This is a genomic window from Aeromonas sp. FDAARGOS 1416, assembly GCF_019048085.1.
Lineage (GTDB): Bacteria > Pseudomonadota > Gammaproteobacteria > Enterobacterales > Aeromonadaceae > Aeromonas > Aeromonas veronii.
The window spans coordinates 3,610,705-3,657,500 of the sequence record NZ_CP077301.1 but is presented as its reverse complement, the minus strand read 5'-3'; the positions used below and the strand labels follow the sequence as shown (position 1 = coordinate 3,657,500).

Here is a 46,796-nt window from a genome sequence, read left to right as displayed (position 1 = left end):
ATACCAGTAAGTACTATCCGGGAGACACACGGCGGGTGCTAACGTCCGTCGTGAAGAGGGAAACAACCCAGACCGCCGGCTAAGGTCCCAAAGTTCTGGTTAAGTGGGAAACGATGTGGGAAGGCTCAGACAGCTAGGATGTTGGCTTAGAAGCAGCCATCATTTAAAGAAAGCGTAATAGCTCACTAGTCGAGTCGGCCTGCGCGGAAGATGTAACGGGGCTCAAACCAGGCACCGAAGCCGCGGATTCACACTTATGTGTGAGTGGTAGGGGAGCGTTCTGTAAGTCTGCGAAGGTGTATCGAGAGGTATGCTGGAGATATCAGAAGTGCGAATGCTGACGTAAGTAACGATAAAGGGGGTGAAAAGCCTCCTCGCCGGAAGACCAAGGGTTCCTGTCCAACGTTAATCGGGGCAGGGTGAGTCGACCCCTAAGGCGAGGCCGAAAGGCGTAGTCGATGGGAAGCAGGTTAATATTCCTGCACGACTTGTAATTGCGATGGGGGGACGGAGAAGGCTAGGTGGGCCAGGCGACGGTTGTCCTGGTGAAAGTGCGTAGGTGGTGTTTCTAGGCAAATCCGGAGACACAACACTGAGACACGAGACGAACACACTACGGTGTGGAAGCCATTGATGCCCTGCTTCCAGGAAAAGCCTCTAAGCTTCAGATTACAAGTCATCGTACCCCAAACCGACACAGGTGGTCGGGTAGAGAATACCAAGGCGCTTGAGAGAACTCGGGTGAAGGAACTAGGCAAAATAGAACCGTAACTTCGGGAGAAGGTTCGCTCTTGACAGTGAAGTCCCTTGCGGATGGAGCAGTTGGGAGTCGCAGTGACCAGATGGCTGGGACTGTTTATCAAAAACACAGCACTCTGCAAACACGAAAGTGGACGTATAGGGTGTGACACCTGCCCGGTGCCGGAAGGTTAATTGATGGGGTTAGCGCAAGCGAAGCTCTTGATCGAAGCCCCGGTAAACGGCGGCCGTAACTATAACGGTCCTAAGGTAGCGAAATTCCTTGTCGGGTAAGTTCCGACCTGCACGAATGGTGTAACCATGGCCATGCTGTCTCCACCCGAGACTCAGTGAAATCGAATTCGCCGTGAAGATGCGGTGTACCCGCGGCTAGACGGAAAGACCCCGTGAACCTTTACTACAGCTTGGCACTGAACATTGAACCTACATGTGTAGGATAGGTGGGAGGCTTTGAAGGCGTGACGCCAGTTGCGCTGGAGCCGTCCTTGAAATACCACCCTTGTATGTTTGATGTTCTAACGCAGGGCCCTGAATCGGGCTCGCGGACAGTGCCTGGTGGGTAGTTTGACTGGGGCGGTCTCCTCCCAAAGAGTAACGGAGGAGCACGAAGGTTGGCTAATCCTGGTCGGACATCAGGAGGTTAGTGCAATGGCATAAGCCAGCTTAACTGCGAGACGGACAGGTCGAGCAGGTACGAAAGTAGGTCATAGTGATCCGGTGGTTCTGAATGGAAGGGCCATCGCTCAACGGATAAAAGGTACTCCGGGGATAACAGGCTGATACCGCCCAAGAGTTCATATCGACGGCGGTGTTTGGCACCTCGATGTCGGCTCATCACATCCTGGGGCTGAAGTCGGTCCCAAGGGTATGGCTGTTCGCCATTTAAAGTGGTACGCGAGCTGGGTTCAGAACGTCGTGAGACAGTTCGGTCCCTATCTGCCGTGGGCGTTGGATGATTGAAGGGAGTTGCTCCTAGTACGAGAGGACCGGAGTGAACGAACCTCTGGTGTTCGGGTTGTCACGCCAGTGGCACTGCCCGGTAGCTAAGTTCGGAATCGATAACCGCTGAAAGCATCTAAGCGGGAAGCGAGCCCTGAGATGAGTCATCCCTGACCCCTTGAGGGTCCTAAAGGGCCGTTGGAGACCACAACGTTGATAGGTGGGGTGTGTAAGCGCAGTGATGTGTTGAGCTAACCCATACTAATTACCCGTGAGGCTTAACCATACAACACCCAAGAAGTGTTTCGAGCCTTGTAACGAATACGAAACTACTTACATCAGCTTTCTCAGATTGAAGAATTTGCCTGGCGGCCATAGCGCCGTGGAACCACCTGATCCCATGCCGAACTCAGAAGTGAAACGCGGTAGCGCCGATGGTAGTGTGGCATTCGCCATGCGAGAGTAGGACACTGCCAGGCACCCAATTTAAGAACCCCGCTCATCGAGCGGGGTTTTTTATTGCCTGTAATTCAGCAAATAGTCTGATAATTGACCTTTTATTCTCTATTCTCAGCCGTTTTCCCAGTTTTTCCTTCCCGATTTTCTCCGGTTCTGCCATCGCGGCTGGCGGTGGTTGCCGTTATAATGGCCGCCCTCAAGCAAGGTGGTGGTATGAAAGCAGAATATCTACAGCGATTCGGGGGCATTGCCCGTCTTTATGGTCAGAATGCCCTGCGTTCCTTTAGCCAGGCGAAAGTCTGTGTGGTGGGGATCGGCGGCGTGGGCTCCTGGGCGGCGGAGGCGCTGGCCCGTGCCGGTATCAACCAGATCACCCTGATCGACATGGACGATATCTGCATCACCAACACCAATCGTCAGATCCACGCCATGCAGGGGACGATTGGTCGCCTCAAGACCGAGGTGATGGCCGAGCGCATTCGCGCCATCAATCCGGATTGCGATGTGATCGAGGTAGACGATTTCGTCACCGCCGACAATCTGGCCGAGCATATCAAGCGGGAGTTTGACTATGTGGTGGACGCCATCGACTCGGTCAAGGCCAAGGTGGCGCTGATTGCCTTCTGCAAGCGCAACAAAATCCCGGTGATTGTGGCGGGAGGTGCTGGCGGGCAGATGGATCCGACCCAAATCACCGTGGCCGATCTGGCCAAGACTATTCAAGACCCGTTGGCGGCAAAGGTGCGCTCCGACCTGCGCCGGTTGCATAACTTCAGCAAGAATCCGGCTCGCAAATTCGGAGTGGAGTGTGTCTTCTCAACCGAACAGCTGAGCTATCCGGATGGTCATGGTGGCACCTGTCAGGCCAAGGCAGCCAGCGATGGCACCATGAAGATGGATTGCGCCTCCGGCTTTGGCGCTGTGACGCCGGTGACGGCAACCTTCGGGCTGGTTGCCGCGTCCCGGGTATTGAAGAAAATTGCCGAGCGGGGTGCCCGCGCCGAGAAAGATGCCGGGAATGAAGAAGTAGGGTCGATTAGCGAAGCGTAATCGACCTCTGCACAAAGCGGATTAGACTGCCTGCTCCCGGATCGCCAGCACGATCGCTCTGAGCCCGTTACCTCGTGACGGGCTCAAGTGTTTTTCCAGCCCCAGTTCGGTGAAATACCCTTCCATATCAAAAGCCTGGATCGCCGTAGACGATTGGTGGTTGAGTGCCGCCAGCACGATGACGATAAGGCCACGCACGATGCGGGCATCGGAATCACAGGCAAAGTGCCAGCAGCCATCCTCGCTTTGTTCTCCCTTCAGCCAAGCCTGGCTTTCACACCCCTTGAGGCGGAACTCCTCCTGCTGCCATTCGCCGGGTAGCATGGGTAAAAGCTTGCCGAGCTGGATGATGAGCCGGTACTGGTTCTCCCAGCCGTTTGCTGCGGCAAACTGCTGGCGGATGGTGTCGGCGTTGGGCTCAAGGCCAATCTGGGTATAGCTTGCGAGGTCACTCATTCGGTTGTCTGCCTTAGAAGAAGTCACTGAGTTTGTGCAGGGCGGCCAGCAGGGCGTCGACATCGTCCCGATTGTTGTAGCAGGCCAAGGAGGCGCGCAGGGTACCGCCGATCCCGAGCGATTCCATCAGTGGCATGGCGCAGTGATGGCCGACTCGCAGGGCGATCCCCTGCATATCGAGCAGGGTGGCGGCATCTTGCGGGTGGATGTCATCGAGCAAGAAAGAGACAGCACCGGCGCGTTGGCCGGGTTCGCCGACCAGACGCAGCCCCGGCACCTGTTGCAGGCCAGCGACCAGATAGTCGGTCAGTGTCTGCTCATGGCTGGCGAGCCAATGCCGATCTTGCCCCATCACAAAGTCGATGGCTGCGGTGAGGCCGATAGTGCCAGCAATATGGGGGGTGCCCGCCTCGAATTTGAAGGGCAGGCTATTGAAGGTGGTGCCGCTGAAACTGACCCGGTCGATCATTTCACCACCTGCTTGCCAGGGCGGCATCCGCTCCAATAGCTCGGTGCGGCCCCACAACACACCGATGCCGGTCGGGCCATAGAGCTTGTGGCCGGAGAAGGCGTAGAAGTCGCAACCGATGGCTTGCACATCCACCTCGAGATGAGCCACCGCCTGAGCACCGTCGATCAGCGTCACGGCGCCAACCGCCTTGGCCGCTGCCACCATCTCTTTGACTGGATTGACGGTACCGAGGGCATTGGAGACGTGGGCCACGCTCACCAGCCGGGTGCGTGGCCCCAGCATTGCGTGATAGGCGGCCAGATCGAGATCGCCCCGCTCATCGAGGGGGATCACCCGGATCACCACGCCGGTACGCTGGGCGACCAGTTGCCATGGGACGATATTGGCGTGGTGCTCCAGCGTACTGAGGATAATTTCGTCCCCCGCCTTGAGCTCGCTCATCCCCCAGCTCTGGGCCACCAGATTGATCGCCTCCGTGGTGCCGCGGGTCCAGATCACCTCTTGGCTGCGGGGTGCATTGATGAAGTGGGCGACCGTCTCGCGGGCAGTTTCGAAGGCGCGGGTAGCACGGCCACTCAGCGCATGGGCGGCGCGGTGCACATTGGCGTTGTCGGCCCGATAGTAGTGAGCGATGGCATCCAGTACCGCTTGTGGTTTCTGGGTGGTGGCGGCGTTGTCCAGATAGACCAGAGGGTGGCCGTTTACCTCCTGCGCCAAGGCCGGAAACTGGCTGCGCAGTTGGTCGTGCTGTTGCTGATTCATGCTCCCCTCATCATCCGGAAAAAGTCATCATCTCGAAAGGTCGGCCATGATCCTGAAAATAGCGCCCGAACACAAGGTGCGATAAGCCGGGATGGCGGTTGCCTGCCGTGCAGCAGGTACGGCTCGTCGGGTGATTTCTGGTACAATGCCGCCCCTCATCATAAGCCAAGAGATCCGGCCCATGAAGCTCAACCCCAATCAGAACGAAGCGGTCAAGTATGTCTCCGGCCCTTGCCTGGTGCTGGCGGGTGCCGGATCGGGCAAGACCCGCGTCATCACCAACAAGATTGCCTATCTGGTGCAGCAGTGCGGCTACAGTGCGCGCAATATCGCCGCCGTCACCTTTACCAACAAGGCGGCGCGGGAGATGAAGGAGCGGGTCGGCCAGACTTTGGGCCGCAAGGAGGCGCGGGGGCTGATGGTCTCCACCTTCCATACTCTGGGGCTCGATATCATTCGTCGGGAGCACAAGAGCCTGAATCTCAAGGCGAACTTTTCCCTGTTCGATGACACCGACCAGCTGGCGCTGCTGAAAGAATTGACTGAAGACGAGCTCGACAACGACAAGGACAAGCTCTCGGCCCTTATCAGCCAAATCTCCAACTGGAAGAACGACCTCATCCTGCCCGCCCGCGCCATGCGTATCGCCCGCGGGCCGGAAGAGGTGCTGATGGCCCAGCTCTACGAGCGCTATCACCGCCAGATGGTGGCCTATAACGCGCTGGATTTTGATGACCTCATCGTGATGCCGACCCTGCTGCTCAAGAGCAATCAGGAGGTGCGCGAGCGTTGGCAGAACAAGATCCGCTATCTGCTGGTCGATGAGTACCAAGATACCAACACCAGCCAGTACGAGCTGGTGAAGCAGATCGTCGGCGAGCGCGCCCGCTTTACCGTGGTGGGGGATGACGACCAGTCGATCTACTCCTGGCGTGGGGCCAAGCCGCAGAATCTGGTGCTGCTGAGCGAAGATTTCCCCAGCCTCAAGCTGATCAAGCTGGAGCAGAACTACCGCTCCAAGCGGCGGATCCTCAAGTGCGCGAACATTCTGATCGCCAACAACCCGCACGTCTATGACAAGGCGCTCTTCTCCGAATTGGATGAGGGGGTGAAGCTCAAGGTGTTGTTCGCCAAGAACGAGGAGCACGAGGCGGAGCGGATCGCCGCCGAGATGATGGGCCACAAGTTTATGAACCGCACCCGGTTCAAGGATTACGCCATCCTCTATCGGGGTAACCATCAGTCGCGCATCTTCGAGAAGGCGCTGATGACCAACCGGATTCCTTATCGCATCTCCGGCGGCACCTCGTTCTTCTCCCGCACCGAGATCAAGGACATCATGGCCTACCTCAAGCTGCTGGTGAATCCGGATGAGGACACCGCCTTCCTGAGGGTGGTCAACCTGCCGCGTCGCGAGATCGGCCCCACTACCCTCGAAAAACTGGGTCAGTATGCCAATCAGCGCGGCAAGAGCCTGTTTGCCGCCAGCTTCGAGCTGGGGCTCGAGCAGCACCTCTCTGGGCGGGGCCTCGTGGCCCTGCAGGCCTTCACCAACTGGCTGGTACGCCTTGGCGATCAGGCGCTGCGTGGCAATCCGGTGGAGGCGGTGCGGGACATGATCAAGGAGATCCACTACGAAGAGTGGCTCTACGAGACCTCCCCCAGCCCGAAAGCGGCCGAGATGCGGATGCAGAACGTCTCCACTCTGTATCGCTGGATCACCGAGATGCTGGAAGGGGATGAGCTGGAGGAGTCGATGACGCTGGCACAGGTGGTCACTCGCCTCACCTTGCGCGACATGATGGAGCGCAACGAAGGGGAGGATGATGCCGATCAGGTGCAGTTAATGACCCTGCATGCCTCCAAGGGGTTGGAGTTCCCCTATGTCTACATGGTGGGGATGGAGGAGGGCTTGCTGCCCCATCAGACCAGCATAGATGAAGACAACGTCGAGGAGGAGCGGCGTCTCGCCTACGTGGGGATCACCCGGGCTCAGACCGAACTGACCTTCACCCTCTGCAAGGAGCGGCGTCAGTTTGGCGAGTCGGTACGGCCAGAGCCGAGCCGCTTCCTGCTGGAGCTGCCGCAAGATGACCTTGAATGGGAAAACCAGAAGAAGGTGACTGCCGAGGAGCGCCAGCAGAAGGGGCAGGTTGGTGTTGCCAACCTGCGGGCGCTGTTCAAGAAGGATTCATCCTAAGGATTGGCCGGGGTCAGTAGCGGTACTATGTCTGCTCCCGGCATGGGCGGTGAGATATAGCGCCCTTGCCCCATCCGGCAGCCGATATCAATCAGCTTCTGCAATTGCTGCTGGTTCTCGATCCCCTCGACTACCAGGGTGTAATCGAGATCCTGACAGATATCCCGCATGGCGCGGATCAGCGCCAAATCTTTGGGCGATTGCAGCATCCGCTGGGTAAAGCTGTCATCCACCTTGATGTAATCCACCGGGAAGTGGAACAGAGCGTTGAGGGAGGAGAAGCCGGTGCCGAAATCATCGAGGCTGATCTGGATACCCTTGGCGCGCAGCTCGTGCAGCGACGCCAGTGCATCGGAATCTTGTCGCGACAGTTCCCGCTCGTTGAATTCAAAAATCAGATAGCCGGGGGCGACCCCTTCCTCTTCGATGATCCCCATCAGTCGCATGATGTGGTCATGGTTGACCAGATGCTTGCCCGACAGATTGATGGCGACCTTGAACTTGCTCTGCCCGGAGATTGGCAGCCAGTTCTTCAGTTGTTGACAGGTGTGGCGCAGGATCTGGTAATCCAGCTCCAGAATCAGGCCGCACTGCTCCGCCAGCGGAATAAAGTCGAACGCATCCTTTAGAATCCCCTCCTCGGTTAGCCAGCGCGCCATCACCTCCAGTCCGGTCAGGCGGCTATCCTGCAGCCGGATCACCGGCTGGAAGTAGGGGACAATACGCCCCTCCCGCAGGGCTCTGGCCAGCATCTCTTCCGGCGAATTCCAGTTTTGGTTGATGCAATCATCCGAGTAGCTGACGATGCGACTGCGACCATTGCGCTTAGCCTGATACATGGCCAGATCGGCCTGATGGAGCAGCTGGCTGATATCTGAGGTTTGCTCGGAGACGCTCGATACCCCAAGGCTGACGGTAATGCTCAACTCGTTGCCGAGTAGCCGGAACGGGTAGGAGAGACGGCTGATAATGCGGTTGAGTACCGGGCTGATGTCATCGTCGCTCTTGCTGCTGTCCAGATAGATGACAAATTCGTCGCCCCCCAGTCTGGCCACCAGATCGTTTTGTCGGATACAGGTTTGCAGGCGGCGACTCACCTCCTTGAGCAGCTGATCGCCAGCGCTGTGGCCCAGGGTGTCATTGATCTGCTTGAAGTGATCCACATCGATAAAAATCACCGCGAATCCCGGGGACTTGTAGCGGTTGTAGTGGGTCATGGCGTGGTTGAGGTGGTTCATCAACAGCGCGCGGTTGGGCAGTTGGGTCAGCGGGTCGTGAAGCGCATCGAATTGCAGCCGCCGTTCCAGCTCCTGATGCTGCTTGAGCTGCTTTTGCAGCCTGAGGTTGGTCTGACGCAGCTGTTGCAGCCGTTGGTTGATGGAGTCTTCGGTATTGATGTCGTTGAGCTGCTGGCGGATCCGTCTCAGCTCCAGCAGCAGGGTGAGTTGGCCACGCAGAAAGTCGAGAAACAGCTTGTCGTCGGTCTCCAGCGGTTGAGCCGTGCTGATGATGAAGTGGGCGAAGTACTGTTGTTGCAGCCGCAGCGGCATGCTGTGCCAGTAGCGTGACTCCCTGCTCACCTCGATATTGCTGGTGCTGTGGCACAAGCCGCTGATGAACTCGTCTCCCTGATGGGGATGGGCGGGGTAGATCTTTTCCAGCTTCTGACTGGTTAGCCTGACCAGCAGCATGTCCTCGATGGTGAGCATCTGGCGCAGTACCGCTTCCAGCTGGGAGAAGAGCGCCTGGGCCGGCAGGGTATTGGCGAGCCGCATGATGCGGCTGATGCTCTCGATTTTCTTTTTCCAGTTCGGGTCTTTGCGGATCAGCGGCGAAGGGAGCTCGGTGAGATGGGAGCCCGCCTGGGTTTCGGTCAGCCGTTTGGCCAGACACTCCAGCAGCAGACGCAGGGTCGGCAGGTCGGCTGGTGTGCCACGCGCCAGCAACCACTGTATCTGGCCATGCTCAATGGGGAAGACGCACCACCCTTCGGCCTCATCCAGCTGGGTGAGCTGATCGGTGATGCGGGACTGCTCACGGCCCAGCTGTTGCTTGAAGATATCGCTGACCTTGTAGGCGTAAAGCCAGTTCAGACCGGTATCGGAGAGGCCCAGCATGCCGAAATGTTGCAGCGGGCAGAGTTGGTCAATCTGCTGGATCAGGGAATCGTAATCGTCAGACGTGGCGGTTTGTGGCGCCGGGAAGTCCATAATGGCAGAGACCAACGCCAACAGAGGAGTTGAGTAGTGGGGTTCGATGGATTGGGACGACATGTGCAACTCCCGATATGTCTACCTTACAAGAGTAGTCGGAAGCCGATAGATTGAAAGGGCCGCAATTGCGGCCCTTTCAAATACTTACAGCTTGTCGATCATGTAGTGGATGGCGTTTTCAATCTCTTCATCACTACAGTTCGCACAGGTGCCGCGCGGAGGCATCATGCCGGACTTGCCGGTAAAGCCTTCAATGGCATGTTTCTTGAGAGTATCAATGCCCTGGGCGATGCGAGGATCCCAGGCTGCCTTGTCACCCCGTTTGGGGGCACCAGCGGCGCCGGTGTCGTGACAGGCAAAGCAGGCGCCCTTGTATACCGTTTCGCCATCGCGGGGACCGGAAGAGGCGGCCGCCGTCGGTGCAGCACTCGCGCCGGCAATACCTTCCAGATCCTTGGCGGTATAGACCTGACCGATTGGTTTGATCCGCTCGGCAATGGCTTCCGGTGACATATCATCGGCAGCAAGCACTGCCCCAGACAAGCTGGCGGCCGTCATCCCGACAGCCAGCAAATAGCTCAGTTTTTTCAACACGCTCATATACTCCCAGCAGTCTTTTATTATCCATGTAAACGACGGGATTATAACCGAATAGTTACAGCCATTTAAACGCTTGTGTGTGAAGTGTTAAACACTCTGCGTACAAAGTTTTGGGCGATATCACGGCAATTCAGGCGGTGGAGATAAAAAGAAACCCGGCATTCGCCGGGTTTCAGGTAACCAAGGGGTGAAATGGGTTATTTGTCCCAGCTCAGGATCACCTTGCCGGAGTGGCCGGAGCGCATCGCATCGAACCCCTGCTGGAAGTCGTCGATGTGGAATCTGTGGGTAATGATGGGGGAGAGATCCAGCCCGGACTGGATCAGGCTGGCCATTTTGTACCAGGTCTCGAACATCTCGCGGCCATAGATCCCTTTGATAAACAGCCCCTTGAAGATCACCTTGTTCCAGTCGATGGCCATGGTGGAGGGGGGGATGCCGAGCATGGCGATCTTGCCGCCGTGGTTCATCTTGTCGAGCATCTCCTGGAAGGCGCTCGGGACGCCGGACATCTCCAGCCCCACATCGAACCCTTCGGTCATGCCCAGCTCGCTCATCACGTCGGCCAGCTTCTCTTTGCTGACGTTGACCGCGCGGGTGGCGCCCATCTTGCGGGCCAGCTCCAGCCGGTATTCGTTGACGTCGGTGATCACCACGTGGCGCGCACCCACGTGACGGCAGACGGCGGCAGCCATGATACCGATGGGGCCTGCACCTGTGATGAGCACATCCTCACCCACCAGATCGAAGGAGAGGGCGGTGTGCACCGCATTGCCGAACGGGTCGAAGATGGCAGCCAGCTCGTCCGGGATGTTGTCCGGCAGCTTGAAGGCGTTGAACGCGGGGATCACCAGATACTCGGCGAAGGCACCCGGACGGTTGACGCCAACGCCAATGGTGTTGCGGCACAGATGAGTGCGCCCTGCGCGGCAGTTGCGGCAGTGACCACAGGTGATATGTCCTTCACCGGAGACCCGATCGCCGATGGCGAAGCCGCGCACCTCCTGACCGATGGCGACCACTTCGCCGACATATTCGTGGCCGACCACCATGGGTACCGGAATGGTCTTCTGGGACCACTCGTCCCAGTTGTAGATGTGGATATCGGTGCCGCATATGGCGGTTTTGCGGATCTTGATCAGCAGGTCGTTGTGGCCGAGCTCGGGGGCCGCGACATCCGTCATCCAGATGCCGACCTCTTTGTGCAGTTTGGAGAGTGCTTTCATGGCTGTTCCTTCAATATGAATGCAGAAAAAAGGGGCTGCAGCCCCTTGATTCAAATCAGATAACGCCGAGTTCACGGCCGATGCGGATAAAGGCGTCGATCGCCTTGTCCAGCTGCTCGCGGGTGTGGGCGGCAGACATCTGGGTGCGAATGCGGGCCTGACCCTTGGGCACGACCGGGAAGGAGAAGCCCACCACATAGATGCCGGCTGCCAGCATGCGGCTTGCCATTTCGGAGGCCAGTTTGGCATCCCCCAGCATCACCGGAATGATGGCGTGGTCGGCACCAGCCAGAGTGAAGCCAGCGGCGCTCATCCGTTCGCGGAAGTAACGGCTGTTCTCTTTCAGGCGGGCGCGCAGGTCGTGACCCTCGGCCAGCATGTCGATCACCTTGATGGTGGCGGCAACGATGGAGGGGGCCAGCGAGTTGGAGAAGAGGTAAGGGCGGGAGCGCTGACGCAGCCAGTCGATCACCTCTTTCTTGCCGGAGGTATAGCCGCCGGATGCGCCGCCAAGCGCCTTGCCCAGAGTGCCGGTGATGATGTCGACCCGATCCATCACGCCGCAATATTCATGGGTGCCGCGACCGTTTTCGCCGATAAAGCCGACGGCGTGGGAGTCATCCACCATCACCAGCGCATCGTATTTGTCTGCCAGATCGCAGATGGATTTGAGGTCGGCGATGACCCCATCCATGGAGAAGACACCGTCGGTGGCGATCAGTTTGAAGCGGGCGCCATCGGCGTCAGCCTGCTTGAGCTGGGCTTCCAGCTCGGCCATGTCGTTGTTGGCGTAGCGATAGCGCTTGGCCTTGCACAGCCGCACGCCGTCGATGATGGAGGCGTGGTTGAGGGCATCGGAGATGATGGCATCTTCGGCGCCGAACAGGGTCTCAAAAAGACCGCCATTGGCATCGAAACAGGAGGAGTAGAGGATGGTGTCTTCGGTGCCGAGGAAGGCAGACATCTTCTGCTCCAGCGCTTTATGCTGGTCCTGGGTGCCACAGATGAAGCGCACCGAGGCCATGCCGAAGCCGTGGCTGTCGAGTCCCTGATGGGCGGCGGCGATCAGATCCGGGTGGTTGGCCAGCCCAAGATAGTTGTTGGCACAGAAGTTCAGTACCTGCTCACCGCCGACGGCGATGCTGGCCTGTTGGGCGGAGGTGATGATGCGCTCCTGCTTGTACAACCCTTCAGCTTGCACCTGGTTCAGTTGCTCGGTCAGGTGACGATAGAATCCGTTAGACATCCTCGATCCTTATTGGCTATTTCAGCTGCGTATCAACAGAGGGCGACATTTTACTGCAATCTGTTGCGGTAAATTCAAATGATTGTGCTGATATTCAACAAATGTGAAACAGATCTCACCCAGCTGGTTGGGCCAGCTGACGGTAGTGAAGTTCCAGCTGCTGGATCTGTCCGGCCACCTGGGGTTGCACATAGGGGCGCAGCAGGAACAGCACCTTCAACACGCCTTGATAGAGCAGCGGTTTGGTGATGCGGGTGTTGGGAGCCTGAGCGATCTGGAACGGGATCCAGCAGGTCACCACCATCTTGATGGTCTGGCCCAGATCCGGCAGGTCTTCATCGCTGACATCGATGATGCCCCCTTCGCGCAGGCTTCTGAGCAGCGCGACCACGGAGGAGCGCATCTGCTCCTGGGCCTTGAGGTACTTCTGTTGCAGCGGTTCGTCACGGCTCAGGATGTCCGGCAGGTTGGCGTAGAAGAAGCGGAACTGCCACATCAGATAGAAGATGGCATCGAGATAGCCCATCAGATCCTGCAGGGTGATTTCACGGTTGCGGGTCGGCACGAAGCTCTCGCTAAGGTGACGGGCATACTGGTCGAAGATGGAGTGGATGATGTCTTCTTTATTGCGGAAGTGGTAGTAGAGGTTGCCCGGGCTGATACCCATGTGCGCCGCAATGTGGTTGGTGGTGATGTTGCGTTCACCCTGATCGTTGAACAGCTCGGTCGCGCTGTGAATGATCCTGTCTCTGGTTTTCATCACTCATTCCTCCAACAGGTTCCGCTCGGGGCAGCTTTGAACAAGGTCGAATCCCCGGACGGCCCGTGATAAACTTTTCGGCAATTTCAAATTGGCTCACTATACACAGCTTTAACAAGCCGTCACATGTAGCCATCAACGTACGAGAGGCAAACTCCATGATCGTAGTAACTGGCGGTGCTGGCTTTATCGGCAGCAATCTGGTCAAGCAGCTGAACGCTCAAGGACGGACCGATATCGTGGTCATTGATGACCTGACCGACGGCACCAAGTTCGTCAACTTGGTCGATCTGACCATCGCTGACTACATGGACAAGGACGAGTTTCAGGCGCGCATCGTCTCCGGCGACGAGTTTGAAGAGTGGGACAACGGTATCGAGGTGATCTTCCACGAAGGCGCCTGCTCTGCCACCACCGAGTGGAACGGCAAGTTCATCATGGAGGTCAACTACGAGTACTCCAAGGATCTGTTCCACTACTGCATCGAGCGTGAAATCCCGTTCATTTACGCCTCTTCTGCCGCGACCTACGGTGGCCGCAACGACAACTTCATCGAAGATCCCAAGTTTGAACAGCCGCTCAATGTCTACGGCTACTCCAAGCAGTTGTTTGACCAGTACGTGCGCCGCTGGATGCCGGAGATCAACTCTCAGGTCGTTGGCCTGAAGTACTTCAATGTCTACGGCCCGCGCGAGCAGCATAAAGGCTCCATGGCCTCCGTTGCCTTCCATCTCAACACCCAGGTGAAGAAGGGCGAGAATCCCAAGCTGTTCGAAGGTTGCGATGGCTTCCCGAACGGTGGTCAGATGCGTGACTTCATCTATATTGACGACGTCTGCAAGGTAAACCTCTGGTTCTGGCAGAACCCGCAGCACTCCGGCATCTTCAACTGTGGTACCGGCCGTGCCGAGCCGTTCCAGAACGTGGCCGAAGCAGTGATCAAGCATCATCAGAAGGGAGCCATTGAGTACATTCCCTTCCCGGATCACCTCAAGGGCCGCTACCAGAGCTTCACCCAGGCTGATATGACCAAGCTGCGCAGCGTGGGTTATGACGCCGAGTTCAAAACCGTTGCCGAAGGGGTAGCGGATTACATGGCCTGGCTCAACCGGGTCTGACTGTTCGCTATTGCGGAATGGCCGCCAATGAGGCGGCTTTTTCATTATTTCCTATGTGGTTAGCATGAAGAAAAAAGTTTTATTTATAATGGAAACATTGGGCGGAGGAGGCGCCGAAAAGGTCCTTATTGAAACGCTTAAGCGTTTGGATTTTAGTAAATACGCTATTACGCTGCTGTTATTAAGGCGTGAGGGTGTATATTTATCTCAAGTTCCGAAAAATGTAAAAGTAGAATTTCTGTTGCCGACCGAACCATCGGGGTTGTTTCAGCGTAGAATTTTTTTCTCTATTAAAAAACGCTGGTGGAATTTCGTTTTAAATAGAAAGTGGTTAGCAAATGTCATATTTAATGAACGATATGATGTTGGTATCGCATTTTTGGAAGGGAATAGCTCTCTGTTGTTATCGCATCTGAATTCTGTTGTTCGAAAGATAGCATGGGTCCATATAGACTTGTTGTGCCATCAAATTCTCTCCAGAAAAGTTGAGCGTACCGTTTATAAAAGAATGGATAACATTGTCTGTGTCTCTAAAGGTGCACAGAATGCATTATTGAAATTGTATCCTGAAGTGAAACCATATACTCAAGTGGTTTATAACCCTGTTGATATAGAAGGCATAATGCGGAAAAGTCATGAGCCTATTACGAGTGAGGGGCAAATAAAAGTTATTGCTATTGGACGACTATGCAATGCCCAAAAAGGATTCGACATCTTGCTGGCTGCTCATAAAATAAATATTGATGCAGGAGTTAAATATCACCTTACTATTTTGGGAGAAGGTGATGATAGAGCTGGTTTAGAGTCATTTATCAATATTAATAATATTGGTGATAGTGCGAAATTACTTGGATTCAAGGAAAATCCATATCCATATCTTGCTGATGGCGATCTATTCGTTATGTCCTCACATTATGAGGGGTACCCGGTTGTACTCGTAGAAGCAATGGCGTTGGGGAAGGCCATTGTATCAACAAATTGTACTGGACCTAAGGAAGCTCTCGATGGCGGGAAATATGGTGTTCTCGTTCCTGTCGGGGATGCAAATGCGCTTGCATTGGCAATACGAAAAATGATTGAAAATAAAAAAATGCTATCAACATATAGTTCCTTATCGAAAGAACGAGCCAAGATTTTCAATCTCCGAGAGAGTATGATGCAGATCGAGCAATTATTAGATGGGGAGAGCAAACTTCCTTCCAGTTGCGATATTCATTCAAGTCTTGTTAACGGAGGTCTCGGGTGAATATATTGATGGCGCTCTCCCAGCTCGAGGTAACGGGAGCTGAGGTCTATGCCACCACGGTCGGTAATGAACTGACCCGGCGTGGTCACCACGTCTTTTATGTGTCAGATACCCTGACCAAGCCGACCCTTGGCCCCGTCTTCAAGCTGAGATTCAACAAGCGCAGCATTCTGCGCCGCTTCTGGCACGTCTTTTACCTCATCTATCTCATCAAGAAGCATCATATTCAGTTGGTGCATGCTCACTCCCGCGCCTCCGGCTGGAGCAGCTATGTAGCTTGCAAGCTGACTGGCACCCCGATGATCACCACGGTGCATGGTCGCCAGCCGGTGCACGCTTCGCGCAAGGCCTTCCATGCACTCGGCTATCGTGCGGTTGCCGTTTGTGAAGATATTGCCCATCAGATAGTCGACAATCTGGGGGTGGATCCCGTGATAGTGCAGGTGCTGCGCAACGGTATCGAAACCGACAAATTCCAGCCTGTGCCAGCGCCGGACAATCCCAAGCCGGTGATCGCCATCATTGGCCGTTTGAGCGGCCCCAAAGGGGAGCTCTGTTATCGTCTGCTCGATGAAGTGCTCGACCTGGATACCTGTCGGGTGCGGATTGTCAGCGGTACCAAGGTACCGGAGCGCTTTGCCCGTTTCGAAGGCCGTGCCGAGTTTGTCGGTTATGTCGATGATGTGCCCGCTCTGCTGGCGAGTTGCGATCTGGTGATTGGTGCCGGTCGGGTAGCGATGGAAGCACTGCTCTGTGGTCGGCCCGCCTTTGCCATTGGTGAAGCCAGGGCCATTGGTCTGGTGACGGAACGAAATCTGGACGAGGCGCTGGCCAGCAATTTTGGCGATATCGGTCCCAAGGATCTGGCTATCGATTTTGCTGCCCTGAAGGGAGAAATCGAATCCGCCCTCGCAAGCAAGGTGGTGCCGGAAGTCATTCGGCAGCGCATTCAGGATGAGTATGGCTTGCAGGGGGTAGTATCCGGCCTCGAAACCATCTATCAGGATGCCGTAGTCGAAACCCTGCGCCGCGAGATGCCCGTCATCATGTACCACCGTTTTATCGAGCAGGATAGCGAGAAAGGAGTGCATGGCACCTGGATGCCGATCACCATGTTCGAGAAGCATCTGCGACTGATGAAGTGGCTAGGCTACGAAACCCTGACTTTCCGCGATTTGGCGGACAAAGGCTTTATCCACCGTCTGCAATACGGCAAGAAGTATCTGATGATCACCGCCGATGACGGCTATCAGGACAACCTGACCCGCATGCTGCCACTGCTGGAAAAATATGGTTACAAAGCTGTGGTGTACGTAGTCACCGGCGAAGGTTATAACCGTTGGGATGTGGAGCATCCGACCAATCCGGATACCAAGGTCTCATTGATGAGTGGTGAGCAGGTCAAGGCGTTGGCCGCCAGCGGTCATGTGGAAATTGGTGGGCATACCCTGACCCATCCCCGCTTGAGCAAGCTCACACCCGAACAACAAGCCCATGAAATTCAGGAGAATAAACGCCAACTGGAGGCCCTGCTTGGCCATTCGTTGCTCTCGTTTGCCTATCCTTACGGAGATATGAACGAGAGTGCCAAGGAGCAGGCTATCACCGCCGGGTATCGTTTTGCCGTTGCTACCAATAGTGGCCCCAAAGCAATGCACCAGGACCCTTTCCAGATCCGCCGGATTGCCATTTTTCCCCGCACAGATGTGTTTGGATTGTGGCGCAAGATCCGCGGGAATTATGTGTTCAGGAAATCAAATTGATATCAAAAAGTGTCATAAGCATGGAGCGATTTGCTCTTCTGATCTTTTCATTTACCCTGATTTTTGCATTCAGCGGAATGTTTTTCTTTACTGATGGAAAAACATATCTATCTAACCTCATTGTCGTGGCATCCATAATTGGCATGATTTCTTTTTACATCCATCGTTATCCGGTGGGGTTTAAAAATCGTTATATAATATGGATTTTATTATCCTATGCCATTTATCTATTGATAAATAGACAAGTTCATGGTGATCAATATGGCATTATGCGTGCCATAATTTATGTCATATTTTTTACATTTTTGATACCACGACATGTCTTTTTATTAAAGTCGGGTTGTTATGGTGTTATTTTTGGTGGGTTTGGCTTGGGGGCCATTAGTATATGGCAGTATAGTCATGGAGTAGCTAGAGTAGAGGGTTTCACAAACGCGATAATTTTTTCTCAAGCAGCTATGACATTGGCAATTCTCAATTTTTGGTTTTCAACTTATTTCTCAGAAAATCGCCTTGAAAAAGGACTTTATATCATTTCGGCACTATTTTCGCTGTGTGCACTATATCTTTCACAAAGTCGCGGTGTTTGGCTAGCATTCATAGTTGTGATTACATGTGTGTTATTATTCAAAATGAAAAGAAAACCCTTGAAATATACTTCAATCACGCTAGGGCTGTTCTTGGCATTCGGAATGCTATGTTTAAACAGCAGTATCGTGAAAAATAGAATAGATGCTGGACTTTCTGATGTTGTAAACATGGAGAATGGAAATTACAGCACATCTCTTGGGCTAAGAGCGGTAGCATGGGAAAGCGCTTGGTTGGGTTTTATCGACTCGCCATTAATAGGTGTGGGCACTGAAGGTTTTGATGCGTTAAAGCAAGAGCAAGTGAAGCAGGGTCTTGTGCCACAAGCGTTGCTAAACCCCGAACTTGCGCATGCACACAATCAGTATTTACAGACTTTAGTTGTTCGGGGTGGTATAGGATTCATTTTCTTACTGGGTATACTTATATTGCCGGCAATATTTTTTGCGAAAGAAATGGGGTTTGTGTCTGCAGGCGTCTTTATCCCTATATCATTCGCTGTCGGAGCAGTGTTTGATGTGCCTTTTGAACACCAAAGTATGATGTATTTATACTCATTAAGTCTGATTTTTATTTTATTTTGTCATGAACTCAAGCAGGATTTATCATAGCTATGATACCCGTATTTATTATTAGTTTGACCCGTAGTGCTGACAGACGGGCCATGGTAGAGCGCCAGATGTCTCATTTGGGGATTGACTTTGAGTTTTTCGACGCTGTAGATGGTAAATCATTACCATCAGATCGCTTGGCGAAAGTGGATTTCAATCTGGCAAGAGAGACTTGCGGTCATGATCTTAGCTTGGGTGAGGTCGGTTGTGCCATGAGTCATATCAATATATATGAAGTGATGGTGGAGAGAAATATCCCACGCTGTGTAATTTTAGAAGATGATATATACGTCCACATGCATTTCAAAGCTATCGTTAACGAGGTTATTAATAAAAATAGCTCTGACATTGTATTCTTGCATCATGGCAAGGCGAAACACTTCCCAATATACTCATCTTTGCCAGAGGGGTATCGTTTAGCAAAATATTTAACACCTAGTAGAAACTCACCAAGAGGAATTATATCTACAGGTGGATATATTCTTACATTGGCTGGCGCTCACAAGCTGCTGAAAATAGCTTATCCAATCAGAATGCCTGCTGATTACCTCACTGGACGGCTGCAGTGGAATAAATTGAGTGCCGCTGGTGTGGAGCCGTGCTGTCTGGATGTTGGACTATTCCAATCGACGATTGATGACAGAAATTATGGTCAGCATATAGAGTGATGGAGGTGATTGCTATGATTAAAACCTTTCAATTATGGAGGGACGTCCTTCGCCGCAAGCTGGGTATTTTACTTTTTGATCGTCATTCATCAGTGAGATCGTCATCACATGGTGCCACTGTTTTTGTTAGGTGGGATGCTAAGCTTGGTGATGCAATCGTCTCTTCCTGGGTGGCAAGGGAGATTAAAAATAAATTTCCGGAGCGGAAAGTCTATGTCATTACCAGCTCTGAAATGGCGCCATTGTTTAGAGATTTTTTTAACTTTGATTGCGTCTTTGAAATACCCAAGAGGGCTGGCTATATGGAGCTCAAAAAATTAGCCAATGAAATTGGGAATGTAGATTATCTTGTGCATTTTAGCCAAAAGATGAAGATGAAAGACCTTTATTTCATCTCCAAAGTTGGGAGCAAAAATGTAGCAGGACTCGATGATGAGCTTGACTGTATTAATATCAAGTTGGGCCAAAAAACAGCAGAGATGCACTTCGCTAAGAAATTTAAGGTGCTGCTGGAGCATATGGGGATTGCTAACCCTGATACCAGTTATATAGTACCTTCGTGTCAGGGGGCCGAGGACAGGGTTGGCTCTTGGTGGCCAAGTAATAAAACGTTGTGTTTCAATCCATATGGCAGTGGGACATCCCGTTGTTTCAGTGTTGAAAAAATTATAGCGTTAATTAACACAATGCTTGATTCATCAAATTACAACATTTGTCTCTTGTATCCACCTGGGCGTGAGAGGGACGTTGAACGAGTTTTATCTCATGTTTGTGACCCAACCAGGGTTGTTAGTGATCATGAGAAACCATCTCTGGCTGCACTCTTTGCACAGACAAGGCATTGTGCCGGTATGGTGTCTGTGGATACAGCAACGGTGCATATTGCAACAGGTTTGAATAAACCTGTTCTTGGTATTTACAATGATAATTTCGGGATGCCAGAAAATGTGGAGTGGCATCCAAATAATCTTCGCTCAAGTGTTATCTACGCAGAAACCAGGTCTGCACAACAAGACGTAAACTTTATAAACGTTGCTGAGTTTAAAACAGTATTTAATAAATGGGTGGCTGATTATCTATAGAGAGTTGGGGTTTTCCCCAACTCTTTCTCATAAAGATATAAACTGTTCGGTCACACTTTCACTAGAAAATGGTTGATAACAGTTTGAATCAATGGAAGTTCTTCTTCGATCAACACTTGTAATTGCCATGGCCAGTCCACTGATATCTTCTATCGGGATTAGAAATTTATCGAGTGGTTTCGTCAATATCTCTGCCGGTCCAGACGGGCAATCCACGCTGATCACCGGAGTGTGGCAGATAAGTGCTTCAATAAGCACTGTTGGTAGCCCTTCTGCATCTGATGTCAGGATAAGTGCTTGGGCAGCTTTGATATAGGGGTAGGGATTCTTCTGAAAATCGATGATCTTCACCTTGCTGGCAAGGTTCATCTCCTCGATCATGGCTTCAATGTGAGGGCGTCGCTCCCCTTTGCCCATCAGGATGAGTGGCGTATCAACGCCGCTTAGCTGATATGCCTGCAAGAGGCGATCGTGGCGTTTCCGCTCTTCGAAGGTGCCGACATGGATAAAATACTTGCCGAATGGCTTGCTGAAAGGCTCATTAGCCAACGCCTGAATTTTCTCGATATCAAACGGATTGTAGATAACCTGACACGATTTTGGTGTGGCTTTTACATTGTGCAAAATGTCGTCCGCGATGCCACGAGATACGCAGATCAGTTTCTTGCCATTATAGAAACGCTTGAATTTTTCATATCCTTTGGCATTGTCTTTGGCAAAGCCGGTGACATTTCCGTGGATCCAGTAATAAATATTCAGTGTATCAGGCAGGTGTCTGGTAATTTTGTCACATGAGCATGAGATAATTACGTCAGGCGAGATCTCTTTGACTTTTTTCAAGATCAGAGATGCTTGTATTTTTTCAACCGCAACATTGGATATGGCTTTAGTCAGCTTTGTGACAATGCCAAGATTAATCGGGTGAATGTTGTCAGGTAGCGTATGGTCTATTTTTTCCCGCAAGGTAAACAAAGTTACATCTGCACCGGCATCTTTTAGCAAGGATGCGGTATTGAGCAAAACCTTTTCCGCACCACCACCATACAAGTCTTCAACAATGAATAAAAACTTTTTAACTGGTGGGGTCATAACTGCTCCGCGGGTCTCATAACTGACTGGTAAATCTACTAAAAATGTGAATCGTAAACGAGCAAAATCAGGTGGCAACTGTTAAAGTCGTTAGCAATTTTTTCAATAGGTGTGGATCAATGATTGGTCTTAGTGGGCGCTACCATAACGCATTATTCGCGGCCTGTATATTTGCCGGGCTGCTGCTTTCCTGGCTGTTTTCCGATCACCAACTCCTCACCGGCGACCAGACCCAGATGCTTTACAAGGGTTACCTTGGGGCTTATGAGGGGGTCTGGCTCAGCTATGGCAATGCGGCGAGTGCGGTGGGCAATGTGCCGGGGAGCTTGTCGGCCTGGCTGATTGGCGGGCCGCTTCTGCTGTGGGATTCTCCCTATGCCCCCATGGTGTTGCTGCTGGCGATGCGGTTGGTCGGTTTCCTGCTGTTTGATGCGGTGATCCGCCAGGTGTTTGATGACAGGGTGCGTCTGCTGTTTCTGGTGCTCTGCTGGCTCAACCCCTGGTTCCAGTACGAGAGTCTGCTCTACAATCCCTCCTATCTGTTCCTTTTCTCGGCCATGCACTGCTGGTCGGCCTGGCATATGCGCGAGCGGGCCTCCTTTTGGCACATGATCGTCCACCTGCTGGCTATCGGCATGGCGATGCAGCTGCACTACTCCTGGCCGCTGCTGGCGGTAATGTCCACCTATCTGTTCTGGCGCCGCATTCTCAAGGTGAGCTGGAGCGGGGTGGTGGTGGCGACCCTGCTGATCGGTGCCTCCCTGATCCCCTACGCGATGGAAGTGATGAGCAACAGCCACATCACCCAAAACGTCGATCCCGAGGCGCGTCAGCGCTATATCGGCTGGGGGCTGGTGCATGTCTATCCGGTGCTGAAATCAGTGCTCTACTGGCTGCGTTACGGCTCCTGGCTGTTTGCCAGCAAGCTGGTCAACGATACCCAGTTCATCTGGTTGGCGGGGCACGAATACCTGCAGATGGCGGCAGTCTGGCTGTGGCGGGTGGCGATTTACGGGGTCGGCTCGGCGACTGTGCTGCTGGCGGCCAAGGCCAACTGGCAGCTGTGGCGCGAACTCAAGCCGCGTCTGCTGCGCAGCGATCGCGCGCCAGTGGATGGTGAAAGCTGGCTCGGCCTCTATGCGCTGGCGGCGGTGCTGGCTGTGCTGGTGAGTGCGGCGCTCTCGCCGATCATCTTCAACTACTGGCACCTGATGCTGATCTTCCCCTACGCCCTGTTCCCGATCCTGCTTTTGTTGGTGCGCTGGAGCCGTCGTCATCCGCAGTGGGTTGGCAAGGGGCTGCTGGCGGCAACCCTGTTCTGCACCGCTGTGAACCTGATCGCGGCGTGCGACAGCACCAAGTTCTCCTATCAGGCGGACTACAAAACCCAGGTGCTGGAGTATCTGCAAGAGATGAAGCTGCAGCCCAAGCAGTGAGTCATCCACGGCCAGCTCCCCTATCTCGGTGGGCTGGCTGTCACTATTCGAAACGGTCCATATGGGCGAAGTTTTTGGCTTCGGCAACCCAACCCTCACGCCCTTGCTTGTCCCGGATTTTTACCCACCACTGGTTCTGCGGTGACCGGCCGTATCTGATCTCTTTGCGCGCATAGTCATAATCGAGAATGTAGGTTTTGCCCTTGTACCAGAACAGGCTATTGCCTTCGCCCAGTCCGCCGAGGATATAAAGCGTTTCTCCTGCCTTCATATTCAACAGCGGCCCTTTTCCCTCCTTGCTATAGCCCAGCTTGACCGATCTGAGTATTTCGACGATCCCCGGTTGTTCGGTAATGACGACCCCGGTCAGCCCTTCCACCTGTTGGCCGCGGGGTAGCCGGAACAGCGCTTTGGCCGTCAGGGATGGCTCGGCTCTGACAATCACCTCTTGCTTGGTGGTCCATGTCTTATAGGTGCAACCTTCAAACGGGCAGCGACCCCAGTCGTAATAGGGCTGGCGCGGCTTTTCATCAGAATTTACGGTCGCAGCAAACAACGACAACAACAGCAAAAACAGTCTCATGAATCTACCTGTCCGGCGGGGCGCTCATCCGCCGGTTTGATGAATGGGGCCGCACTATATCTCAAGAGACCAAAATCCATCAAAGCAGCGGGATTATTGATTTTCACCGCAATAAAATGGGGCCCATTGGTCATGGGAGTAGGGGGCGCAAGAGGCCGAAGCGCGTCGGGAGCGGATAGCCCGCCCCTTTGCCTTGTGCCATGCTGATGGCTATCAGGGCATCGGGTCGTCACCTATGGGCATCTCTCGTTCGGGCATGCGTTTGGTATTACTGCTATCGGCACTTCTTCTCCCTCTTATGACCATCAGCCAGGCGGTGGCGATCAACGCGCCACTGCGGGGATGCGTCTTTCAGCTGGCGCCGCTGGTCACCATTGATCAGCAGGGCGATGTCTCCGGGCCGGTGATCGACTACTTTCGCCGTCATATCGAACCCGCGATCGGGCGTACCATCGAGTGGCAGGGGCTCAATGTGGCGCGGCTGCTCAGCAACCTCGAGAGCGGCGAGTGCGATCTGACCCCGCTGCTGAGTTACAGTCCCGAGCGTGCTCGTCACTTTCGCTATATCGACCCCCACCTGTTGCTGCTGCGGCCAGTGCTGGTGGTACTGGTGCCATCGCGACTTCACTCGGTTGAGCGGCAGGAAGATCTCTTCGGCACCACCATCGGCTGGTCGAGTCAGGCGATCGTGCCGCTGCTGTTGCAGCATCCGCAGATCCATATCGACACCCTCTCCCAGCTCAGCTGGGAGCATGGCAACATGCAGAAGTTGCTGCGCGGGCGGATTGATGCGGCGCTCTTCTCCAACGATATTTCCGCCAACCATTTTCGCGCCAAACTCCCTGCGGCGACCCGCCTGATCTACCTGCCGGTCACCCCGCTGCAGGTACATATCGTGCTGAACAAGTCGTTGGGGGATGGCAATCCGGAGCTGGTGCAACATATGCGTCAGATGGTGGAGCGGGTGCCGCTCGCCTCGCTGGTGGAGCCAACCCCGCGGCTGTGGGGGCGTTGAGAGGGGGTTGCGTGCAATAATCTACAAGCCCAAGGCCCGCTTCTGGTGTATCTATAAGCCATGAGTACCACCGATTCCCTCATCCGCTACTGGCAATCCCCGCACCTGCCGGGGGTCGAGCTGTCACACTCCCACCACAGGGCGTTCAGCTATGGCCGCCATGTCCATCTCGACTACCATATCGGGCTGGTGCAGCGGGGGGGCCAGAAGTTTATCCATAAGGGAAACAGCCACCATCTGGTGCGCGGGGTGCTCTCTACCGTCAACCCGGATGAGGTGCACGACGGCCTCAGCCTGTTGCCGGAAGGGTATGAGGTGCGGGTCTTTGCCATCGATCCGCAGCAGCTGGCGCTCTGGCTGCCGGATCAGCCGGAACCCTTCTTCGACAAGGGATTGCAGAGCCGCCCCGACCTCTATCAGGGCTTTGCCCAGCTGCACGGCTATCTCGACAACCCCAAGGCCGATGGCCTGCTGATCGAGAGCCAGCTGCTTGCCCTGCTGGGGGAGCTGCTGCATCTGGCCCCCGAGGTACACCAGTTGGCGGATCCCCAGTTGCGATTCCTGCGCGACTACCTGATGGCCGCCCTCGACGAGCCCCACTCACTGGAAGAGCTGGCGGGGCTGCTCGGGCTCGACCGTTTTGCCTTCCTGCGCCAGTTCAAGAAGCGCAGCGGCATGACCCCCTATGCCTGGCTGAAACGGCTGCGGCTGGAGCAGGGCAAGCGGTTGCTGGCGAGCGGGATGGCGGTGAGCGAGGTGGCGCTGGCGGTCGGCTTCTTCGATCAGAGTCACTTCCACCACGGCTTTCGCCAGGCATTCGGTCTGACACCCGCCGAATTTCGTGCCCAGATGCAATCTTTTACAAGCCGCGCCCCCCGCTGATCCGCCATGCTGACTCTCCGTCGTTAAAGCGAGAGTTGTTATGCTGACCAGTCTGTTCGTTACCCTCGGCCTGATGCACCTGATTGCACTGGCCAGCCCCGGCCCCGATTTCGCCCTGATCCTGCGCACCAGCCTGCACCGGCCGACCGCTCTTGGCGCGGCGCTGGGCATCTCGCTGGCGATCATGGTGCACGCCACCCTGAGCCTGACCGGGATCAGCATGCTGATTGCCAGCCATCCGCTGCTGTTTATGGTGATCAAGTGCTGCGGCGCCCTCTATCTGGGCTGGTTGGGGTGGGGCGCCCTGATGGCGGCTCGCCAGCAGAGCAGTACCGTGATGCAGAGCGCCGCCAACGAGCTGCGCGGCTGGGGCAGGGGCGTGCGTACTGGCCTTGCCACCAACCTGCTTAACCCCAAGGCGCTGGTGTTCTTTATCGGTCTGCTGGCCGCCATGGTGACGCCAGAGGTGGATGGAATGACCCGCAGCCTGCTGGTGGGCGAGCTCTTCATCATCTCCCTCTGCTGGTTCGGGCTGCTGGCGTGGAGCCTCTCCACCGATCGTGCCCAGCGCCTGCTGCTGCGGGTGCAGCGGCCACTCAATCTGGTGACCGGCGTGCTGTTTGCGGTGGTCAGCCTCTCCATTCTGGCGAGCATGGGGGCCGAGCTGATGGCCTGACGAGTCGGCGCATGGGCCTATACTCCAACAAGGTTTACCTGTCAGGAGTACCCGGCCATGCGTCTACTGCCTCTTTGCTGGTTGTTGGGGATGACCCCGGCGCTGGCGGCCCCGGTTCAGCTCAAATTGCTGGAGTGGGGCTATCTGCCTGCGGGTTATGAACAACAGTTTGCCGACTACGCCAAAGCCCATGGGGTGGAGGCGACGGTCAGCCGGATCGAGCCGCTGCTGACCGATTTCGACAGCGTCTACCGCGCCCTGCGCACCCGCAGCGCCGATGTGGTGCTGCCGACCAGCTACTTCTACAAGGCCCATCACCAGCCGCTGTTCAAGCTGCTGCTCCCCATCGATTTCAATCGCCTGCAGCACTACCCCGAGGTGAAGCCCGCCCTCAAGAACACCGAGTATGACAAGCAGGGGGAGCGCAACTACTCGGTGCCCTTTTCCTACGCCATGTTCAGCCTCGCCTATGACAGCAAGCAGGTGCCGCAAGCGCCCACCAGTTGGCAGGTGCTCGCCAACAGCTCGCCGCCCGGTCAGTTTGCCGAGTTCTGCGACCAGTTCGAGCCGCTGCTCTTTTCGGTACTGCTCTCGCTGGGCAAGTCGCCCGCCCTGTTTGCCAGCGGCGAGATGCTGGCCGACAAGACCTTGCAGCAAGAGGTGGAGCAGCAGCTCTCGCAGCGGCTGCGAGCCAGTCGCGGCTTCTGGTTCAATCAGGCCAACCGCTGCGAGGATCTGCGCCAGCAGACCTTTGCCACCACCTGGGGGCTGGAGCTGGTGGAGTGCAACAAGCAGAACGAGCAGCAGTGGCGGATCGCCATGGTGCAGGAGGGGGCCATCTATGCCCTCGATGCGATCTCCATCGCCCGTCATGTTGGCGATGATCCTGCACGGCTCAAGGCCGCCTACCTGCTGGTGGATTTTCTGCTGAGCGCGCCGCTGCAACGCCAGATGCTGGTGGGCACGCCCACCATTTCGGCCAGCAATATTGCCTCCCGGCCACCCCTCAGCCCGCAGGAGCAGGCGGTGCTGCCGGATCGCCCGCTGCCGGAGTTTGACGAGCGGCTGCTGGTGCCCGCGTTGCCCGCCCATATCAAGAATCGCTACAAACGGATGGTGCAGCAGGCGATCGTCGCCAGTGGCAAAGAGGGGCTGGTCAAGCAGTGCCCCTGGGATCTCGATAACTGATGGGTGTGCCTGTCGCTTCTCCGGCGGCAGGCAAGTTTGCGCAAGATGGCTGATGATCGGTCATCGCCTGTTCCAGGGCATTTCCCCGTTCAACTCACGCCGCTCGCGGGCTCGCATCGTTTGAAAAAACTGAGCGCTTTTCGCAGCCCCATTTAGCCGGATTAAACAACCAAACCCTCGCCAGATTGCCGTTCATACCCTGGCTGATCCTGTATAAAAGCACCGTAATTGTGACAACTTGGATGTGAGCTGAACAATCCTGATCTGTTGCTTGTGGGAAGGTGATGAATAGGTTATTTCTCTGTGACATTGGCGGCATCCGGCACGGGTTCTCCAGCCATGTGGTGTGAAATCCACAGCAAAAACAAACAGTAAAATGCAGGAGCAAATATGAAAAAGGTCGTGATGGTTGCCGTGGCTGCGGCCCTGCTGGGTGGCTGCGCCGTCAAGAATCAGGTATCCCACAGCTTGCAGGCGATCCCGCTGACTGCCTTCCAGCAGAGCGAGAGCAACCCCAATCAGCGCGTCTACAAGGAGCCGGGCGTTGACCTGCGCCAATACAATGAGGTGCTGCTCGATCCGCTGCAGTTTATCCGGCAGGAGAACGGCCAGTGGTATCTGCTGACCGCCAACGAACAGAACCAGATTGGCCGCTACTACCACGACAAGTTCCAGAGCGAGCTGATCAAGCAGGGCGTCAAGATCGCCACCGCCCCCGGCCCGAAAGTCATGCGGATCCAGGCCGCCGTCACCAACTTCGACCTGACCCGCCCCGACCCCAAGCTGCGTGACCTGCTGCCGGCCAAGATCGCCATCAACGTCACCCGCGAAGTGATCGGCAAGGAGCCTTACCTGCTCAAGGTGGGCAGTATGGCCCAGCTGCTCGACTCCCAGAGCGGCAAGCTGCTGGTGCGGGTGATGGATGCCCGCGAGAGCACGGATACCACCCACAAGGATGAGCCCATCACCGCCGGGGAGATGGAGAAGATGATCGACCAGTGGGCGGCCAGCCGCGCCAAACAGCTGGCGGACAATCTTGGGCGCTGATCGATTGGTGCGTCCAAGCGGGGCGCAGCGGGAGCCTTTTGGGCTGCAATAATGGCAAGATGTTGATAAGGTGGTCATTTTGCAGGCAGGAGAAAATGATATGAAACGTGTGTTGTTACCCATCCTTGTTGCTGGCCTGTTGAGTGCCTGCAGCACCTCGTCACCCACGCCTGAGTGTGCACCGATGGCGGGTGGCTGGCAGAGTCAGCCGTTGCCCAATGCTGAAGGAGAGGCTGCGCTGGCCAGCGTGCTGGCTCGCATGAACACGGCCGCCAAACTGCAGAGCATCCGCGAGGTGCGCAGCCAGGTGGTCTCCGGGGTCAACTACGACATCGAGTTCCAGCTCGACAATGGAGAGGTGTGGAACACCCGTGTCTATCGGGATCTTGCTGGCAACTACCAGATGACCCGCCCGGCTGCACAGGGTGAGCTTCCTCCCTTGCCTTGCGTCAAGGCCAAGTAATTCCTGCTTGTTGAGCCCCTCGCCAGAGGGGCTCATCTGACCAGAAAATTTCTGCTTTTCTCCCCGCATTCTGACAGTCAGGATGACCCTTCCCGTGACTGCATCCTCATGGAAAAGGAACCGCTATGAATCGCCCCCCCTGCATCAAACACTGGCGCGAGCTGCAAGAGCAGACGCCGCGCTACTACTCCGGCAGTCAGGAGCCCCTGTCGCGCGGTTGTGCCCTCGGCAAGCACTTTGGCTTCAGCCGCATCGGCATTCACCACGAGATTGTCGAACCCGGCCATCGCACCAGCTGGCCCCATGCCGAGAAGACCGAAGACGAGTTTGTCCACGTGCTGGAAGGGACGCCGGATGTCTGGCTCGATGGCGTGCTCTATCGTCTGCAACCGGGCGACTCGGTCGGCTTCAAGGCCGGTGACGGGCTGGCCCACGCCTTTATCAACAACACCGAAGAGACTGTCCGGCTGCTCTGCATCGGCGATACCGATCGGGAGGACAACCGCATCCACTACGCCGTGCATCCCGAGCGTAATATCACCCTTGGCAAGCTGCACTGGGATGATGTGCCCGAGCGCGAGTTGGGGGATCACGACGGCCTGCCCGACAAGCTGCGCGAGCGCAACGGCCCCTTCTAGGGCGCAGCTCTTCTGCGCACCAGCTATGCACCACCCGATATAAAAAAGCCTGCCGCGTGGCAGGCTTTTGCTATCTGTTTGCCGCCTGTAGCGAGCGGCGCTTATTGCAGGTTGAGCCCGCCCAGATAGTCGCGCTTGCCGAGTTCGACCCCGGCGCGGCGCAGCAGGGCGTAGGCCATGGTGAGGTGGAAGTAGAAGTTGGGAATGCCGTACTCATGGATGCAGGTATGGCCATCCATCCCCTTGCCGCCCGCCCAGTGGGGCACGTAACGGCCGCTGGCATACTGGCTGTAGTCCGCGTCCAGCTTGCCTTGCAGATAGCTGATGGTCTTGCCGATGTGGGCGCGCAGATCGGCGATGGTTTTGGGGTCATCTCCCAGCACCGGCAGCTCGCTGTGGCTGGCGGTGGCCACCACGGCGCGGGCCGAATCGCAGCAGATCAGCACCTGCTTGGCCAGCGGCAACATATCGACGATCAGCCGCTCGCCGAAGAAGTTCTCCACGTTGAACTGCTTCGCCGCGGCGTGGGCCTCGGCCTTGGCCAGGCAGTGGTCGAGGTTGGTCAGCATCTTGATGAACTGGGCGGTAATGTCGCGATTCATGAGCACTCTCCATCTTGTTGAAACAGCGGCCCGCTTGCGCGGCCACAGTGAATGAGACTGGCTAATCGGCCACCAATATACCCCAACCGCTGCCGGGTTCGAGCCCGCCACGACGAAAAGGGCAGGGCAGCGCTACTTCGCGCGACAACTGCTGGCCAAGCGGCCATGCTCGCTTTCTGAACCTATGAGTCCCATATCGCCCCTTTTTTGATCTGTGACATAAATCACCTTTTTTCAGAGGCGTAGGCTGAATGCCGTTGTCCTGGACACGCGCCTGCGTATTCGCCAGGACACAAGAAAAGGAGAATGAAATGAAGATCTATGACCGTAACCGCAATGTGCTGAACCTGGGTCAGCGCGTGATGATTGCCGCCACTGGCGCAGTCGATTTTCTGAAAGAGGCCCACACCGACAATATGACCCCCTATCAGGCGGAGCATGAGAAGTGCGTGCTGCTGGCAAACTCCGGGGAGCGCTACGCCCCCATCGAGTTGATTAGACTAGGCTGATCCCTTTCCCTGTCACCCTACTCTTTACAATTCACCCGGCCACCGCGCCCCATCTGGCGGCCGGGTTTCTGAGTTTCCCCCTTCATCCCACCAAATGCCGGAAAATTGAACCGGGTCACACCCCGACCGATTTGAGCGATTGTCAGCCACTGCAGGCTCATGCGAACCTTTAAATCCCGTTAACCCACTAAAAAATAACGACTATGTTCAGGCCAATAATGATGAGTGCCGCCCTGCTGTCGGCGGCGCTGCTTTCCGGTTGTGCTTCCGTACCCATGGCCGATGCCACCGCAGACGCCCAAGCCAAGCAGTTTGTGGCGCCCAAGGATGCGGCAAACCTCTATATCTATCGCAACGAGACCTTCGGGGCGGCCGTTAAAATGCCGGTGCTGGTGGATGGTATGGCGGTCGGCGACACAGTTGCCCACACCTATATCCTCAAGCAGGTGACGCCGGGCAGCCACACCATCACCTCCAAGTCGGAGAACGATGCCACCCTGACCCTTAGCACCGAGGCGGGTAAAAACTACTACGTCTGGCAAGAGGTCAAGATGGGCCTGCTGATGGCCCGCTCCAAGCTGAGTCAGGTCAGTGAAGAGGAGGGCAAGCAAGGGGTGATGGAGAGCAAGTTAGTTAAGTGACGTAACAGAAAGCCTGTAATTCGACTAGAAATTTTTAGCTGGAACTGAATATTTTTGATTGTAGAGGTATCCCCCGAGACTTTTTCATAACTAAAGGCATCATTTTGCTCGAAAGTTTAAGTATTGTATGATAGTCAAATGAGCTCCAGCCATGAATGGGATTTCAGATGGATCATATTGAAAGTTTAATAAAATCAGGGTTGATTACTGTTCCACCAGAAACGGTAATTTATAAAACCAGCTTAATGAATAACTCAGGCACAATGAAAAATGTTAGAGTTGTTAATGGTTGGGATGTGATTTCTGCATATAATTGCGACAAGACTTGGAGTACTTACCGATTTCGGCTTGCTGAGTTCATAGATGAACAATATTCAGAGGCGGAGCGTCAAGAAATATTGAAAACTATACAAGTAGAGGATGGCCATTGGAAGTGGCTGAATAAAGCTATTTTTCTAAATTCACCAGAATATCAATGGTATTTCATTAAAACAGATGATGATATTGAAGGGGCTTGCCTTACATATCATCCTAAAGATAGTTTTTTATCTAAAGAAAAAATATTTTACATAGAGTTTATCGCTGTTGCTCCATGGAATAGAAAAAACCCAATGGAAGAAAAGCGGTATAACAATATAGGAAGCTTACTATTACGTGCGGTAACCAATTATTCAGTCAACCACTTAGGTCTTACATATCAATTTGGCCTTCACTCTCTTCCACAAGCAGTTGGTTTTTATCAGAAGATAGGAATGGTCCATTGCCAAGAGGCTGATAAAGACCAATTATGTTACTTTGAAATTGATAAACAGCACTCAATAAACTTTGTAGGATCACTATAAAATGGATGTTGTAAAATTATTTTCAAAGGGGGGCTTTTAATGGCTGGGAAATATGCTGACCCTGACTTCAATGATTTTTATAAGCGATATTTAGAAGTCAAGAATGAGATTAATAATTTACCAAAAAACATAATCAAAAAAGATTTTTCACATGGCGACAATAAATATGAAAATTACTATACCTTAAGCAAGGCTCTCATAAGCAATGAACATTGCTTATTTAGAAAAAGTGACAAATCATCTGATGCTTTAGTTCATTACTGGCTGTCTAAAGCTGCGCAAAAAGCCGCATTGATAGCAAATGGCTCTAGATTAATGCCATTTGAGATGTTTGAACTCGACTATATATCATCACTCATAAAAAGGAGTGTAGACCCTAACTCAATTATTGATTTGCCACGAGAATTGATCAGTAAAGGAATAATTCTTATTTATGAACCTAGCTTAGAAGGAATGAAACTAGATGGCGTGGTATATAAGAATAGTACTGGTAATCCAGTAATTGCTCTTAGCTTTAGGTATTCTAGGGTTGATTCATTCTGGTTCACATTAGCTCATGAATTAGCGCATATATATCTACATTATGAAAAATTAGACAATGCTATTTATGAGGATTTTGATTGCGTCGATAATAATAATCTCATTGAGCTACAAGCAAACAAATTAGCAAAGGAACTTCTTGTCGATAAGAAGATGTGGAGGGGCTCACAGGTTAGAAGGCTACCGACTGAAGAAGGAATAGAAAAATTCGCCAAAGAATTAGGCATCCATCCAGCTATCATCGCAGGAAAAATTAGATTTGAGTCTGGAGACTACAGACTATTTTCTAAACTTGTACATAGTGTTAATTTAAGGGAGATAATTTTCAGAGATGAATAACTACATTCCATTTCTTAAATTAAAAGGCAGTGAAATAAGCGCTCTAATTGCCCTTCAGGAAAGTGAGAGAGCGCTTATCACTCCTTTTTTTGATTTCCCTCGTCGAGATGAAAAGAAAACTAGAAACCCTCTAGTAGAGCAGAAAACAAAAGAAGAGAACTTCACCTCTGCATTATCATCTACGAGCAAACGACTTCAAAAAAAACTGTCAGATTTAAATGAGTTTTACCTTGATAATTATGATCTAGAAGACTCTTTTCGACCGAATGGAAGAGGATCTTATGAGCAAATAATAGAATCTTTCGCTCCTCTTGGCATGATCCCTGTCATTGGATTAGATCGGTCTGAGGATCACATTGATTCTATATATAAAGCCAATGAAAAAAAGGCTTTCTCACATAATCGAATCGCAATTAGACTGACTAAAGATGATTTTTCATCACCATTCAAACTAATTGAGGATGAAATTTCGGAATTACATGATAATATTTTATGTTTTTTCACTAAAGTTGACTTGATATTTGATTGTAGAGTCATCGGCCAACAGGACGTGCTTGATATAGAAAATAAAATATTAGATTTTATAGCTGATATAGAGAAAGATTATAGCTTTAATGCAATAATAATCACAGGCTCTATAATTCCTGCTTCAATCGCAGACATAGTAAAGCCCAATTCTGTTGAAACTTTCTCTAGAAAAGAAATAAGTTTATATGAGAACGTTAAAGGTCGTTATAAATCCACAGCCCCCATTTTTTGTGGAGACTATACCTGTGTCAGCCCAGAATATTCAGATACGGATTTCTTTGCAGAAGATTTGCAAAATATAATGGCCGCCAAGGTAATATATCCATTCCATAAAAATGGAAAAGAGATTCAATATATAACTAGAGGCGGGCGATTGAAAAAAGACAGGACTCAATATATCACTCTGTGCAATGAAATTATATCACATCAGATGAGTTTTTTTAGAGGGCATGCATTTTCATTTGGTGATTGTTTCTTATATAACACTGCTCATGGCATAAAAAAAGAAACGGTCACTCCTGCATCTATAACAAAACCATTAATAAATCTTCATATTAAATATATGATTTCAAGATGATACTCTATCTATGAGCTGTTCAGCGATTAAGTTAGACAGCTCTTTCTTTGAGCTCGAAATGGCAATTTCTACACTAATTTTTTCTCGGGTATGGTTTTTTTTAACGTTTATTATTGATTTTTTGTTTACGATATTTAGCATTTCAACTTTCCATAAAGTTTGTAACGCAGTTACTTTTGAAAACATGGGGTTTAAAGATGCTTTTCTTTTATACGAGAAAATAACTGCACCATCTTTTATTTTAGCCTCTATTATTCCCCAGTATGACGGAGCTAAGTTAAAAGACTTGTCTAGATGATTTTGGGTTGTAATTAATGTTATTTTCCGGAATGCCAAATCATAATGTAGGGATTGCTTTTGTAGCCTTTCTATTTTGTCGCTCTCACCCTTAATTTCAAAACAATGTAAATCTCGTGACAGAACAACGATATCGGCTATTGCATTTCCATTATCTACAGATAACTCTTCAATAATTTTTTTTGGTGCTGGCCTTCTTTTATATAACCATTCAATAAATGCACTTCTAATCAACTTGTCATTTAACTTCATTAGCTTGTACCACAATATATGGTTGGTTTTTTCTCTGTATATTAGACAGAGAACAACGATGCAAGATGTACTCGCACCGTTGTGAATCAAATAATATCTAACCTCGCATACGCCGTCACCAGCCACTTGGCGCCGACCTCATCGAACTGGATCTGCACCCGGCTCTGCTGGCCGACCCCTTCGAAGTTGAGTACCACCCCTTCGCCGAATTTTGGATGGAGCACCCGCTGGCCGAGCTTGATACCGCTGGCGTCGAAGCTCTGCTGCACCTCGTTCTGGCTAAAGCGGCCGTACTGGGTGGGGCGGCTGACCTGAGTGCGCAGCCGGATCTCTTCCAGACACTCGGCGGGCATCTCGCGGATAAAGCGGCTCGGCTTGTGGAACATCTCGCGGCCGTAGATGCGGCGGCTCTCCGCATAACAGATGTAGAGCTTCTCCATGGCGCGGGTCATGCCGACGTAACAGAGGCGGCGCTCCTCTTCCAGCCTGCCCGACTCCTCGGTCGATTGCTGGCTGGGGAACATCCCTTCCTCGACGCCGACCAGCAGCACCAGCGGGAACTCCAGCCCCTTGGCGCTGTGCAGGGTCATCAGCTGCACCGCGTCGGCATATTCGTCCGCCTGATTCTCGCCCGATTCCAGCGCCGCGTGGGCGAGGAAGGCGGAGAGATCGCTCATATCTTCCAGCTCGTCCGGGCGCTGGTACTGGCGGCAGGCGGTGACCAGTTCGTCCAGGTTCTCTACCCGCGCCTGGGATTTCTCGCCTTTTTCCGCCAGATACATCGCCTTGAGGCCGGAGTTCTGGATGGCGATATCCGCCTGCTGGTGCAGTGGCAGCATGGCGACCTGCTCCTCCAGCGCGTCAATCAGTTCGACAAAGCCGCGCACCGCATTGCCGGCGCGACCGGTCAGCACCTTGTCGTTGAGCAGCGCCTTGGCCGATTGCCACAGGTTGAGCCCCTGATCGCGGGCGTTGCCGCGCAGGATCTCGAGGGTGCGATCGCCGATGCCGCGGGTCGGGGTGTTGACCACCCGCTCGAAGCTGGCGTCATCGCCACGGTTGTTGATAAGCCGCAGGTAGGCCATGGCGTCTTTAATCTCTTGCCGCTCGAAGAAGCGCAGGCCGCCGTAGATGCGGTAGGGCATGGCGTCCTGCATCAGCGCCTCTTCCAGCACCCGCGACTGGGCGTTGGAGCGATAGAGGATGGCGCAGTCGGCCAACAGGCCGCCCTTTTCCTTCCAATCCTTGAGACGGCCGACCACGAAGCGCGCTTCGTCCACCTCGTTGAAGGCGGCGTAGAGGGAGATCGGCTCACCCTCGGCCCCTTCGGTCCACAGCTCCTTGCCAAGACGCTCGGCGTTGTTGGCGATGACGCTGTTGGCCGCTTTGAGGATATTGGCGGTGGAGCGGTAGTTCTGCTCGAGGCGGATGGTCTCGGCGCCCTGATAGTCGGTCAAGAAGCGCTGGATGTTCTCAATCTTGGCGCCGCGCCAGCCGTAGATGGACTGGTCATCGTCGCCGACGATCATCACCTTGCCGCTGTTGCCCGCCAGCATCCGCAGCCAGGCGTACTGGATGCCGTTGGTATCCTGAAACTCGTCCACCAGGATGTTCTGGAAGCGGTCGCGGTAGTGCTCGAGGATGTGCGGCTTGTTGAGCCACAGCTCATGGGCGCGCAGCAAGAGTTCTGCAAAGTCCACCAGACCGGAGCGATCGCAGGTCTCCTGATAGGTCTTGTAGATCTGCTGATAGGTGCGGGTGACGGGATCGCCGTAGAGATCGATGTCGCCGGGGCGCAGCCCCTCGTCCTTCTTGCCGTTGATGTAGCCCATCACGGCGCGCGGGGCCCAGTGCTTCTCGTCGAGGTTGAGCGCCTTGAGCACCCGGCGGATCAGCCGGTACTGGTCGTCGGAGTCGAGGATCTGGAAATCCTGCGGCAAGCCCGCATCCAGATGGTGGGCCCGCAGCAGGCGGTGAGCGATACCGTGGAAGGTGCCGATCCACATGCCGCGCACGCCGTCGCCGATCACCTTCTCGACCCGGCCGCGCATCTCGGCCGCTGCCTTGTTGGTAAAGGTGACCGCGATGATGGAGAAGGGTGAACAGCGTTCCACCTGCATCAGCCAGGCGATACGGTGCACCAGCACCCGGGTCTTGCCCGAACCGGCACCGGCCAGCACCAGCAGGTTGCTGCGGGGCGCCGCAACGGCATCTCTTTGCTTGTCGTTGAGCCCGTCGAGCAGGGTTGAAACGTCCATCACCACTCCTGTTTATTTATACAGGCGGGGATTATACGGAAGTTCTGCCGATCCTGAAATGCATGATTCCCGAGGTGGCACAGGTTGCTGTTTTTGATAGTGGCGTTTTCGGAGCAGCCGTTGTTCACCTGTTGGGGTGAGCGTGAGGTCTTCTCCTGCCAGTTCATGGGTGGCTATCTGATAACTCATCTCGGCTGCGACCACGTTACCTTCGGGCAGCGTGCCATGAACTCGATAGAGGCGCAGTTTCATTTCGCTCAGATAGGCTTTTTCAAAATAGAGCGGGCAGTCGCCTAGCAGTAATACACCTTGCTCGTAGTGTGATCGCTGGTTATTGACAGCGCGCATGGAGAATAGGCTGAGCAGCGAGAGCTTTTTGGGAAGGAGTTCACGATGAAATTCGCGGGCGTAAATACGATAAACAAGCATCCCTTGCTCATCGTATACAGCGTTCGAATAGTCACGGTAGTGTTCTGTGACTCCGAGCGCCAAGGCGCCCGGAGTGAAGCTGATGAGCATTGTGGCAAGCAGTGCCACAATGCTCGGGCTGTTGAGGTTACTGAAGCGCAGCACAATCTACGACATCAGATTGGCCGTTTTCGGTACGACGGCACTCCAGGAAGACCTTGCCGAAGGTAGAGCCTTCACGGGGTCTCAGAGTGACTTCGGTATGGTAGGGAACAACCGGAGCGCGAGTGACGTGCATGATGTAGCTTGCCGTTTGATCGAACTCGTTTTGGACGAAGTCTGAGGTGTATTCAACTTTGAAACTCAGTTGCGGCATGATCCAGAAGCGATTCTCCTGAATAGCAGCAACTTCTGCTGGACTCAACCCGCAAACCGGGTTGCCCATCATCTTGGAGTACTCTTCGGAGTAGGAACCCATGTTGCCTTCGCAGGTGCCTGCGCCAACGAGTACATCGACGTCATTACGATCCAGCCCTTCGCTGAAGAAGGGGTTCAAATCCAGTTTGACGGAGATGCCGTTACCATTGGTGGAATCGACGATGACGCTCGCTTGCTGACCATTCAGGTGTTTATCCAGTGCTTCAGCCAGCTTGAGGGTGTTCTTGGCCTCTTCTGCATCGAGATGCAGAGATGTCAGGGCATTCCCCAGATTGGCAGTCAGCTTGGCGGCTTCAGCCAGTTGGGTACGAGCCAGCTTGAGACGGTCGGCCTGATTGATTACAAAAAATTGGGGGTCTTGCCAGAGCAGAGCGGGATTCACATCTGCATCAGTGTACTCTGCGGTGATCTGTGTATTCAGGAGAGAAAATTTCCAGCTACTTTGATTCCCCTGAAACCATGGATAGGCTGGATTACCGTAGATGTGCGCAATGCCAGTCTCTTCAAAATTAAGAATGGGTACAGACAGATCTTCCGTTTTGGGCTGCAGGTGGCGATCATCACCATAGTGGTATGCGGCCATGATATTCAGACCAGAAGCCATAGCGATGGCGCTGGCACGCAGGGCGCGAACCTGATCGTAGGAGAGCGTCAGCTTATCGCTATCGCCGTAGGCTGCCTTGTACTCCGGGTTAACAATATTGCCCAGACTATTGGCGGTGTCCTGCATCTTGACGGCATATTTTGCCAGCAGGTCTGCTACGTCCTTGGTATTGCCAGTGGCCTCTTTAGCGGTCAGGCGAGCATGGTTAACCACTGCATCCAGCACTTTCGCCAGCATGGTGGTATAACTCTGGCCAGCCTGTGACGGTGTAACATCGAAGCGCTTGCTGACGATTGGGTCGTTGGTCACTTCCATCATGGCGATAATCGCCAGCATGATCTGGCGATCGGCTTTGCCTTGCTCATCTGCTTCGGTGCTTAAGCGATCTTTATAGCCGCGCAGCGTATTTTCGAAGTCAGTCTGTTCCCAATGCTTGCTCTGTTCCACCAGGTCGCGCAGCACATAATCTACGGCGGCAGATTTGCCATTAGCTTTGGCCAGCGAGTCATTCATATGTGCTTCGGCTGCTTTGGTATCAACCACTTTTTTGTCGATCTGCGCCTGTTTCAGGGCTTCATTCAGGCTAGTGTTAAACTCGTTATCGCTGCCAAAACGAAGAGTGTTGCCTAGCTTGACCACATCCTCTGTTTTCAGAGTAATCCCGTTACTTGCATCACCGTCCGCATCCATAGTTTGCAGCAGTGCAGCGATACGAATGGCGCGATCTTTGTCACCCTTTTCTGCGATGGTATATGGGGTTACCAGGGTCTGGCCCTTTTTAACCTGAGTTTCCCCAAGCGGGATTGAGCCCAGTTTGAATGTACAGGTGTCACCGTCATTAAAGAGGAACTGGCCTTGCTCATTGGTTAACGCGCTGTAATTGCCGCATTTGTAGTTCAAACCTGCTACCGCACTATCAATAAAGGTGGCAGTCAACGCAGGTTTGGTGGCGTTTCCACCATTGCCACTGTTATTGCCATTATCTGTGCTGGCACCATCGCCACCACCGCCACAACCTGCCAGTGCCAAGCTGGATAACGCTGCCACAACCGATAAAGCCAGAACATTTTTTTTCATTTTTATTTCCCTGAAACAACGATGCATATGTCACCGGCACCTGGCTGAGGAAGTCAGAATGGGTGGCATGAATTGATGCAAAAGAAGCCCAATTGATGTTTTTATTAGTTTCATTTGAGATCCGTGCGGCGGGCATCATACAGGGGCTCATATGGTTTTCAACTTGATCTGGATCTCGAGTTCATATGAATTGTGAGCTTGCTCAACAAAGTGGAGGTGGGGGCTCATTGTTGGTTAGGGAATGTTGACTGGAGAGTATTAGAGAGAGGGTCTGTGAGTGTTGGTCGTTCCCAGCTGTAGCCAATCCTTGCTCGCGCGGTTTGTGGGGATTTTGCGAGCCGGATCACGGGCTTGCCGGGGGGCTGGATGAATAACAGGGGAAAACGGTTTACAGTAACTTGCTGAACAATAAGAGAAATGTCGTTTGGGTCTTTTGGTTGTTAGCATAAAAAACTGAAAAGTAGCTAAAAAACAACTGCTTATAAGGTTATTTGCTTAGAATTCAAACCGTTAACGCAAACGTTTTTCCCTTATCATTTGCTTGACCCGCATCGGGGCTGACTTAGAGTAAGCCTGCGTGCTAGATAGCCTGTTCTGACAGGCAAGCAAGTTCCCTCACTTAATAACAATCAAGGATACGATCGTGACTAAAGTGCTCAAGCTGGCCACTGTGGCCTCCCTCACTCTCGCTGCTCTCTCTGCTCAGGCTGCTTCCGAGCCAGCCGTCATTTATGACACCGCGGGCAAGTATGACAAATCATTCAACGAAGCCGTGTTCCGTAACGGCGTCGAGCTCTACAACAAGGACAAGGGCGTCAAGGTCAAAGAGTTTGAACCCCAGAACGAAGCCCAGCGCGAGCAGGGTCTGCGTCGTCTGGCCAGCCGTGGCAACGGCCCGATCGTCGCGGTCGGTTTCAACATGGGTTCTGCCGTAGAGAAAGTGGCGACCGAGTTCCCGAAAACCCAGTTCACCATCATCGACATGGTGGTCGACAAGCCGAACGTCCAGTCCGTCATCTTCAAGGAGCATGAAGGTTCCTTCCTGGTGGGCGCGCTGGCTGCCATCGCTTCCAAGAGCGGCAAGGTCGGCTTCGTGGGCGGCATGGATATCCCGCTGATCCGCAAATTCCAGTGCGGTTACGAGCAGGGTGCCAAGTTCGTCAATCCGAAGATCGAAGTGTTCCAGAACATGGCGGGCTCCACCCCTGCCGCGTTTGCTGACCCGGCCAAAGGTGCCGAGCTGGCCAAGTCCCAGTTCGCCAAGGGCGCTGACGTGGTTTACGCCGCAGCTGGCGGTACCGGTATCGGTGTCTATCAGGCAGCCAAGGACAGCGGCAAGTTCGCCATCGGTGTGGACTCCAACCAGAACCACCTGCAACCGGGCACCATGCTGACCTCCATGGTCAAGTCTGTGGGTCTGGCCGCTTACCAGACCTGGGATGACGCTGCCAAAGGCGAGTGGAAGCCGGGTATCAAGAACCTGGGTCTGGCCGAAGGCGGTGTGGATTGGGCGCTCGACAAGGACAACGAGAAGCTGATCACCCCGGAAATGAAAGCCAAGGTGGATGCCATCAAGGCTGAAATCATCGCTGGTAAGGTCAAGGTTCATGACTACATGAGCGATAACACCTGCAAATACTAATTAGATAGCTGCTACGACTCTCAACGCACCACCGGCCCGCACGGGCCGGTTTTTAGTCTTATTTCATGAAACGCAGGGCTGCATCATGGACCAGACAGATCGCTATGCCATCGAATTAAGAGGTATCGATAAGCGGTTCGGCGAAGTGTACGCCAACAAGCTGATCGACCTTAAGGTTCGCAAAGGCAGTATCCACGGCATTGTCGGCGAAAATGGCGCCGGCAAGTCCACCCTGATGAGCATCATTTATGGTTTCTACCATGCCGACAAAGGCGAGATGCTGATCGACGGGAATCCTTTCAAACCCCATGGCTCACAAGATGCGATTGCCGCAGGGGTGGGTATGGTTCACCAGCACTTCATGCTGGTCAACAACTTCACCGTATTGGAAAACGTCATCCTCGGCGCTGAGAACGGCTGGCACCTTCAGCAGAGTGTGGCGTCAGCCGAAAAGTTGCTGGGCGAACTGGCGCGAGACTATGGCCTCGACGTGCCGCTGCACGAGAAGGTCGAAGATCTGCCGGTTGGCTTGCAACAGCGGGTCGAAATTCTCAAGGCGCTTTATCGCGGCGCCCGCATCCTGATCCTCGACGAGCCGACCGGGGTACTGACCCCGCAAGAGGCGGATCACCTGTTCGAGGTACTGAAAAAGCTGCGGGATCAGGGGGCGACCATCATCCTTATCACCCACAAGCTGCGGGAGATCCTGGCCATTACCGATCAGGTCTCCATCATGCGCCGTGGCGAGATGGTGGCACACGTCGCCACCAAGGATACCGACAAGGAGCAGCTGGCCGAGCTGATGGTGGGTCGCAAGGTACGCCTCAAGGTCGACAAGGGGCCAACCCAGCCCGGTGAAGCCAAGCTGAAGATCGAAGGGCTCAGCTACTTCGACGCCAGCAAGGTAGAGCGGGTCAAATCGGTCAGCTTCGAGGTGCGCGCCGGTGAAGTGGTCGGCATCGCCGGGGTCTCCGGCAACGGTCAGTCCGAACTGCTCAGCCTGCTTGGCGGCATTCTCAAGCCGAGCAAGGGCAGCTTCACCATCAGCAGCCGCAGCGGCGTGCACAAGGTGAGCGCGGAGCACCCGGCCGATCCCGAGCTGGTGCGCAACTACGGCCTCGGCCATGTGCCGGAAGATCGCCACAAGATGGGGCTGATCAATCGCTTCGAGGCGAAAGAGGCCTTTATTCTCGGTTATCACCGTCGCCCGCAATACAACAAGGGTTGGCTGCAGAACAAAGAGGCGATCCAGCAGGATTGTCAGGCCAAGATGGAGAAGTGGGACGTGCGCCCACCCCATCCCGACCACAAGACCGCCAACTTCTCCGGTGGCAACCAGCAGAAGCTGGTGATCGCCCGTGAAGTGGAGCAGGACCCGGATGTGCTGTTGATCGGCCAGCCGACCCGCGGGGTCGACATCGGCGCCATCGAGTATATCCATCAGCAGATCATCGCCATGCGCGACAAGGGCAAGGCGGTGTTGCTGGTCTCGGTGGAGCTGGACGAGATCATGAGCCTCGCAGACCGGATTCTGGTCATTGCCGATGGTCGCATCGTCGGCGAGCTGGATGGTGCCAAGGCGGATGAGCGCACCATTGGTCTGATGATGGCGAACATAGTGCCGGACGAAGTTGCCAAGGAGGCCCACTGATGAGCCAAGTACGTATTCCTGCCTGGGTCTCCGTAGGCGTCTTGTCTGCGGTCAACATCCTGCTGGCCTTCCTGGTGTCGGCCATTCTGTTCTACTACCTCGACATCAACCCGGTCGATGCCGCCAAGATCATGTGGTACGGCGCGTTCGGCACCGGTGAAGGGGTTGGCTTTACCCTCTACTACGCAACCGGCTTTATCTTTACCGGTCTGTCGGTGGCGGTCGCCTTCCACGCCGGTCTGTTCAATATCGGTGGTGAAGGTCAGGCCTATATCGGCGGTCTCGGTGTCGGTCTGGTCTGTCTGATGCTCGGCGATGTGCTGCCGTTTGCCCTGCTGTTGCCGCTCTCCATCATTGCCGGTGGTCTGTTCGGTGCAGCATGGGCCTTTATTCCGGCCTGGCTGCAAGCCAAGCGCGGCAGCCATATCGTTATCACCACCATCATGTTCAACTTCATCGCCGCCTCCCTGATGGCCTATCTGCTGGTGGAGGTGTTCAAACCGCCCGGTTCGATGGCGACCGAGAGCAAGGTGTTTGCCGAAGCAAGCTGGCTGCCCAAGATGAGCGGGCTGGCGAACCTGTTCGGGATGGAGATCCCCAACAGCCCGCTCAATATCAGCTTCTTCTGGGCGCTGATCTGTGCGGCGCTGGTGTGGGTCTTTATCTGGCACACCCGCTGGGGTTACGAGATCCGCTCGGTCGGCGCCAGCCAAAGCGCCTCCGCCTACGCCGGTATCTCCTATCCCAAGGTTGTGATCCTGGCCATGGTCATCTCCGGCATGCTGTCGGGCTTCTTTGCCCTCAACGTGCTGCAGGGTGAGCTGCACCAGATCAAGCTCAACTTCGTGGAAGGGTTCGGCTTCACCGGTATCGCGGTGGCGCTGATGGGGCGCAACCATCCGGTCGGCGTCATCATCGCCAGCCTGTTGTTCGGTTTCCTCTATCAGGGGGGCGCCGAGCTCAGCTTCGAGTTCGGTGTCGACCGCAACATCGTAGTGGTGTTGCAGGGTCTGGTGATCCTGTTCTGTGGCGCCCTTGAGCACATGATGCGTCCGCGCATCGAGCAGCTCTATCTGGCGTTTGCCAACCGCTCAGCCGCGCAAGCTAAAGGAGTCTGATCATGTTTGAAATTCTGATCCTGATGCTGGATGCGACCATCCGTACCGCGCCGCCGCTTATTCTGGCCGCCATGGCGGGCATGTTCTGCGAGCGCTCCGGGGTGGTCAACATCGCGCTGGAAGGCAAACTGCTGGCGGCGGCGTTCGCCAGCGGTGCGGCGGCGGCGGTCTCCGGTTCCGCCTGGATAGGTCTGGGTGCCGGGGTGGGTGTCTCCATCCTGTTCGCCCTGATGCACGGCTTTGCCACCATCACCCACCGCGGTGATCAGGTGGTGAGCGGCATGGCCATCAACATTCTGGCGGCCGGTCTGACCGTCACCCTGGGCCGTTACTGGTTCGATCAGGGTGGCCAGACTCCGGCGCTCTCCGGTGATGCCCGTTTCGCACCCATCGATCTGCCCTATGCCAAGGAGCTGTGGGATGTGCCGGTGATCGGCCAGCTCTACAGCGAGCTGCTGAGCGGCCACTCCCTGCTGGAGTACGTTGCGTTCGCCTGCGTGCCGCTGGCCTGGTGGGTGATGTTCCGTACCCGCTTCGGTCTGCGTCTGCGGGCGGTGGGCGAGGCACCGGCAGCGGTCGATACCGCCGGTATCTCGGTGGTGCGGATGCGCTACACCGCGCTCCTCATCGGCGGCCTGCTGGCCGGTATCGGTGGCACCTATCTGGCGGTGGCCCAGACGGCCCAATTCATCCCCAACATGAGTGCGGGCAAGGGCTTTATGGCTCTGGCGGCGCTGGTGTTCGGCAAGTGGCGCCCCTGGAATGCCATGGCAGCCTGTCTGCTGTTCGGCTTCCTCGATGCGGTCGCCATCCGCCTGCAAGGGGTCAGCATCGGTGGCTTCGCCATTCCGGTGCAGGCTATCGAGGCACTGCCCTACATCTTGACCGTGTTCCTGCTGGCCGGTTTTATCGGCCGCGCGGTGGCACCCAAGGCACTTGGTACACCTTATGTGAAGGAGCGGGAGTAGCGCCTTTTATCGCGATATTCCCGATCACACAGATAACAGCAGGCCCACTTCGGTGGGCCTGTTTTTTTATGGGCGGGACGGGGCAGGCCAGCCGGGATCTGGATGGTGTGATAGAGGGGGATGATGGCGTGAAGGGATAAAGGGGCTGCGTGAGTTGCTCCGGGTAGCGGCTGGCTTACAGGTGCATATCCCGCTGCCAGTACCATTAAAAACCCCCTCTTATCAGGAGGGGGTTGCATTGGTTATTGCCGGATTAACCCTGAGGTTCAGGGTGCCAGCACCAGCTTGTAGACGCCAAAGCCGGGGTGTTTGGTATCGGTGGGCGGCAGGGTCTCCACATAGTTCAGCTTGCCACCGGTCAGGGATTGCGCCTCGCTGCGTGGCGAGCTGTAGATACGCAGATCCAGATTGGCGGGCAGTGGGGCCAGCTGCCAGTTGTTGTCTGCCGGGGGCTCGAAACCGGCCGGATTCTTCTCTGCCAGATCCTTGAGGTATTCGGAGAGCACTTCGCGGGTTTCGAACTGATCTTCATGGACGATCACCTTGGCGTTGATGCCCGGGAAGTTGCCACCACCGCTGGCGCGGTAGTTGTTGGTCACCACGTAGAACATCTGGGCCGGGTCGATCGCCTTGCCCTGATAGGTGAGGTTGGTGATGCGATAGCTGTCGCTCACCTTGTTGCCATCCACATCGTAACGGGCGGGTTTGGTCACATCGACCTGATAGTTCACTCCGTCGATCACGTCGAAGTTGTAGGTGCGGTACTTCTCGTTCACCAGCCACTGGGTCGCGGTGCTGGCGGCATCGATCTTGTTGAACTGGACGGCACTCTTCTCCAGCCACTCCTGTACGGTCGCGCCATTGATGGCGACCACCTGCAGGGTGTTGGGGTAGACATAGAGGTCGGCCACGTTGCGCAGGGAGATATTGCCAGCCGGTACATAGGTGAAGTCGGTCGGGCCGTTGCGACCGCCACGGAATGGCGCGGCGGCGGAGAGGATGGGCCATTTCTCCTTGAGCTGACCATCCTGTTGCAGCTTCTTGGCGTGCCACAGCTGAGCGTCGCTGACGATCTGGATGGAGGGGTCATCCTGCACCAGCGCGAAGAAGCTGTGGATTGGCTTGGTGATCTTGCTGAGGGGCTCGTCCAGCCACTGGTTGGCCTGCTCGTGCTCGGCAATGACCTGATCGACTACCGCCTGATCTTCGGTGCTGCTGGCGCTGCTGTCGATTTTGCGCAGCTGGGACTGGCTGGAGGCCACTTCCCAGCGACCCTCTTTCCAGGTCATGTGCAGGTCGATGATGCCGAGGTGGTTACCCCAGACGCCCGGCATCACGGTCGGTACGCCCGCCAGAGTGCCTTTCTCGTTGTCCACGTCGGTCATGTTGGGGTAGTCGCCCGGGAAGGTGCGATGGGCATGGCCCAGCAGTAGGGCATCGACCCCTTTCACTTTGGCCAGCGGCAGGGCGGCGTTCTCCATCATGGGTTCGCGCGGGTCACCAATGATGCCGGTGTGGGCCACGACCACGACGATGTCAGCGCCCTTGGCGCGGATTTCGGGTACATAGTGCTCGGCGGTCTCGACCATATCGGCCACCACCACCTTGCCTTCCAGATTGCGCTTGTCCCACTGGGTGATCTGGGGCGGAGTCAGCCCCAGCACCCCGACCTTGATGGTCTGGGTGTTGCCGTTGGCATCCTTCACCTGACGATCCAGCACCACATAGGGTTTGAACTTCTGCTTGCTCCAGTCGATGGTGCCCTTGCCATCACGGCTGAAGGCATCGGCCTGAAAGACGTTGGCGTTGATGTAGGGGTAGTTGGCCCCTTTCAGGGTCTCTGAGAGGAAGTCGAGACCGAAGTTGAATTCGTGGTTGCCCAGGTTGCCGACATCATAGCTCATGGTGTTGAGCGCCTTGATGGCGGGGTGGGTCTGCTTGCTCAGCCACTGCTGTTTGACCTGCTGGTCGTGGATATAGTCGGCCAGCGGGGTGCCCTGGATCAGGTCGCCGTTGTCGATCAGCAAGTTGTTGGCGTTTTCTTCGCGGGCTTTGCGGATCAGCACAGCGGTGCGGGCGAAGCCCAGCGAGGCATCCGGCTTGTTCTGGTAGTAGTCGTAGCTCAGCAGGTTGGAGTGGATATCAGAGGTTTCGATCAGCCGCAGGGTGAGATCACCGGGGGCCTGAGAATTGTTGTCATCACAGCCGGACAGCAAAAAGATAATTGCCACCGCGCTCAGTTTGAGGGTGGTTTTCATTGTTGGATTCTC

At 54.6% G+C, this 46,796-nt stretch carries 40 protein-coding genes and 2 rRNA genes (1 of these 42 running past the window's edge); 27 read left to right on the top strand and 15 right to left on the bottom strand.

All coding sequences use genetic code 11. The annotated features are described in order from the left end of the window. The 3 genes from I6L46_RS16595 to tcdA form a co-directional block, all read left to right on the top strand. A 23S ribosomal RNA gene (locus tag I6L46_RS16595) occupies positions 1-1,984 on the top strand; it begins 906 nt to the left of the window's first position. A gap of 78 nt (positions 1,985-2,062) precedes the next feature. Further along, positions 2,063-2,177, top strand: a 5S ribosomal RNA gene (rrf, locus tag I6L46_RS16590). Positions 2,178-2,370: 193 nt separating this feature from the next. After that, positions 2,371-3,207: a tRNA cyclic N6-threonylcarbamoyladenosine(37) synthase TcdA gene (tcdA, locus tag I6L46_RS16585; protein ID WP_216976394.1), complete on the top strand. Its 837-nt coding sequence runs from the start codon at positions 2,371-2,373 to the stop codon at positions 3,205-3,207. A gap of 21 nt (positions 3,208-3,228) precedes the next feature. On the opposite strand, the gene I6L46_RS16580 is transcribed toward tcdA, so the two are convergent. Both I6L46_RS16580 and I6L46_RS16575 read right to left on the bottom strand, forming a co-directional pair. After that, on the bottom strand, positions 3,229-3,663 hold the full coding sequence (locus tag I6L46_RS16580; RefSeq protein WP_047439524.1) for a SufE family protein: 435 nt from the start codon (positions 3,661-3,663) through the stop codon (positions 3,229-3,231). 13 nt (positions 3,664-3,676) lie between these two features. Then, positions 3,677-4,897: a cysteine desulfurase gene (locus tag I6L46_RS16575; RefSeq protein WP_216976393.1), complete on the bottom strand. Its 1,221-nt coding sequence runs from the start codon at positions 4,895-4,897 to the stop codon at positions 3,677-3,679. 181 nt (positions 4,898-5,078) lie between these two features. Here I6L46_RS16575 and rep point away from each other — a divergent pair, with 181 nt between their 5' ends. Then, a complete protein-coding gene (rep, locus tag I6L46_RS16570; RefSeq protein WP_216976391.1) occupies positions 5,079-7,097 on the top strand; it encodes a DNA helicase Rep in 2,019 nt (672 codons plus the stop codon). Here rep and I6L46_RS16565 read toward each other — a convergent pair. The 5 genes from I6L46_RS16565 to I6L46_RS16545 form a co-directional block, all read right to left on the bottom strand. Then, the gene (locus I6L46_RS16565; protein ID WP_181223098.1) at positions 7,094-9,370 is read right to left on the bottom strand and encodes a bifunctional diguanylate cyclase/phosphodiesterase; all 2,277 of its coding nucleotides are present in this window, start codon (positions 9,368-9,370) and stop codon (positions 7,094-7,096) included. The genes rep and I6L46_RS16565 overlap by 4 nt on opposite strands. A gap of 84 nt (positions 9,371-9,454) precedes the next feature. Further along, a complete protein-coding gene (locus I6L46_RS16560) occupies positions 9,455-9,910 on the bottom strand; it encodes a cytochrome c5 family protein (RefSeq protein ID WP_042054298.1) in 456 nt (151 codons plus the stop codon). A gap of 197 nt (positions 9,911-10,107) precedes the next feature. Further along, positions 10,108-11,136 (bottom strand): L-threonine 3-dehydrogenase, encoded by a 1,029-nt coding sequence (gene tdh / locus I6L46_RS16555; RefSeq protein WP_042054297.1) that lies wholly within the window; start codon positions 11,134-11,136, stop codon positions 10,108-10,110. 55 nt (positions 11,137-11,191) lie between these two features. Next, on the bottom strand, positions 11,192-12,382 hold the full coding sequence (locus I6L46_RS16550) for a glycine C-acetyltransferase (RefSeq protein ID WP_005342487.1): 1,191 nt from the start codon (positions 12,380-12,382) through the stop codon (positions 11,192-11,194). A gap of 115 nt (positions 12,383-12,497) precedes the next feature. Further along, the gene (locus I6L46_RS16545; protein WP_042054294.1) at positions 12,498-13,142 is read right to left on the bottom strand and encodes a TetR/AcrR family transcriptional regulator; all 645 of its coding nucleotides are present in this window, start codon (positions 13,140-13,142) and stop codon (positions 12,498-12,500) included. A gap of 158 nt (positions 13,143-13,300) precedes the next feature. Here I6L46_RS16545 and rfaD point away from each other — a divergent pair, with 158 nt between their 5' ends. The 6 genes from rfaD to I6L46_RS16515 all read left to right on the top strand — a co-directional run bounded on the left by rfaD (position 13,301) and on the right by I6L46_RS16515 (position 20,218). Further along, the gene (gene rfaD / locus I6L46_RS16540; protein ID WP_042054293.1) at positions 13,301-14,260 is read left to right on the top strand and encodes an ADP-glyceromanno-heptose 6-epimerase; all 960 of its coding nucleotides are present in this window, start codon (positions 13,301-13,303) and stop codon (positions 14,258-14,260) included. 64 nt (positions 14,261-14,324) lie between these two features. Next, positions 14,325-15,506: a glycosyltransferase gene (locus I6L46_RS16535; protein ID WP_216976389.1), complete on the top strand. Its 1,182-nt coding sequence runs from the start codon at positions 14,325-14,327 to the stop codon at positions 15,504-15,506. Then, positions 15,503-17,269, top strand: coding sequence for a polysaccharide deacetylase family protein (locus I6L46_RS16530; protein WP_216976386.1), 1,767 nt, complete (start codon positions 15,503-15,505; stop codon positions 17,267-17,269). The genes I6L46_RS16535 and I6L46_RS16530 overlap by 4 nt, the downstream gene beginning before the upstream one ends. A 20-nt stretch (positions 17,270-17,289) precedes the next feature. Beyond that, positions 17,290-18,468, top strand: coding sequence for an O-antigen ligase (locus I6L46_RS16525; protein ID WP_042054311.1), 1,179 nt, complete (start codon positions 17,290-17,292; stop codon positions 18,466-18,468). Between the two features lie 2 nt (positions 18,469-18,470). Further along, positions 18,471-19,136, top strand: a complete 666-nt coding sequence (locus tag I6L46_RS16520; RefSeq protein WP_042054290.1) for a glycosyltransferase family 25 protein — start codon at positions 18,471-18,473, stop codon at positions 19,134-19,136. A 14-nt stretch (positions 19,137-19,150) separates the two neighbouring features. Further along, the gene (locus I6L46_RS16515) at positions 19,151-20,218 is read left to right on the top strand and encodes a glycosyltransferase family 9 protein (protein WP_235695422.1); all 1,068 of its coding nucleotides are present in this window, start codon (positions 19,151-19,153) and stop codon (positions 20,216-20,218) included. 27 nt (positions 20,219-20,245) lie between these two features. Here I6L46_RS16515 and I6L46_RS16510 read toward each other — a convergent pair whose 3' ends face one another. Beyond that, positions 20,246-21,307 (bottom strand): glycosyltransferase, encoded by a 1,062-nt coding sequence (locus I6L46_RS16510; protein ID WP_216976384.1) that lies wholly within the window; start codon positions 21,305-21,307, stop codon positions 20,246-20,248. A 236-nt stretch (positions 21,308-21,543) separates the two neighbouring features. Between I6L46_RS16510 and I6L46_RS16505 the strand changes: the two genes are divergently transcribed. Then, a complete protein-coding gene (locus I6L46_RS16505) occupies positions 21,544-22,743 on the top strand; it encodes a 3-deoxy-D-manno-octulosonic acid transferase (protein ID WP_216978066.1) in 1,200 nt (399 codons plus the stop codon). A 43-nt stretch (positions 22,744-22,786) separates the two neighbouring features. Here the strand turns inward: I6L46_RS16505 and I6L46_RS16500 are convergent, their stop codons facing one another. Then, positions 22,787-23,326, bottom strand: a complete 540-nt coding sequence (locus I6L46_RS16500) for a hypothetical protein (RefSeq protein WP_216976382.1) — start codon at positions 23,324-23,326, stop codon at positions 22,787-22,789. A 298-nt stretch (positions 23,327-23,624) separates the two neighbouring features. Between I6L46_RS16500 and I6L46_RS16495 the strand changes: the two genes are divergently transcribed. From I6L46_RS16495 to I6L46_RS16465, 7 genes are all read left to right on the top strand, one after another. Next, the gene (locus I6L46_RS16495; RefSeq protein WP_216976380.1) at positions 23,625-24,341 is read left to right on the top strand and encodes an ABC transporter substrate-binding protein; all 717 of its coding nucleotides are present in this window, start codon (positions 23,625-23,627) and stop codon (positions 24,339-24,341) included. A 60-nt stretch (positions 24,342-24,401) separates the two neighbouring features. Beyond that, on the top strand, positions 24,402-25,223 hold the full coding sequence (locus I6L46_RS16490; protein WP_159162663.1) for an AraC family transcriptional regulator: 822 nt from the start codon (positions 24,402-24,404) through the stop codon (positions 25,221-25,223). A gap of 40 nt (positions 25,224-25,263) precedes the next feature. Continuing rightward, positions 25,264-25,899 (top strand): LysE family translocator, encoded by a 636-nt coding sequence (locus I6L46_RS16485; RefSeq protein ID WP_040069927.1) that lies wholly within the window; start codon positions 25,264-25,266, stop codon positions 25,897-25,899. Between the two features lie 57 nt (positions 25,900-25,956). Next, entirely contained in the window at positions 25,957-27,087 is a 1,131-nt protein-coding gene (locus I6L46_RS16480; RefSeq protein WP_216952614.1) for a PotD/PotF family extracellular solute-binding protein, read from the top strand. Between the two features lie 390 nt (positions 27,088-27,477). Continuing rightward, complete coding sequence (locus tag I6L46_RS16475) at positions 27,478-28,134, top strand: DUF3313 domain-containing protein (RefSeq protein ID WP_110304241.1); 657 nt, start codon at positions 27,478-27,480, stop codon at positions 28,132-28,134. A gap of 100 nt (positions 28,135-28,234) precedes the next feature. After that, the gene (locus I6L46_RS16470; protein ID WP_042054283.1) at positions 28,235-28,597 is read left to right on the top strand and encodes a cystatin domain-containing protein; all 363 of its coding nucleotides are present in this window, start codon (positions 28,235-28,237) and stop codon (positions 28,595-28,597) included. Between the two features lie 125 nt (positions 28,598-28,722). After that, entirely contained in the window at positions 28,723-29,235 is a 513-nt protein-coding gene (locus I6L46_RS16465; protein WP_216976378.1) for a cupin domain-containing protein, read from the top strand. A gap of 101 nt (positions 29,236-29,336) precedes the next feature. Here the strand turns inward: I6L46_RS16465 and I6L46_RS16460 are convergent, their stop codons facing one another. Continuing rightward, positions 29,337-29,837, bottom strand: coding sequence for a DUF1993 domain-containing protein (locus I6L46_RS16460; protein ID WP_216976376.1), 501 nt, complete (start codon positions 29,835-29,837; stop codon positions 29,337-29,339). Positions 29,838-30,148: 311 nt separating this feature from the next. Between I6L46_RS16460 and ydfZ the strand changes: the two genes are divergently transcribed. The 5 genes from ydfZ (at position 30,149) to I6L46_RS16435 (ending at position 33,813) form a co-directional block, all read left to right on the top strand. Then, the gene (gene ydfZ / locus I6L46_RS16455) at positions 30,149-30,346 is read left to right on the top strand and encodes a putative selenium delivery protein YdfZ (protein ID WP_005342516.1); all 198 of its coding nucleotides are present in this window, start codon (positions 30,149-30,151) and stop codon (positions 30,344-30,346) included. Between the two features lie 203 nt (positions 30,347-30,549). After that, positions 30,550-30,987 (top strand): DUF2846 domain-containing protein, encoded by a 438-nt coding sequence (locus tag I6L46_RS16450; RefSeq protein ID WP_216976374.1) that lies wholly within the window; start codon positions 30,550-30,552, stop codon positions 30,985-30,987. Positions 30,988-31,154: 167 nt separating this feature from the next. After that, positions 31,155-31,829, top strand: coding sequence for a GNAT family N-acetyltransferase (locus I6L46_RS16445; protein WP_197070546.1), 675 nt, complete (start codon positions 31,155-31,157; stop codon positions 31,827-31,829). A gap of 39 nt (positions 31,830-31,868) precedes the next feature. Further along, positions 31,869-32,708, top strand: a complete 840-nt coding sequence (locus I6L46_RS16440; protein ID WP_042056991.1) for an ImmA/IrrE family metallo-endopeptidase — start codon at positions 31,869-31,871, stop codon at positions 32,706-32,708. After that, a complete protein-coding gene (locus I6L46_RS16435; RefSeq protein WP_216976372.1) occupies positions 32,701-33,813 on the top strand; it encodes a beta family protein in 1,113 nt (370 codons plus the stop codon). The genes I6L46_RS16440 and I6L46_RS16435 overlap by 8 nt, the downstream gene beginning before the upstream one ends. Here the strand turns inward: I6L46_RS16435 and I6L46_RS16430 are convergent. The 4 genes from I6L46_RS16430 to I6L46_RS16415 all read right to left on the bottom strand — a co-directional run bounded on the left by I6L46_RS16430 (position 33,805) and on the right by I6L46_RS16415 (position 39,147). Next, positions 33,805-34,362: a sce7726 family protein gene (locus I6L46_RS16430; protein WP_216976370.1), complete on the bottom strand. Its 558-nt coding sequence runs from the start codon at positions 34,360-34,362 to the stop codon at positions 33,805-33,807. The two genes, I6L46_RS16435 and I6L46_RS16430, sit on opposite strands and share 9 nt — an antisense overlap. Positions 34,363-34,448: 86 nt before the next feature. Then, positions 34,449-36,620 carry a DNA helicase II gene (uvrD, locus tag I6L46_RS16425; protein ID WP_216976368.1) on the bottom strand — a complete coding sequence of 724 codons (2,172 nt, stop codon included), beginning with the start codon at positions 36,618-36,620 and terminating at the stop codon, positions 34,449-34,451. A 12-nt stretch (positions 36,621-36,632) separates the two neighbouring features. Then, positions 36,633-37,193 (bottom strand): hypothetical protein, encoded by a 561-nt coding sequence (locus I6L46_RS16420; protein WP_216976366.1) that lies wholly within the window; start codon positions 37,191-37,193, stop codon positions 36,633-36,635. Then, on the bottom strand, positions 37,177-39,147 hold the full coding sequence (locus I6L46_RS16415; protein WP_216976364.1) for a hypothetical protein: 1,971 nt from the start codon (positions 39,145-39,147) through the stop codon (positions 37,177-37,179). Before I6L46_RS16415 ends, I6L46_RS16420 begins: the two co-directional genes overlap by 17 nt. 643 nt (positions 39,148-39,790) lie before the next feature. Here I6L46_RS16415 and I6L46_RS16410 point away from each other — a divergent pair. The 4 genes from I6L46_RS16410 (at position 39,791) to I6L46_RS16395 (ending at position 44,526) form a co-directional block, all read left to right on the top strand. Next, entirely contained in the window at positions 39,791-40,789 is a 999-nt protein-coding gene (locus I6L46_RS16410; protein ID WP_005340803.1) for a BMP family protein, read from the top strand. Between the two features lie 85 nt (positions 40,790-40,874). Continuing rightward, complete coding sequence (locus I6L46_RS16405) at positions 40,875-42,440, top strand: ABC transporter ATP-binding protein (protein ID WP_075116180.1); 1,566 nt, start codon at positions 40,875-40,877, stop codon at positions 42,438-42,440. Continuing rightward, a complete protein-coding gene (locus I6L46_RS16400; RefSeq protein WP_005357011.1) occupies positions 42,440-43,558 on the top strand; it encodes an ABC transporter permease in 1,119 nt (372 codons plus the stop codon). Before I6L46_RS16405 ends, I6L46_RS16400 begins: the two co-directional genes overlap by 1 nt. A 2-nt stretch (positions 43,559-43,560) precedes the next feature. Beyond that, positions 43,561-44,526 carry an ABC transporter permease gene (locus I6L46_RS16395; RefSeq protein ID WP_021230728.1) on the top strand — a complete coding sequence of 322 codons (966 nt, stop codon included), beginning with the start codon at positions 43,561-43,563 and terminating at the stop codon, positions 44,524-44,526. Positions 44,527-44,792: 266 nt separating this feature from the next. On the opposite strand, the gene I6L46_RS16390 is transcribed toward I6L46_RS16395, so the two are convergent. Beyond that, positions 44,793-46,784, bottom strand: a complete 1,992-nt coding sequence (locus I6L46_RS16390) for a bifunctional 2',3'-cyclic-nucleotide 2'-phosphodiesterase/3'-nucleotidase (protein ID WP_216976362.1) — start codon at positions 46,782-46,784, stop codon at positions 44,793-44,795. Positions 46,785-46,796 lie beyond the last annotated feature (12 nt).

Excerpts from the sequence above, each read along its gene's own strand:
- tcdA (WP_216976394.1), top strand. The coding sequence starts at position 2,371 with ATGAAAGCAGAATATCTACAGCGATTCGGGGGCATTGCCCGTCTTTAT.
- I6L46_RS16580 (WP_047439524.1), bottom strand. The coding sequence starts at position 3,663 with ATGAGTGACCTCGCAAGCTATACCCAGATTGGCCTTGAGCCCAACGCC.
- I6L46_RS16575 (WP_216976393.1), bottom strand. The coding sequence starts at position 4,897 with ATGAATCAGCAACAGCACGACCAACTGCGCAGCCAGTTTCCGGCCTTG.
- rep (WP_216976391.1), top strand. The coding sequence starts at position 5,079 with ATGAAGCTCAACCCCAATCAGAACGAAGCGGTCAAGTATGTCTCCGGC.
- I6L46_RS16565 (WP_181223098.1), bottom strand. The coding sequence starts at position 9,370 with ATGTCGTCCCAATCCATCGAACCCCACTACTCAACTCCTCTGTTGGCG.
- I6L46_RS16560 (WP_042054298.1), bottom strand. The coding sequence starts at position 9,910 with ATGAGCGTGTTGAAAAAACTGAGCTATTTGCTGGCTGTCGGGATGACG.
- tdh (WP_042054297.1), bottom strand. The coding sequence starts at position 11,136 with ATGAAAGCACTCTCCAAACTGCACAAAGAGGTCGGCATCTGGATGACG.
- I6L46_RS16550 (WP_005342487.1), bottom strand. The coding sequence starts at position 12,382 with ATGTCTAACGGATTCTATCGTCACCTGACCGAGCAACTGAACCAGGTG.
- I6L46_RS16545 (WP_042054294.1), bottom strand. The coding sequence starts at position 13,142 with ATGAAAACCAGAGACAGGATCATTCACAGCGCGACCGAGCTGTTCAAC.
- rfaD (WP_042054293.1), top strand. The coding sequence starts at position 13,301 with ATGATCGTAGTAACTGGCGGTGCTGGCTTTATCGGCAGCAATCTGGTC.
- I6L46_RS16535 (WP_216976389.1), top strand. The coding sequence starts at position 14,325 with ATGAAGAAAAAAGTTTTATTTATAATGGAAACATTGGGCGGAGGAGGC.
- I6L46_RS16525 (WP_042054311.1), top strand. The coding sequence starts at position 17,290 with ATGGAGCGATTTGCTCTTCTGATCTTTTCATTTACCCTGATTTTTGCA.
- I6L46_RS16520 (WP_042054290.1), top strand. The coding sequence starts at position 18,471 with ATGATACCCGTATTTATTATTAGTTTGACCCGTAGTGCTGACAGACGG.
- I6L46_RS16515 (WP_235695422.1), top strand. The coding sequence starts at position 19,151 with ATGATTAAAACCTTTCAATTATGGAGGGACGTCCTTCGCCGCAAGCTG.
- I6L46_RS16510 (WP_216976384.1), bottom strand. The coding sequence starts at position 21,307 with ATGACCCCACCAGTTAAAAAGTTTTTATTCATTGTTGAAGACTTGTAT.
- I6L46_RS16505 (WP_216978066.1), top strand. The coding sequence starts at position 21,544 with ATGCTTTACAAGGGTTACCTTGGGGCTTATGAGGGGGTCTGGCTCAGC.
- I6L46_RS16500 (WP_216976382.1), bottom strand. The coding sequence starts at position 23,326 with ATGAGACTGTTTTTGCTGTTGTTGTCGTTGTTTGCTGCGACCGTAAAT.
- I6L46_RS16495 (WP_216976380.1), top strand. The coding sequence starts at position 23,625 with ATGACCATCAGCCAGGCGGTGGCGATCAACGCGCCACTGCGGGGATGC.
- I6L46_RS16490 (WP_159162663.1), top strand. The coding sequence starts at position 24,402 with ATGAGTACCACCGATTCCCTCATCCGCTACTGGCAATCCCCGCACCTG.
- I6L46_RS16485 (WP_040069927.1), top strand. The coding sequence starts at position 25,264 with ATGCTGACCAGTCTGTTCGTTACCCTCGGCCTGATGCACCTGATTGCA.
- I6L46_RS16480 (WP_216952614.1), top strand. The coding sequence starts at position 25,957 with ATGCGTCTACTGCCTCTTTGCTGGTTGTTGGGGATGACCCCGGCGCTG.
- I6L46_RS16475 (WP_110304241.1), top strand. The coding sequence starts at position 27,478 with ATGAAAAAGGTCGTGATGGTTGCCGTGGCTGCGGCCCTGCTGGGTGGC.
- I6L46_RS16470 (WP_042054283.1), top strand. The coding sequence starts at position 28,235 with ATGAAACGTGTGTTGTTACCCATCCTTGTTGCTGGCCTGTTGAGTGCC.
- I6L46_RS16465 (WP_216976378.1), top strand. The coding sequence starts at position 28,723 with ATGAATCGCCCCCCCTGCATCAAACACTGGCGCGAGCTGCAAGAGCAG.
- I6L46_RS16460 (WP_216976376.1), bottom strand. The coding sequence starts at position 29,837 with ATGAATCGCGACATTACCGCCCAGTTCATCAAGATGCTGACCAACCTC.
- ydfZ (WP_005342516.1), top strand. The coding sequence starts at position 30,149 with ATGAAGATCTATGACCGTAACCGCAATGTGCTGAACCTGGGTCAGCGC.
- I6L46_RS16450 (WP_216976374.1), top strand. The coding sequence starts at position 30,550 with ATGTTCAGGCCAATAATGATGAGTGCCGCCCTGCTGTCGGCGGCGCTG.
- I6L46_RS16445 (WP_197070546.1), top strand. The coding sequence starts at position 31,155 with ATGGATCATATTGAAAGTTTAATAAAATCAGGGTTGATTACTGTTCCA.
- I6L46_RS16440 (WP_042056991.1), top strand. The coding sequence starts at position 31,869 with ATGGCTGGGAAATATGCTGACCCTGACTTCAATGATTTTTATAAGCGA.
- I6L46_RS16435 (WP_216976372.1), top strand. The coding sequence starts at position 32,701 with ATGAATAACTACATTCCATTTCTTAAATTAAAAGGCAGTGAAATAAGC.
- I6L46_RS16430 (WP_216976370.1), bottom strand. The coding sequence starts at position 34,362 with ATGAAGTTAAATGACAAGTTGATTAGAAGTGCATTTATTGAATGGTTA.
- uvrD (WP_216976368.1), bottom strand. The coding sequence starts at position 36,620 with ATGGACGTTTCAACCCTGCTCGACGGGCTCAACGACAAGCAAAGAGAT.
- I6L46_RS16415 (WP_216976364.1), bottom strand. The coding sequence starts at position 39,147 with ATGAAAAAAAATGTTCTGGCTTTATCGGTTGTGGCAGCGTTATCCAGC.
- I6L46_RS16405 (WP_075116180.1), top strand. The coding sequence starts at position 40,875 with ATGGACCAGACAGATCGCTATGCCATCGAATTAAGAGGTATCGATAAG.
- I6L46_RS16400 (WP_005357011.1), top strand. The coding sequence starts at position 42,440 with ATGAGCCAAGTACGTATTCCTGCCTGGGTCTCCGTAGGCGTCTTGTCT.
- I6L46_RS16395 (WP_021230728.1), top strand. The coding sequence starts at position 43,561 with ATGTTTGAAATTCTGATCCTGATGCTGGATGCGACCATCCGTACCGCG.
- I6L46_RS16390 (WP_216976362.1), bottom strand. The coding sequence starts at position 46,784 with ATGAAAACCACCCTCAAACTGAGCGCGGTGGCAATTATCTTTTTGCTG.